50 protein-coding genes, 1 pseudogene and 1 riboswitch (1 of these 52 only partly in view) are annotated in these 57671 nt (G+C 45.2%); of the genes and pseudogenes, 25 read left to right on the forward strand and 26 right to left on the reverse strand.

The genetic code is table 11. The features are described 5' to 3' along the window. The 6 genes from zwf to LVJ86_RS09110 all read left to right on the forward strand — a co-directional run. Nucleotides 1–1337 carry the 3' portion of a glucose-6-phosphate dehydrogenase gene (gene zwf, locus LVJ86_RS09085; RefSeq protein WP_047761382.1) on the forward strand. Its footprint begins 121 nt before the window's first position, so only the last 1337 of its 1458 coding nucleotides appear in the window; the start codon falls outside the window, past its left edge; its stop codon occupies nucleotides 1335–1337. A gap of 85 nt (nucleotides 1338–1422) precedes the next feature. Beyond that, complete coding sequence (gene pgl, locus LVJ86_RS09090) at nucleotides 1423–2121, forward strand: 6-phosphogluconolactonase (RefSeq protein ID WP_047761383.1); 699 nt, start codon at nucleotides 1423–1425, stop codon at nucleotides 2119–2121. Then, nucleotides 2102–3109 carry a glucokinase gene (locus LVJ86_RS09095; RefSeq protein ID WP_047761384.1) on the forward strand — a complete coding sequence of 336 codons (1008 nt, stop codon included), beginning with the start codon at nucleotides 2102–2104 and terminating at the stop codon, nucleotides 3107–3109. The genes pgl and LVJ86_RS09095 overlap by 20 nt, the downstream gene beginning before the upstream one ends. Nucleotides 3110–3329: 220 nt before the next feature. Then, entirely contained in the window at nucleotides 3330–4196 is an 867-nt protein-coding gene (locus tag LVJ86_RS09100) for a MurR/RpiR family transcriptional regulator (protein ID WP_047761441.1), read from the forward strand. Continuing rightward, nucleotides 4196–5863, forward strand: coding sequence for a glucose-6-phosphate isomerase (gene pgi, locus LVJ86_RS09105; RefSeq protein ID WP_047761385.1), 1668 nt, complete (start codon nucleotides 4196–4198; stop codon nucleotides 5861–5863). The genes LVJ86_RS09100 and pgi overlap by 1 nt, the downstream gene beginning before the upstream one ends. Nucleotides 5864–6117: 254 nt before the next feature. Continuing rightward, on the forward strand, nucleotides 6118–7338 hold the full coding sequence (locus LVJ86_RS09110; protein ID WP_047761386.1) for a sugar MFS transporter: 1221 nt from the start codon (nucleotides 6118–6120) through the stop codon (nucleotides 7336–7338). A 324-nt stretch (nucleotides 7339–7662) separates the two neighbouring features. Here LVJ86_RS09110 and LVJ86_RS09115 read toward each other — a convergent pair whose 3' ends face one another. Next, a complete protein-coding gene (locus LVJ86_RS09115) occupies nucleotides 7663–9453 on the reverse strand; it encodes a 2-isopropylmalate synthase (RefSeq protein WP_047761387.1) in 1791 nt (596 codons plus the stop codon). A 300-nt stretch (nucleotides 9454–9753) separates the two neighbouring features. Between LVJ86_RS09115 and LVJ86_RS09120 the strand changes: the two genes are divergently transcribed. Continuing rightward, nucleotides 9754–10866 carry a 50S ribosomal protein L11 methyltransferase gene (locus LVJ86_RS09120; RefSeq protein ID WP_047761388.1) on the forward strand — a complete coding sequence of 371 codons (1113 nt, stop codon included), beginning with the start codon at nucleotides 9754–9756 and terminating at the stop codon, nucleotides 10864–10866. Between the two features lie 110 nt (nucleotides 10867–10976). On the opposite strand, the gene LVJ86_RS09125 is transcribed toward LVJ86_RS09120, so the two are convergent. The 3 genes from LVJ86_RS09125 to LVJ86_RS09135 all read right to left on the reverse strand — a co-directional run bounded on the left by LVJ86_RS09125 (nucleotide 10977) and on the right by LVJ86_RS09135 (nucleotide 13939). Beyond that, nucleotides 10977–11990, reverse strand: a complete 1014-nt coding sequence (locus LVJ86_RS09125) for a hypothetical protein (RefSeq protein ID WP_235284613.1) — start codon at nucleotides 11988–11990, stop codon at nucleotides 10977–10979. A gap of 238 nt (nucleotides 11991–12228) precedes the next feature. After that, the gene (locus LVJ86_RS09130) at nucleotides 12229–13548 is read right to left on the reverse strand and encodes an ammonium transporter (RefSeq protein ID WP_047761389.1); all 1320 of its coding nucleotides are present in this window, start codon (nucleotides 13546–13548) and stop codon (nucleotides 12229–12231) included. Nucleotides 13549–13600: 52 nt separating this feature from the next. Then, nucleotides 13601–13939: a P-II family nitrogen regulator gene (locus tag LVJ86_RS09135; RefSeq protein ID WP_047761390.1), complete on the reverse strand. Its 339-nt coding sequence runs from the start codon at nucleotides 13937–13939 to the stop codon at nucleotides 13601–13603. A gap of 462 nt (nucleotides 13940–14401) precedes the next feature. On the opposite strand from LVJ86_RS09135, the gene LVJ86_RS09140 reads away from it, so the two are divergent. Then, on the forward strand, nucleotides 14402–15247 hold the full coding sequence (locus LVJ86_RS09140) for a GNAT family N-acetyltransferase (RefSeq protein ID WP_047761391.1): 846 nt from the start codon (nucleotides 14402–14404) through the stop codon (nucleotides 15245–15247). A gap of 112 nt (nucleotides 15248–15359) precedes the next feature. On the opposite strand, the gene gcvP is transcribed toward LVJ86_RS09140, so the two are convergent. The 7 genes from gcvP to gcvT form a co-directional block, all read right to left on the reverse strand. After that, on the reverse strand, nucleotides 15360–18200 hold the full coding sequence (gene gcvP, locus LVJ86_RS09145; RefSeq protein ID WP_047761392.1) for an aminomethyl-transferring glycine dehydrogenase: 2841 nt from the start codon (nucleotides 18198–18200) through the stop codon (nucleotides 15360–15362). Nucleotides 18201–18278: 78 nt separating this feature from the next. After that, nucleotides 18279–19475 (reverse strand): MFS transporter, encoded by a 1197-nt coding sequence (locus LVJ86_RS09150; RefSeq protein ID WP_047761393.1) that lies wholly within the window; start codon nucleotides 19473–19475, stop codon nucleotides 18279–18281. 46 nt (nucleotides 19476–19521) lie between these two features. Beyond that, nucleotides 19522–20082: a DNA-3-methyladenine glycosylase I gene (locus LVJ86_RS09155; protein WP_047761394.1), complete on the reverse strand. Its 561-nt coding sequence runs from the start codon at nucleotides 20080–20082 to the stop codon at nucleotides 19522–19524. 57 nt (nucleotides 20083–20139) lie between these two features. Beyond that, nucleotides 20140–20832 carry an aspartate/glutamate racemase family protein gene (locus LVJ86_RS09160; protein WP_047761395.1) on the reverse strand — a complete coding sequence of 231 codons (693 nt, stop codon included), beginning with the start codon at nucleotides 20830–20832 and terminating at the stop codon, nucleotides 20140–20142. Between the two features lie 214 nt (nucleotides 20833–21046). After that, entirely contained in the window at nucleotides 21047–21430 is a 384-nt protein-coding gene (gene gcvH, locus LVJ86_RS09165; protein WP_047761396.1) for a glycine cleavage system protein GcvH, read from the reverse strand. 58 nt (nucleotides 21431–21488) lie between these two features. Next, on the reverse strand, nucleotides 21489–21818 hold the full coding sequence (locus LVJ86_RS09170) for a hypothetical protein (protein ID WP_152667061.1): 330 nt from the start codon (nucleotides 21816–21818) through the stop codon (nucleotides 21489–21491). Nucleotides 21819–21946: 128 nt separating this feature from the next. Beyond that, nucleotides 21947–23044 (reverse strand): glycine cleavage system aminomethyltransferase GcvT, encoded by a 1098-nt coding sequence (gene gcvT / locus LVJ86_RS09175; RefSeq protein ID WP_047761398.1) that lies wholly within the window; start codon nucleotides 23042–23044, stop codon nucleotides 21947–21949. Nucleotides 23045–23316: 272 nt separating this feature from the next. Next, nucleotides 23317–23408: riboswitch (glycine riboswitch) on the reverse strand. 256 nt (nucleotides 23409–23664) lie between these two features. Here gcvT and LVJ86_RS09180 point away from each other — a divergent pair. The 4 genes from LVJ86_RS09180 (at nucleotide 23665) to LVJ86_RS09195 (ending at nucleotide 27000) form a co-directional block, all read left to right on the forward strand. Beyond that, nucleotides 23665–24150, forward strand: coding sequence for an Lrp/AsnC family transcriptional regulator (locus LVJ86_RS09180; RefSeq protein ID WP_047761399.1), 486 nt, complete (start codon nucleotides 23665–23667; stop codon nucleotides 24148–24150). Between the two features lie 268 nt (nucleotides 24151–24418). Further along, nucleotides 24419–25000 carry a DUF1415 domain-containing protein gene (locus LVJ86_RS09185; RefSeq protein ID WP_047761400.1) on the forward strand — a complete coding sequence of 194 codons (582 nt, stop codon included), beginning with the start codon at nucleotides 24419–24421 and terminating at the stop codon, nucleotides 24998–25000. After that, nucleotides 24997–25353, forward strand: coding sequence for a YbaN family protein (locus LVJ86_RS09190; protein WP_047761401.1), 357 nt, complete (start codon nucleotides 24997–24999; stop codon nucleotides 25351–25353). Before LVJ86_RS09185 ends, LVJ86_RS09190 begins: the two co-directional genes overlap by 4 nt. Before the next feature lie 228 nt (nucleotides 25354–25581). Then, on the forward strand, nucleotides 25582–27000 hold the full coding sequence (locus tag LVJ86_RS09195; RefSeq protein WP_047761402.1) for a sodium:proton antiporter: 1419 nt from the start codon (nucleotides 25582–25584) through the stop codon (nucleotides 26998–27000). A 90-nt stretch (nucleotides 27001–27090) separates the two neighbouring features. Here LVJ86_RS09195 and LVJ86_RS09200 read toward each other — a convergent pair whose 3' ends face one another. The 5 genes from LVJ86_RS09200 to LVJ86_RS09220 all read right to left on the reverse strand — a co-directional run bounded on the left by LVJ86_RS09200 (nucleotide 27091) and on the right by LVJ86_RS09220 (nucleotide 32461). After that, entirely contained in the window at nucleotides 27091–27414 is a 324-nt protein-coding gene (locus tag LVJ86_RS09200) for a heavy metal-binding domain-containing protein (RefSeq protein ID WP_047761403.1), read from the reverse strand. 148 nt (nucleotides 27415–27562) lie between these two features. After that, nucleotides 27563–28372 carry a sulfite exporter TauE/SafE family protein gene (locus tag LVJ86_RS09205; protein WP_047761404.1) on the reverse strand — a complete coding sequence of 270 codons (810 nt, stop codon included), beginning with the start codon at nucleotides 28370–28372 and terminating at the stop codon, nucleotides 27563–27565. 155 nt (nucleotides 28373–28527) lie between these two features. Further along, a complete protein-coding gene (pssA, locus tag LVJ86_RS09210) occupies nucleotides 28528–29280 on the reverse strand; it encodes a CDP-diacylglycerol--serine O-phosphatidyltransferase (RefSeq protein ID WP_047761405.1) in 753 nt (250 codons plus the stop codon). A 100-nt stretch (nucleotides 29281–29380) separates the two neighbouring features. Next, on the reverse strand, nucleotides 29381–30892 hold the full coding sequence (locus LVJ86_RS09215; protein WP_235284614.1) for a surface lipoprotein assembly modifier: 1512 nt from the start codon (nucleotides 30890–30892) through the stop codon (nucleotides 29381–29383). 84 nt (nucleotides 30893–30976) lie between these two features. Further along, nucleotides 30977–32461, reverse strand: coding sequence for a transferrin-binding protein-like solute binding protein (locus LVJ86_RS09220; protein ID WP_053008349.1), 1485 nt, complete (start codon nucleotides 32459–32461; stop codon nucleotides 30977–30979). A gap of 317 nt (nucleotides 32462–32778) precedes the next feature. Here LVJ86_RS09220 and LVJ86_RS09225 point away from each other — a divergent pair, with 317 nt between their 5' ends. The 6 genes from LVJ86_RS09225 (at nucleotide 32779) to LVJ86_RS09250 (ending at nucleotide 37840) form a co-directional block, all read left to right on the forward strand. Further along, nucleotides 32779–34317 carry an AmpG family muropeptide MFS transporter gene (locus LVJ86_RS09225; protein WP_047761407.1) on the forward strand — a complete coding sequence of 513 codons (1539 nt, stop codon included), beginning with the start codon at nucleotides 32779–32781 and terminating at the stop codon, nucleotides 34315–34317. A 95-nt stretch (nucleotides 34318–34412) separates the two neighbouring features. Continuing rightward, nucleotides 34413–35378 carry a PhoH family protein gene (locus tag LVJ86_RS09230; RefSeq protein WP_047761408.1) on the forward strand — a complete coding sequence of 322 codons (966 nt, stop codon included), beginning with the start codon at nucleotides 34413–34415 and terminating at the stop codon, nucleotides 35376–35378. Between the two features lie 13 nt (nucleotides 35379–35391). Next, on the forward strand, nucleotides 35392–35754 hold the full coding sequence (locus LVJ86_RS09235; RefSeq protein ID WP_047761409.1) for a DUF1304 domain-containing protein: 363 nt from the start codon (nucleotides 35392–35394) through the stop codon (nucleotides 35752–35754). 110 nt (nucleotides 35755–35864) lie between these two features. Then, the gene (locus LVJ86_RS09240; RefSeq protein ID WP_047761410.1) at nucleotides 35865–36449 is read left to right on the forward strand and encodes a DUF4126 domain-containing protein; all 585 of its coding nucleotides are present in this window, start codon (nucleotides 35865–35867) and stop codon (nucleotides 36447–36449) included. A gap of 45 nt (nucleotides 36450–36494) precedes the next feature. Further along, entirely contained in the window at nucleotides 36495–37010 is a 516-nt protein-coding gene (gene ybeY, locus LVJ86_RS09245) for an rRNA maturation RNase YbeY (RefSeq protein WP_047761411.1), read from the forward strand. Between the two features lie 2 nt (nucleotides 37011–37012). Further along, a complete protein-coding gene (locus LVJ86_RS09250; RefSeq protein WP_047761412.1) occupies nucleotides 37013–37840 on the forward strand; it encodes a CorC family transporter in 828 nt (275 codons plus the stop codon). A 71-nt stretch (nucleotides 37841–37911) separates the two neighbouring features. On the opposite strand, the gene LVJ86_RS09255 is transcribed toward LVJ86_RS09250, so the two are convergent. The 7 genes from LVJ86_RS09255 to LVJ86_RS09285 form a co-directional block, all read right to left on the reverse strand. After that, on the reverse strand, nucleotides 37912–39396 hold the full coding sequence (locus LVJ86_RS09255; protein ID WP_047761413.1) for an aldehyde dehydrogenase family protein: 1485 nt from the start codon (nucleotides 39394–39396) through the stop codon (nucleotides 37912–37914). A gap of 232 nt (nucleotides 39397–39628) precedes the next feature. Beyond that, nucleotides 39629–40291, reverse strand: a complete 663-nt coding sequence (gene bioD / locus LVJ86_RS09260) for a dethiobiotin synthase (RefSeq protein ID WP_047761414.1) — start codon at nucleotides 40289–40291, stop codon at nucleotides 39629–39631. Nucleotides 40292–40399: 108 nt separating this feature from the next. Then, complete coding sequence (locus LVJ86_RS09265) at nucleotides 40400–41761, reverse strand: alanine/glycine:cation symporter family protein (RefSeq protein ID WP_047761415.1); 1362 nt, start codon at nucleotides 41759–41761, stop codon at nucleotides 40400–40402. Between the two features lie 331 nt (nucleotides 41762–42092). Continuing rightward, entirely contained in the window at nucleotides 42093–42470 is a 378-nt protein-coding gene (apaG, locus tag LVJ86_RS09270) for a Co2+/Mg2+ efflux protein ApaG (protein ID WP_047761416.1), read from the reverse strand. A gap of 17 nt (nucleotides 42471–42487) precedes the next feature. Further along, a complete protein-coding gene (locus tag LVJ86_RS09275; RefSeq protein ID WP_047761444.1) occupies nucleotides 42488–42976 on the reverse strand; it encodes a phosphatidylglycerophosphatase A family protein in 489 nt (162 codons plus the stop codon). Then, nucleotides 42969–43928 carry a thiamine-phosphate kinase gene (gene thiL / locus LVJ86_RS09280; RefSeq protein ID WP_047761417.1) on the reverse strand — a complete coding sequence of 320 codons (960 nt, stop codon included), beginning with the start codon at nucleotides 43926–43928 and terminating at the stop codon, nucleotides 42969–42971. The genes LVJ86_RS09275 and thiL overlap by 8 nt, the downstream gene beginning before the upstream one ends. Before the next feature lie 414 nt (nucleotides 43929–44342). Beyond that, nucleotides 44343–45083 (reverse strand): OmpA family protein, encoded by a 741-nt coding sequence (locus LVJ86_RS09285; RefSeq protein ID WP_047761418.1) that lies wholly within the window; start codon nucleotides 45081–45083, stop codon nucleotides 44343–44345. 462 nt (nucleotides 45084–45545) lie between these two features. Here LVJ86_RS09285 and LVJ86_RS09290 point away from each other — a divergent pair, with 462 nt between their 5' ends. Next, entirely contained in the window at nucleotides 45546–46496 is a 951-nt protein-coding gene (locus LVJ86_RS09290) for a CysB family HTH-type transcriptional regulator (RefSeq protein ID WP_047761419.1), read from the forward strand. A gap of 171 nt (nucleotides 46497–46667) precedes the next feature. On the opposite strand, the gene fnr is transcribed toward LVJ86_RS09290, so the two are convergent. Then, nucleotides 46668–47402 (reverse strand): fumarate/nitrate reduction transcriptional regulator Fnr, encoded by a 735-nt coding sequence (gene fnr / locus LVJ86_RS09295; RefSeq protein ID WP_047761420.1) that lies wholly within the window; start codon nucleotides 47400–47402, stop codon nucleotides 46668–46670. Between the two features lie 169 nt (nucleotides 47403–47571). Here fnr and hemN point away from each other — a divergent pair, with 169 nt between their 5' ends. The 5 genes and pseudogenes from hemN (at nucleotide 47572) to htpX (ending at nucleotide 52279) form a co-directional block, all read left to right on the forward strand. Next, nucleotides 47572–48978, forward strand: a complete 1407-nt coding sequence (gene hemN, locus LVJ86_RS09300) for an oxygen-independent coproporphyrinogen III oxidase (protein ID WP_047761421.1) — start codon at nucleotides 47572–47574, stop codon at nucleotides 48976–48978. Nucleotides 48979–49226: 248 nt separating this feature from the next. Continuing rightward, a complete protein-coding gene (locus LVJ86_RS09305; RefSeq protein WP_047761422.1) occupies nucleotides 49227–49457 on the forward strand; it encodes a hypothetical protein in 231 nt (76 codons plus the stop codon). Between the two features lie 10 nt (nucleotides 49458–49467). Next, nucleotides 49468–49806, forward strand: a pseudogene (locus tag LVJ86_RS09310) (opacity family porin); the annotation flags it as partial. Nucleotides 49807–49956: 150 nt separating this feature from the next. After that, complete coding sequence (locus LVJ86_RS09315) at nucleotides 49957–51216, forward strand: glutamate-5-semialdehyde dehydrogenase (RefSeq protein ID WP_047761423.1); 1260 nt, start codon at nucleotides 49957–49959, stop codon at nucleotides 51214–51216. A gap of 220 nt (nucleotides 51217–51436) precedes the next feature. Next, entirely contained in the window at nucleotides 51437–52279 is an 843-nt protein-coding gene (gene htpX, locus LVJ86_RS09320) for a protease HtpX (RefSeq protein WP_047761424.1), read from the forward strand. 204 nt (nucleotides 52280–52483) lie between these two features. Here htpX and gyrB read toward each other — a convergent pair whose 3' ends face one another. Both gyrB and LVJ86_RS09330 read right to left on the reverse strand, forming a co-directional pair. Further along, complete coding sequence (gene gyrB, locus LVJ86_RS09325) at nucleotides 52484–54877, reverse strand: DNA topoisomerase (ATP-hydrolyzing) subunit B (RefSeq protein WP_047761425.1); 2394 nt, start codon at nucleotides 54875–54877, stop codon at nucleotides 52484–52486. Between the two features lie 220 nt (nucleotides 54878–55097). Next, nucleotides 55098–56678, reverse strand: coding sequence for an inorganic phosphate transporter (locus LVJ86_RS09330; protein WP_047761426.1), 1581 nt, complete (start codon nucleotides 56676–56678; stop codon nucleotides 55098–55100). A gap of 123 nt (nucleotides 56679–56801) precedes the next feature. Between LVJ86_RS09330 and thiE the strand changes: the two genes are divergently transcribed. After that, a complete protein-coding gene (gene thiE, locus LVJ86_RS09335; protein WP_047761427.1) occupies nucleotides 56802–57437 on the forward strand; it encodes a thiamine phosphate synthase in 636 nt (211 codons plus the stop codon). The last annotated feature ends 234 nt before the right edge of the window (nucleotides 57438–57671 follow it).

Consider the following 57671-nt stretch of genomic DNA (forward strand, 5'->3'; position numbering starts at 1 on the left):
GTATTTTGGGCGTAAGCCGCAGCGAATTCGATACCGCCGCTTTTCTAAAAAAAGTAGAGAGCGATTCAAAAATCCATATCAAAAACCATTTTAGCGATGAATTATGGAAAACATTCGTTGCCCGCATCCAATATCTCACCGTTGACGCTACCCGCCCGGAAACCTTCCTTGCATTGGGCGAAACTGTTAATGCTCGGAAAAACACTGACAACGTAATTGTTTACCTTTCAACGGCACCTAAATTTTTCACACCGATTTGTGAGAATTTGGCCGCTATCGGGCTAAATAACGAAAAAGTACGCATAGTTTTAGAAAAGCCCCTGGGAACCGATTTAAAATCCTCGCAAGAAATCAATGCGGCCGTAGGCGCTTTTTATCAAGAAAAACAAATTTACCGTATCGACCATTATCTGGGAAAAGAGTCCCTGCAAAATTTGCTTGCATTACGTTTTGCCAACATCATGTTTGAGCCGTTATGGAACAACAAATACCTAAAAAGCGTCCAGCTGACCATTGCAGAACAACTCGGCGTAGAAGAGAGGGGTGAGTTTTATGACATTACCGGCGCCTTACGCGATATGGTACAAAACCACCTGATGCAGATGCTGTGTATGACAGCCATGGAAAAACCCGCAAGCCTTGATGCAGATGCCGTACGCGATGAAAAGCTAAAGGTAATCAAATCACTAAAACCACTCAGCCTAAAAGATGTCGAGCAAAATGTTGTTCGCGGCCAATATACGCCCGGTGAAAAAGACGGCATACGTTTGAACGGTTATCTAGAAGAGCACCAAGTTCCCCCTGAAAGCCGTACAGAAACTTATGTAGCCATTAAAGCCGAAATCCAAAACCAACGTTGGGCCGGCGTACCGTTTTACCTGCGCACCGGTAAACGCATGGCAGGAAAGGTTGCAGAAATCGTTTTAAATTTTCACGACTTAGACAATCATATTTTTGAAAACAGCCAATCGGCACCCAATCGCTTGGTAATCGAACTGCAACCGACAGAATCTATCCGCCTCTATACCCAAGTCAAAACTCCCGGCGCAGGCAACCGTGTAGAAACCACCGCTTTAAGCGTGGACATGGGGCAAGCCATCGAGGGCCGGCGGGCCGAAGCATACGAGCGCCTATTGCTTGATGTGATTAATGGCAAACTGGCACTCTTCAACCGTCGTGACGAGCTGGAAGCCGCTTGGGAATGGGTAATGCCGATTATGGAAAATTGGTCGCAAAGCCTAAATCCTCCGCACGGCTATACCGCCGACAGCTGGGGGCCGGAAGCCGCCCGCGCATTACTGGCACGCGACGGTAACCTTTGGCATGAAGAGCAATAATACTTCATTTTCAGACGGCCTTTCCCAATCGGAAGGCCGTCTGAAAGCATCAAAAATACCAGATTGAGCAAAAGAGGAATAAATCATGAGCGTGCAATGGCACTCCTACAACTCACCCTCCGAAGCCGCAGCCGCATTAGCCGACGCCGTAGCTACAACACTGCGCAATACCTTGGATCAAAAAGGACGGGCTGTCTTGGCCGTATCGGGCGGCCGCTCGCCTATTGCCTTTTTCGAAGCCCTCTCTCGAAAAGCATTGGATTGGCACAACACAGGCATTACCTTGGTTGACGAACGCATCGTCCCGACCAACCATCCCGACAGCAATACCGGATTGGTCAAACAATACCTACTGAAAAACCATGCCGCCGCCGCACACTGGATTCCGATGATTGAAGACAATGCGAAGGATGCGGATCTGTATCCCGAAAATGCCGTCCAAACCGCCCTAACCCACTTCGTTCAACCCGATGTATTGGTACTGGGCATGGGGGGAGACGGTCATACTGCCTCCCTGTTTCCACAGGCGCCTCAACTCGACCGAGGCTTGGATATGAACAATACAATCCCCTTACTGCACACTTCGCCCATTACAGCTCCGCATGAGCGTATTTCAATGACCCTACCCGCCATCCTCAACACTCCGGCGGTGTTTCTTGCCATTCAGGGCGAAGAAAAAAAAGCGGTATATGATGCCGCCGCAACCGATATCAATAAAACATACCCAATCAGTTATATTCTCAACGCACAAGAGGCTACTTGCCATGTCTACTACGCAAACTAACCCTCCAACAGCCTGGCCGCGTCTAGTGGCCGATATCGGCGGTACAAACGCCCGCTTCGCCCTTGAAAGCGCACCGCAAAAAATCGAAAAAGTGGAAGTGCTCGCTTGCAACGACTACAACACCATCGTAGATGCAGCCCGTGAGTATCTCAACCGCTGCGGCAACCCTAAAATCAGTCACGCGGCCATTGCCATCGCCAACCCTATTTTGGGTGACTGGGTTCAGATGACCAACCACCATTGGGCATTTTCCATTGAAACTACCCGCCAAGCACTCGGTTTGGAAACACTGATTCTTCTGAACGACTTCACCGCACAGGCATTAGCCATTACTAAAATGCCGAAGGAAGACCTGATTCAAATCGGCGGATCCCAAGCAGTTGAAAATGCGCCCAAAGCCGTTATCGGCCCGGGAACAGGATTAGGCGTCAGCGGGCTGATTCACAGCAAAGCAGGCTGGGTGCCTCTTGCCGGAGAAGGAGGCCATGTCAGCTTTTCTCCATTTGATGATGCCGAAATGCTGATTTGGCAATACGCCAAAAAGAAATACGGTCATGTTTCCGCTGAACGCTTTCTCAGCGGAGCAGGCCTTACACTAATCCATGAGGCTTTAGCTTACCGTGAAGGCGTAAAGCGCGACAAACTTTCTCCTTCCGAAATCAGCGAACGCGCTTTGAGCGGTACCTCGCCCCTTTGCCGCTTAACATTAGATATTTTCTGCGCCATGCTTGGAACAGTATCCTCAAACTTAGCATTAACTTTGGGAGCCAGCGGGGGCGTATACTTATGCGGCGGCATTATTCCGCGCTTCATTAATTACTTTAAAAGCTCCCCGTTCCGTAACCGCTTCGAAAGCAAAGGAAGGTTTGATGCCTATTTGGCCGCCATTCCGGTATATGTGGTCTTAAGCGAATATCCGGGCATTTCGGGAGCCGCGGTCGCCCTGTCCAACCATTTGGGCGAAACCGACGCCGCAGCTTCTTCCTAACCAACAACAGCCTGCCCAATCATGAAAAACCTCATCCGGGCAGGCTGTTTTATTCTTGTTTCACAACTATAATATAGACTTAACTGCGGTAGCCGGGCGCGCTGCCGTATAGTTAGGGAAAACGACAAACCATCATACCGGCAAAGCTTTCAGACGGCCTGCAAACAAATATCCACCGCAAAGCCGCCCGGTTGATTTAACCGCCATGGAATACAACATGATGTTAAGCAAAATCAGCGAATCTCTAAATAATCTTTCCGGTGCAGAACGTAAAGTGGCCGAATGCGCATTGGCCGAGCCCAAATGGTTTGTGCATGCTGCCGTAGCCGAAATTGCCGAACATGCATCAGTCAGCCAGCCTACAGTTATCCGCTTTTGCCGAAGCCTGGGCTATAAAGGGCTACCCGAATTCAAACTCGCACTGTCTGCCAGTATCGGTCACGAAGGCATGCCTTACGTCCACGAGGAGCTCAATGCAGACGACGATATGAACGATGTGATGGAAAAAGTGCTCGGTAACACTGCAGCTTCCATTTTGGGAGCGCGCCGCGCCTTGAAGGAAACCGATCTCGAAAACGCCATCGCCATGCTTACGCATGCCCGCCGGATTGAATTTTACGGCGTAGGTAACTCAGGCATCGTGGCACAAGATGCCCAACATAAATTCTTCCGCTTCGGTATCTCCACCGTTGCTTATGTTGATACCCATATCCAACTGATGGCCGCTTCCGTCTTAAGCGACCAAGACGTACTGGTCGTGATTTCCAATTCCGGTTCCTCCATCGAAGTATTGGATGCGGTCAGCATCGCCAAAGAAAACGGCGCCCAAGTTATCGCCATCACCCGCAGCGATTCGCCGTTGGCCCAACTGGCCGATTGTGTATTGAGCGTTGTCGCCCAAGAAGATAGCGAGCGTTATACCCCTATGATCTCACGCCTGCTGCAATTGGTTGTCATCGATATTCTCGCCATCGGCCTTGCCTTACGTTTAGGCGAAACCGCCAGTCTGCAATTGGAAAAAAGCAAACGCAGCATTCACAATAAACATAAACGCAAAGAACAAGAAAACCAAAAGGATCCTCAATAATGAAACACCTTCAAGATTTACCTTCATGGCGGCGGCTTTGGCAACACTTCGATGCAACCAAAAGCGACCATATGCGCCAATTATTCGCTACCGACCCCGGCCGTGCAGAACGCTATTGGCTGGAGGTAGGGGGCATCAAACTCGATTACTCTAAAAACCGCATCACCGATGAAACTTTAGCCCTATTGATGCAGCTGGCGCGGGAGGCCGGTGTACCCGAGCGTATGAAACAAATGTTTCACGGCGAAAAAATCAATACTACTGAAAACCGTGCCGTACTTCATATCGCCTTACGCAACCGTACCAACGCCCCAATTATTGTAGACGGCGAAGACGTAATGCCCAAAGTCAACCACGTTCTCCACCGCATGGGCGAGTTTGCACACGAAGTACGCAGCGGAGAATGGCTGGGCTATACCAACCAAGTGATTACCGATGTTGTAAATATCGGTATCGGCGGCTCGGATTTGGGCCCTTTAATGATGTGTACCGCACTCAAACCATTCGGCCATCCGCGGCTGAATATGCACTTTGTTTCTAATGTTGACGGTTCCCAACTGCGTGACGTATTGGAAAAAGTGCACCCCGAAACCACTCTATTCATTGTTGCCTCCAAAACCTTTACCACTCAGGAAACGCTTACCAACGCCCTTACTGCACGCGAGTGGTTTCTAAAACATGCCAATGATGAGGCCGCGGTTGCCCAACATTTTGTTGCCGTTTCCACCAATAAAAAAGCGGTTGCCGACTTCGGTATCGACACAGCCAATATGTTTGAATTTTGGGATTGGGTAGGCGGACGCTACAGCCTGTGGTCGGCCATCGGCCTGCCCATTATGCTTTATTTGGGCGAAGAGAATTTTATTGAGATGCTCAACGGCGCACACCTGATGGATCAACATTTCATTAATGCGCCGCTTGAAGCCAATATGCCCGTATTACTCGCCATGATAGGCGTTTGGTATATCAACTACTATGGCGGCGGCAGCCATATTATCGCCCCCTACGACCAACACTTGCACCGATTGCCCAAATTTATCCAGCAACTTGATATGGAAAGCAACGGCAAACAAGTTACCCTCGACGGCATGCCAGTAGAACATGAAACCGCACCGATTATTTGGGGTGAAACAGGCATCAACGGCCAACATGCCTTTTTCCAACTACTGCACCAAGGCACACACATCACCCCTATCGATTTGATTGCCTCACTGGAAAAACGCAGTAATCTGCCCGGCCATCATGAAATCCTTCTGGCCAATGTTTTCGCCCAAGCAGAAGCTTTCATGCGCGGCAAAACACCTGACGAAGTACGTGCGGAGCTGACCGCCCAAGGGGTAGACAACAACCGTATCGAAGAATTGGTACCGCATAAAACTTTTTCAGGCAACCGTCCCAGCAATATGATCCTGATGGATAAAATAAATCCGCGTAATATGGGCAGCCTGATCGCACTTTACGAACATAAAACGTTTGTGCAAGGCATCATTTGGGGCATCAATAGTTTCGACCAATGGGGTGTCGAATTGGGCAAACAACTGGCCAAAACGATTTTGGCAGAGCTCACCGGAGAAACCCCGGTTCAGGAACACGACAGCTCTACCGAGCGTTTGGTACGCCTCTACCGTAATGCCAACTGTGACAAAGATAAAGACTGCGGATGCTAAAGCGCAGTTTTACTTATACAGCATAAAATCCGCATAAGCCATTACCTGATGCCGTCTGAAAATTTCAGACGGCATTTTTCAATGAAAACGCCGAATGTTTAGAAAAATCGGATTATTTATACCGGCCGAGTGGCCCGATTAATTTATGCTATAGCAGTAAATAATGATAGGCAAGATACTTTTTTAGCAGTATCATTTCATACCTTTCTTAACAAACATTAATATATTATATATCTCAACTAAAGGACGAAATCATGTCTACGCAATCACAAAATAACAATACCGCCTTATCGGTATTGACCGCGTTATTCTTCATGATGGGTTTTATTACCTGCATGAACGATATCCTGATTCCACACCTGAAAGCGATTTTTGAACTCACCTACGCGCAAGCGATGCTGATTCAATTCTGCTTCTTTACCGCCTATGCCATCATGTCGATTCCCATGGGCAAATTAGTTGAAAAACTCGGTTATAAAAACGGCGTAATTGGCGGCTTTTTGCTGACTGCTGTAGGTTGCTTGCTGTTTTACCCAGCTGCCGGCAGTGCGTCTTATCCGATTTTCTTAGGCGCATTATTTATTCTTGCCTCAGGCGTTACTCTGCTGCAAGTGGCCGGTAACCCCTATGTAACCTTACTGGCCAAACCCGGCAAAGAATCTTCTACCCTGACCTTGGTGCAGGCATTCAACTCTCTAGGTACCACTATTGCTCCGCTTTTCGGCTCTTTACTGATTTTGACAGACGCAACCCAGCAACTCACTAAAGCCCAAGAAGTAGAATCCGTACAAATCCCCTATCTCGGCTTGGCCGGCTTACTGGTATTGCTGGCGATTTTTGTTAAAATGATCAAATTGCCCGACGCGCGTAAAATCGCCGAGGCAGAAACCGAACACAACCCGGATGGTAAAACCAGCGTTTGGCAATACAAACACTTGGTATTAGGTGCCATCGCAATCTTCTGCTATGTAGGTGCCGAAGTATCCATCGGTTCGCTTTTAGTAAGTGTTATGGAAGAAACCGCAGGTCTCAGCCACTCTACCGGTGCAAAATATCTGGCACTTTACTGGGGCGGTGCCATGGTAGGCCGCTTCCTTGGTTCAGCAGTGATGAACAAAATTGCCCCGAACAAATATTTGGCTTTCAACTCTGTAATGGCCATCAGCCTGATTACTATTGCTATTTTGGCAAACGGCGGCGCAGTTTCTATGTGGACCTTGCTGGCAATCGGCTTCTTTAACTCAATCATGTTCCCAACTATCTTCTCTTTGGCAACCAAAGGTTTGGGTAAATTCACCAGTACGGCATCAGGCATTATCTGTACCGCTATCGTAGGTGGTGCCGTGGTTCCCTTGATCCAAGGCTTTGCTGCTGACCATGTTGGCCTGTTGTTATCATTTATCGTATCTGCCCTTTGCTACCTCTACATCGTATTCTTCGCTGTAAAAGGTTACAAAGCAGATCGTGCATACTGATAAAATTAATCTTTTGCCAGTTTAAAAACACCGCCCGAGTATATTCGGGCGGTGTTTTTTTATTGCTTTTCCAAATATTTTTTCAACAGAACCGACAATATTCCCCATCTACAATAAGGCCGTCTGAAAACAATTCAGATGGCCTTTTTCACCCGAGTTCAATCCGCAAACTCTATACCAAATAAAATAACCTTATCCCATCTTTTTACATAAATCTGATCTTACCGGCATCTTTAAACTTAAGCGCCATATTGCAAATCGTACAATATCAAAATAAAAAGGGGCGGCTACCATATCGGATAGCCGCCCCTTTTCAAACTAAAATCAAATACCGCCGCCTTGGGCTTTAATTTTTTCCGTACCAAACTCCAACTTGCTCAAAGCAGACAAATACGCTTTTGCCGTCGCTACCAATACATCCGTATCCGCACCTTGGCCACTCACTACCCGACCATTACGAACCAAGCGTACAGAAGTTTCACCTTGGCTTTCCGTGCCTTCGGTAACCGCATTAACTGAATAAAGCTGCAATACCGCGCCGCTATTTGCCACACTCTCAATAGCCCTGAAAATAGCATCAACAGGGCCAGAGCCGTTAGCGACGGCACGATGCTCTTGTCCGCCTACGCTGAATACCACTTCAGCCGTCGGCAATTCGCCTGTTTCGGTAGAGATTTTTTGCGAAATAAATTTATAGTGGTCTTGTGAAAGGGTAGCCAGTTCATCTGATACCAACACATGCAAGTCTTCATCAAAGATTTCGCGCTTTTTATCGGCCAGCTCTTTAAAACGGGCAAATGCAGCATTTAATGCCTCTTCGCTTTCCAACTGGATTCCCAAATCAGCCAACTTGGTTTTAAAAGCATTACGACCGGAAAGCTTACCCAAACTCAAACGGTTTGCCGCCCACCCTACCGATTCTGCCGACATAATCTCATATGTTTCCCGGTGCTTTAACACCCCGTCTTGGTGAATTCCTGATTCGTGGGCAAAAGCATTGGCTCCCACAATTGCTTTATTAGGTTGTACCGGATAACCGGTAACAGTAGACACCAGTTTGGAAGTCGGCACAATTTGCACCGTATCAATACCGGTGTCTAAGCCGAAAACATCATGACGGGTTTTAAACGCCATCACGATTTCTTCCAAGCTCGCATTGCCTGCACGCTCGCCCAAGCCGTTGATCGTACATTCCACTTGGCGTGCGCCGCCTTGTACCGCTGCCAAGGAATTTGCAACGGCCAAGCCCAAATCATTGTGGCAGTGTGCCGACCATACCACTTTGTCGCCACCCGGCGTTTTCGCAATTAACTCACGGAAAAAAGCCTCGGTACGGTGTGGCACAGAATACCCCACCGTATCCGGAATATTGATAGTCGTCGCTCCTGCTTCGATAACGGCTCCGCAGATTTCCGCCAGAAAACTGATTTCGGAACGTAAAGCATCCTCACACGAAAACTCTACGTCATCGGTATATTCTTTAGCAATGCTTACCGCCTTAACAGCCGCCTCAATCACCTGCTTCGGCTTCATCTTCAGTTTATATTCCATATGGATCGGGCTGGTAGCGATAAAAGTGTGGATGCGTCGCTTGGCAGCCGGAGCCACCGCTTCTCCCGCTGCCCGGATATCACGTTCTACCGCACGGCTTAAGGAACATACGGTTGCCGTAGTCAGCGTTTTGGCAATTTCATTTACCGCTTCGAAATCACCCGGGCTGGCCGCAGCAAAGCCTGCCTCAATCACATCGACACCTAATTTTTCCAGCTGGCGTGCCACACGGATTTTTTCCTCTTTGGTCATTGCCGCACCCGGCGACTGTTCTCCATCACGCAAAGTGGTATCGAAAATGATAATACGGTTATCGGTAGGCATAGTTTGTTTCTCCAATGAAGAATGCTGTTGCATAAAAGCATTCAAGTCCAACGGTCGTCCTTGTGCATCAGCCAAAGCACTAAGCTTCTGCAATTGGCTCAACGGCAATGAGCCACGGGCACGCCATTTATAAATAGCTGCCGTGCTGGCTGCATTTTGCGGGTCAAACTTCTTCAATGCCTCGGCCAAGGCATTAACGCCACCGAAAAAAGCAATTAAGCGGTCAATGTCCAATTGCATGATGCACCTTTAATCTTTATAAATAATTTTCAACGTTGATAACCACTGATTATACGCAAATCAGACAAAACGGCAATATTTTTTAGAAAAAATAAAAAACACTCCAAATTATTTAATCATGAATATACATTTTGTCTAATTTTGGTAAAATTTTCAGACGGCCTTAGCAATTCGACTGTATTCTCCAAACCATACCGCCTTATTCGCCAATCCTCTTCACACTTATCCTTTTATATAAAGCCCCTATAGATTTATAGTAAACTGCCTCTTAATATTTATTCCATACCTTATAAAAATACAATGCCTACCTATATTCCTACCAACCAGAACACTACTATCGAATGGCGCACCGAAAGCCTGCAAAAACCGCCCGTACATGCCGTTTATATCCGCGAACAAAGCGCCGCAACCATTTTAAAAAACGCATATGCAAATACCGCCAGCATTTGGCAGGGGGATTTCCATAATGCCAAACAGGTTTTATCCGCCATCAAAAAGCGCATACGCAAACCCGCTAAATCCACAATAATCCAACAAGCTCCCGCCATCGCATTTCATCACCACCGCATGCAGCAAGCACAACAAAGCCGCTTACTAAACATGCTGGCAATAGAAATACAACCCGGTTTCCAACTCGATTTACCGCGGGCACCCGATATCCACGCCGCCCTAACCGATATTTATCCGCACCCAAATGAACAGCCTTTCGCCATGCCGCTTAATTTATTACTCGGCCTAATCGGCGCGCACGAGTGGCACAAAAAAGGTGTCGATATTGCCCAAATCGGAGGCAAAATCCATGTTCCCTTCGGCGTATTCTCGCCACTACGTGGCGAATACCTGCAACTTGCAGCAGAAGCTCCATTGCCCAACCAATGCCAAACCGCATTTGATATCGGCACAGGCAGCGGCGTTTTAGCAATTCTACTAGCCAAGCGCGGCATTCCGCATATTATCGCCACCGATACCAATCCGAATGCTATCAACTGCGCCCGCCGTAACATCGAACAATCCGGCACCGCCCGACAAATCACATTGCAGCAAACTGATTTATTTCCGGAAGGAAAAGCAGATTTAATCATCTGCAACCCACCCTGGCTGCCTGCCAAACCTACCTCCGCAATAGAAACCGCCCTATACGATCCCGACCACCAAATGCTGAAAGGCTTTTTGGCCGGAATTGGAAAACACCTTAATCCTAAAGGCGAAGCATGGCTGATTATTTCCGACCTTGCCGAACATCTGGGGCTACGCACACCCCAATTTTTACATCAATCCTTTCAGACGGCCTCTTTAAAACTGCTTGCAGTGCACAGCATCAAACCCCGGCACGCTAAAGCAGCTGATACAACCGACCCGCTTTCCTTTGCCCGCAACCAAGAAACTACCTATCTGTACCGGCTTAGCCTGTAAATACCTACTGAATAAAAAACACCCCCGAAAACACATTAGTGTTTTCGGGGGTGTTTTTTATTTTTGCCCAAGATGCCGTCGCATACGGTCTCGCCGTTGATCCGTCCTATTTAAAACAAAGCTTCCAGTCTAAACAAAGCACCTATATGGTGATCTCGTTTGGCACTTCGGTCATTGTAATAATTTACTTCGGTTTGTGCATACAACCAATCGCGGTAAATAGGCTGACGGTAACCTGCAAAGGGGCCATAGCTATTAATATCGGCTTTTTTACTTTTAATTGGGCCACCTGCGTAAAGCCCGTAATTAAACCATTTACCGGGCGCCAAATCATGCTGGCGGTACAAACTATTGCCCCAACTCCATGCTTCATTACCATCGGTATGGGTATATTGGGTGTGCAAATGGTTTGCAATAAAAGGTTTGCCCGGTGGAGCTTTACGTATTTCGAAATTGGTACGGGCATAATGCTCGCTGTCAATTCCATAACGGTAAATCTGCTCGACCGAAGTAGTATAGTTATTCGCCAACTGCCAATTTTTCCCTGCCTTTACACGCGCATACAGATCATCACCGGAGCGGATACCTATGTCAAAATCCGTGTCCAACCCTGTAAGCCTAGATATGTCCGACCATCTTAATGCTAAGGAAGAGTTATTTTCCCGTGTACGGCTGCCGTTGAAAGTTTTATTGGGATCATTGTTTTGCAAACCATCTTTACCTAAATGGGCATTGTCGGCCATTTGGTTATCTAATTCATCATCACCGAACACCACGCTTAGTTTTCGCTCCAACACGGGCAGCTTGACACGGCCTCTAATCCGCGGCTTTACCGAAAAATCATCGTATTTATTCCATTCGGTATCCACAAGTATCCGCAAAGTAGCCGTAGCGGGATTATTCGGGTCCGGTGTTCCAAACCAACCGTCCATTTTTTCAGCAATGCGATCAACACCTTTACTGATGCCATCATGTTGTTTATCAACCCAGTTACTCTTTTGCTGTTCGATCGGATCGGCAACCGTATCAGCGCCATCGGCAGGAATATTTTCAGCCCATGCGGTCATACTGCACAACACTAAACCCAAAGAAAAAGACGGTAATATTTTTACTTTTGCCTTCATAGTTGCACACTCTGCCTATTATTTTGATTCACAGTGTAGAACATATCGTTTTTATCTTGCTACTTACTGAAAAATCATTATTTTGTTTATTTTCATAAAAGAGTATAACGCTGATAAACCTATATGCAAATACTACCTATCATAGAGTAATTGTTCCGTATGATATCAGAGGCCGTCTGAAATTTTTCAGACGGCCTCTTCTTCAAACAAACCCAAAAATCAGTACTATTAATGTTATTTATTCGACACGCTCGCCGTGTACATTCAAATCCAACCCTTCACGCTCAACATCTCGCTCGACACGCAGTCCTCCGCATACCAAACCGACTGCCTTCAAAATGATAAAGCTCATCACGCCGCTGTATATAACGGTAGTCAGCGCATCTTTTACTTGGATAAACAACTGGCTGCCTATGGTCGTGTCTCCGCCAAAAATTTGGTTACTAAAAAATATACCTGTTAATACGGCACCCACTAAGCCACCGAAACCATGAATGCCAAAAGCATCAAGCGAATCGTCATAGCCCAATTTGTATTTCAATACAACTGATGAAAAATAACAGGCAATTGCGGTCAATATACCAATCCACATGGCTCCTTGCGGATCGACAAAACCGGCGGCCGGGGTAATGCCCACCAAGCCGGCTACAGCACCTGATGCCAATCCCAAAGCTGATGGACGGTTACCGGCAATTTTTTCACATACCAGCCAAGCCAATGCTGCAAATGCGGCAGCGATTTGGGTAACCGCCATCGCCATTCCTGCCGAAGCATTAGCAGCCACTGCAGAACCAGCGTTAAAACCAAACCAGCCTACCCACAACATGGCCGCACCGGTAAGAGTTAAAGCCATATTATGCGGAGGCATGGCTTCTTTACCGTAACCGACACGTTTACCCAAAACCACGGCGGCAACCAAACCTGCAATACCGGCGTTGATATGTACTACCGTACCGCCCGCGTAGTCAAGTACCCCGCCCTCGCCCATAAAACCACCGCCCCATACCCAGTGAGCCGTCGGCACATACACCAGCATCATCCATAAACCTGAAAAAAGCATCATGGCCGAATACTTCATACGCTCGGCAAATGCACCCGTAATGATGGCGGTTGAAATAATGGCAAACGTCATCTGAAAAAACATAAATACAGTTTCCGGTATGGTTCCCGCATTAGGCGATACCGTCAGCATTTCTTTGTGTATATCCACACTCATACCGTTTAAAAACAACCGTTCGAAACCGCCGATAAAAGCATTGCCGGGTGTAAATGCCAACGAATAACCCGCCACCATCCACAACACGCTTACCAAAGCCGCAATTGAAAAACTGTGCATCATAGTGGAAAGCAGATTTTTCTTACGCACCATACCACCGTAAAACAAAGCCAAGCCCGGTAATGTCATAAATAACACCAAAGCGGAGGAAGTCATAATCCAGGCGGTATCACCTGAATTAATGGCAGAAAAAGGCTTCCACCAATCTGCCGTATTCTGCGCCATTGCCGCTGCCGGCAGCAGAGAGAAAGCCACTACCGGGATTTGTCGAATTATTCTCATGATATTTTCCTTTTAACAACCGCCTAACGCCCACACAAAAAATGAAATTTAATTACACGGCAACTTCGCCCGTTTCTCCCGTTCGGATGCGTATCACCTGCTCTACCGGTGTTACAAAAATCTTACCGTCACCTACTTTTCCTGTGCGCGCCGTTTCAATAATTGCCTCTACCGCCCGTTCCACCTGCTCATCCGGCAACACGATATCAAGCTGGATTTTAGGTAAAAAATCGACTGCATATTCTGCACCACGATAAACTTCGGTATGACCTTTCTGGCGACCAAAACCTTTCACCTCGCTCACTGTCATCCCCTGAATTCCTATATCACTCAAGGCCTCACGCACATCATCAAGTTTAAACGGCTTGATCATCGCAGTAATTTTTTTCATTGCCTTCTCCTTTTAAAAATGTTGACAATTTTTACTAAAATCCATGCCTCGAACATTACTGCCAAAGTTATTTTTTCGCAAGAGTATTGTTGACAATTTTCATCATTAAAAAACTATTTAGCAGGATTATGCGTTAAATTTCACCCTAGCCTTTTGTTAAATAATTTCATCAAGCAAAAATATAAATTTATCTGTCTGTTTTTATATTTTTTTGAATGAATATTCTTTTGAACAGACGAACAAATGGAAAATAACATTATGATTTTTCATTATAGTAAATAAAAATTTCAAAATTTATTTACTATTTTTAAAATGCTTGCAGTATCACAATGTTGGAAAACAACATAGTCAAATACATATTCATACAATATTTTGGAGTAAGGCGGCACTCAGGTATAATTAACATTTCAGCCTTGTGTGCTTTGGCACGCTATTCTCATTTCCTTTATCAGAGAACCTGCTATGTTAGTCTGCAATCCGTATGAAATTGTGATTCACGGCACCACCAGTAAGGGCAAAACGTTCCGCCCCAGTGATTGGGCCGAACGCTTGTGCGGTATTTTGTCTTCATTCGACAAAGGCAACCGGCTGTCATATCACCAATGGGTGCGCCCGATTTTGGTTGATAAAGTCCGCTGCGTAGCAGTGGATAAAAAATTGGAAGAAATCAATCCGGCCATGTTCCGCTTTTTGATGGACTTTGCAGCCGATAATGACTTGCGGGTTATGGATTGCCAAGCTCTGATGGCAGAGCGGGACCAACAAGCCTCAGCAGAAGCAGAGCTGTCTTTGGCTAAGGCCATTCAGGAAAAGCAAGCCGCCGAAGCAATACCCGCCAAAGAAGAAGTTGGAGACGTATCCAGTACCTTACGAGAAATTGGTGCGAATGAAACTGCCGTGGCATTTGCCGCATTAAGCGTGTTGCGCCCGATGCTCACCGATGTCAACCGTTTTGTAGAGCAAGTCAATAATCTGCAACGGAATCAAGGTTACCGCCTGTTGGGCATATTTGAAGAAGGTAAAACCAATGCCGTAGCGGTTTGCGGTTTCCGAGAAGAAATCAATTTAGTGAGCGGCCGACATATTCATATCGACGATGTGGTTACCGTACCCCAAAGCCGCGGCAAAGGCTACGCCGCTCGCCTGCTCGAAGCCGTGCGCAAAATTGCCGAATCGGAAGGTATTCCGCAAATCCATATCGATTCTAATGTAGGTACGGAGCGCGCTTCCGCACACCGTCTATATTTTGAAAATGGTTTTGAAATCAGCGCACATCATTTTGTAATGAAGCTAGACCAACCAAAATAAGATAAAATTAAAATAAAACATTTTATCTTAATTCCGAACACACATTTATTTAAAAGTTTAAAAAAGGCCGTCTGAAAATATTTCAGACGGCCTTTTATTCAGCACTCAAGAATTAATCTTCGTAATTCTCAATACTCGGGCAAGAACAAACCAAATTACGGTCACCATACACATCGTCCACACGGTTCACACTCGGCCAGAATTTGTTTTCACGCACATAAGATAACGGGAAAACGGCTTCGTCACGGCTATATGCGCGGTTCCATTCGCCGGTAACATTGAAAGCGGTATGCGGCGCATTAACCAGAGGGTTATCATCCTTCGGCCACTCGCCGTTTTGTACTTTCAACGCCTCGGCCTTAATCTGCTTCATAGCGGCAATAAAGCGGTCAAGTTCGGCTTTGCTTTCCGACTCGGTCGGTTCGACCATCAATGTACCCGGCACCGGGAAAGACATGGTCGGCGCATGGAAACCGTAATCCATCAAGCGTTTGGCAATATCAACTTCGGTAATGCCGCTTTCTGCTTTCAAAGGACGCAAATCGATGATGCACTCATGCGCTACCCGTCCGTTTTTACCCGTGTAGAGTACGGGGTAATCGCTGCTTAATTCATGGGCGACATAGTTGGCATTCAACAGTGCCGATTCGGTTGCCAAACGCAATCCGTGCTTACCCATCATGGTAATGTACATCCACGTAATCGGCAAAATGCTAGCCGAACCAAACGGAGCAGCAGAAACCGCCCCCATGCCTTCGGTCGCTCCCGGAACAGGTGCGACACTATGGCTGGGCGCAAAAGGCGCCAAGTGTGCTTTCAAACCGATAGGCCCCATACCGGGGCCGCCGCCACCGTGCGGAATACAGAAGGTTTTATGCAGATTCATGTGCAACACGTCTGCCCCCACTTCCGCCGGCTGCATAATGCCGACTTGCGCATTCATATTCGCACCGTCCATATATACCTGCCCGCCGTTTTCATGAATGATACGGCAAATATCGCGGATACCCTCTTCGTACACACCGTGGGTAGACGGATAAGTAATCATCAGCGCGCCTAACGTATCTTTATACTGCTCGGCCTTGGCTTGCAAATCTGCAACATCCACATTGCCCGCTTCATCCGTATTGACCACAACAACCTTCATACCCAGCATTTGTGCGGTAGCCGGGTTGGTACCGTGGGCGGAGCGCGGAATCAAACACACATCACGCCCCTCCTCTCCACGGTCGGCATGATAGCGGCGAATCGCCAGCAAACCCGTATACTCGCCTTGTGCGCCTGAATTGGGCTGAATTGCAATAGCGTCGAAACCGGTAATCGCCTTCAATTGGTTTTGCAAACCCTCGATCATTTCCAAATAGCCTTCAGCCTGATCTTTCGGGGCAAACGGATGCAAATGTGAAAATTCCGGCCAAGTAATCGGCAGCATTTCTGCGGTTGCATTCAATTTCATGGTACATGAACCAAGAGAAATCATACTGCGGTTCATGGCCAAATCGCGTTCTTCCAGTTTTTTCAGGTAACGCAGCATTTCATGTTCGGTATGGTAGCTGTTGAATACCGGATGCTGCAGGATCTTATCTTCACGCAATAAGTTTTGAGCCAAACCGACAGTAACCTCTTGAGGCAAAGTAGCGGCTTTACCGGTAAACAACTCGGTTAAAGCGGCAAAATCACCCGCACAAGACTCTTCATGGAAGGCAACCGCCAAACGGCTGTCGCCGACACGGCGCAGGTTAAAGCCTGCTTTTAAAGCATTTTGGTAAATTTCGTCAGCCTTGCCGCCACATTCAACCAACACGGTGTCAAAGAAACTTTGGTGAACAACTTGCAGGTTGCCGGAAACCGCAACCGCAAAGGCATTGGCCATAGCATGGATACGGGTGGCGATACGCTTCAAACCTTCCGGACCGTGGTAAACGGCATACATACCGGCCAAATTAGCCAGCAATACTTGAGAAGTACAGATATTGGAATTGGCTTTTTCACGACGGATATGCTGCTCACGGGTTTGCAACGCCATGCGCAGGGCGGGCTTGCCCGAAGCATCTACCGATACGCCAATAATACGGCCGGGCGCGGAACGTTTGTCGGCGTCTTTAAATGTAAAATAAGCCGCGTGCGGACCGCCGAAGCCCATGGGCACACCGAAACGCTGGGTATTGCCCAAGGCGATATCCGCTCCTAAAGAGGCAGGCGACTTCAGCAAAACCAAACTCATTACATCGGCAGCCACTGCCACCACCGTGCCTTTTTGTTTCAAATCGGCAATCACACCGGATAAATCGGCCACATCACCGTCTTTACCGACATATTGGAACAAAGCACCGAAATAATCGCCTTCGGCAGCACTATCCAAGCCGCCCACCACCAATTCAAAACCAAAATAGCCGGCGCGGGTTTGCATCACGTCCAAAGTTTGCGGATACACACGCTCGTCTACAAAAAAGCGGTTGGATTTTGATTTGCCCACACGCTTGGCCATCGCCATTGCCTCAGCGGCAGCAGTAGCTTCGTCCAGCAATGATGCACCCGCCATTTCATGGCCGGTTAAATCGATACATACTTGTTGGAAATTCAATAATGCTTCCAAACGCCCTTGGGCGATTTCTGCTTGATACGGAGTATAGGCGGTGTACCAGCCGGGATTTTCCAACACATTGCGTAAAATCACATTCGGCAGTCGGGTCGGATAATAGCCTAAACCGATATAACTTTTATTGATTTTATTTTTAGATGCAATGGCCTTTAATTTTGACAAAGCGTCTGCCTCGCTGACCGCCTCGGGCAAGTCAAGTTCGGACGGCATACGGATACTCTCGGGTACAGTATTGTCAATAAATGAAGCCATATTCTGCTCACCCAAAGCCGCCAGTAGTGCCGGCTGATCCTTCAGGCTGATATGGCGGCCGATAAATTCTGTTGAGTTGAATAAATCTTTGAAATTCATTTGTTTTTCCTCTGTTGTTTCACAATACTGCAGTATAAGCCGTCTGAAACTTTCAGACGGCATTTATTCATTACCATGTTAACTGTGCTGCTTTGCCATCATGGTTCTCACCATGCCTTTGCCCGCAATCAATAGAGCCAATACCTGCACGGCAAACAAAGCTGCCACCACACCATGCCAACCGCTGTAGCGGTAAGCCAAACCGCATAGCCATGCACCCACGGTACCGCCGCTGTAATAAGCCATGTAGTAAAGCCCCGAGGCCAGCGAGCGTCCTTCGGTTACATTAGCAGCAATGTAACTGATGGTTGCCGCTTGGGTAATAAATACCCCCGACGACATCAAAGCCAATGCAACAATTACGGCCGGCAGCGGCGGCAACAAAGTCGCCGACACGCCCAATACCGACAGCCCCACCGCCATCATTACGGTGCGTGCGCTGCCAAAGCGGTTGATCAGCTTGGCAGAAAGCGGCGTAATCACCATACCGATCAAATACACGGCAAACAGATTGGCCAACTGACCACTGTTAAGCGCATAGGGTTCGTCAGCCAAATAAAGGTTGATATAAGTAAAACAGCCTACCAGCGAAAACAGTACGCAAGCACCCAAAGTACAGGACGTTATCACGTAGCGGTTATGCAAATGCCCTGCCAACGTTTGCAAGGCCATCTGAATATTCGGTTTCGGTACAAAGCGTTGCGAAGGCGGTAATTGCATCCAAACAAAAAACGCACTAACCAAGCTTAACGCCGCCATCACGTAAAAGGCCGGCCGCCAACCTATCCATTCGTTTAAATGACCGAGCATAAAACGCCCGGAAAAACCGCCCAATACAGTGCCCGACACATATAGCGACATCAACCTGGCCATCACCCTACCGCCGAACTCTTCACCCACATAGGCAATCAGCACCACGGTTATGCCTGGAACCGCCAATCCCTGCAAAAAGCGGTAAGCCATCATAGCCTCTATCGACCGGACTCCTGCCAGCAAAGCTGTCGGTACCGCTAAAAACAGTAACGAACCGACAATAAATACCTTGCGCCCGAGCGCATCGGAAAGCATACCCATAAAGGGCGACATTAAAGCCACACCCAACACCGTCGCCCCTACTGCCAATCCTGCCTGTACTTCACTGGCGTGTAAATCACGCACCAAAACGGGCAAAATTGCCTGGATCGAATATACTTGTAAAAAAGCAAACACGCCGATTAATGCGATGGCGAGCATCAGCAGTAATTTCGGATTATCGTCTTGCTTGGGTAAAGACATAGTGTTTCTTCGTTAACAGTTATATGTTTCAGACGGCCCGCATTACCTAGGCTTCAAGTTTGGCTTCCAACCATTTCGGTTTCGCCGCCAAGGTTTTTTCATAAACCGGACAACCGGGCTCATGTGCCCCGGGTAGATAGCCTGTACTCATTAAAAATTCATTCACAATCTCGCCGCCCACAAATTTAAATTGCTTTTTAAACAGTTTCACCCAAGCTTCTTTACTGCGCGGATGATGAGTATCCAGCCATTGCTTAAAAGAGCCGTATTGCTGCTGCAATAATAAAATTTGGCGTGCATTGTAAATAGCGGCGTCCACTTTCAAACGGTTGCGCACGATACCCGGATCGGCTAAGAGACGCTCACGATCCGTCTCGCCGTAAGCCGCTACGGCTGCAATATCAAAGCCCGAATAAGCCGTCTGAAAAGCCACCTGTTTTTTCAGGATCAAAGTCCAACTCAAGCCTGCTTGATTAATTTCCAACACCAACCGTTCAAACAACTCATTGTCATCCTCAATCGGAAAACCATAGGCATGGTCATGATAATGCTTGTTCGGATTATCGGTATCCGCCGGCAAGGCATTGGCATAATCGCAATAACTCATTTCCCACCTTTTTTACGGTTTGGCTATTGCCTTCGCCGCACAATCACTCTTATAGGCTTAATTCTGCAAAGCAAAATCCACGGCTGCCCGGGCATGAATCTCAGCGCTGTCGAACACCGGAAGCGGGCTGTCCTCGGGCTGTATCAGTAAGCCGATTTCCGTACATCCCAATATGACAGCCTGTGCGCCTTGAGCCTTCAGAGCCTCTATCGCTTCCACATAATAAGCTTTAGCTTCGGGCAAAATGCGGTTACGGCACAATTCTTCAAAAATAATACGGTGGATTTCACCTTGTTGGGTTTCAGACGGCACCAAAATTTCAATACCCAAACTCTGCATCCGCCGACTATAAAAACCGTCGCTCATGGTAAAGCGCGTACCCAGCAGACCGACAGTTCGCATATTTTCGGCTTTTAGCGCACTGGCAGTAGCATCAATCAGGTGCAACAACGGAATATCAACCGCCGCCTGAATATCATCAGCCACTTTGTGCATGGTATTAGTAGCCAACAACAGCACATCGGCACCAATATTTTGTAATTTGCGCGCACTGTCAGCCAACGCCTGCCCGGCTCCGACCCAATCACCGCTGCGCTGCATAGCGGCAATACGCTCGAAATCAACACTGTGCATCACGATTTCAGCATTGTGATTGCCGCCCAAAAGACGATTAATTTCACGGTTGATGATTTGATAATACAATACCGTACTTTCAGGGCTCATACCGCCGATAATACCGATAGTTTTCATCTTAAAACTGCCTTCATCAAACGGCTCGGCCTAATCCGTCCGCCTCCATCTCATATTCTGAAATCTACACAAAAACCGCACTCTGCCACCGATGGTATGCCAATCGCTCCAGCCTTCGGACTGATGATCCGGTACTGTTTTTGCAAAGACAACAGCCTTAAAATAAAAAGCCGTCTGAAAACCGGTTATCGTTTTCAGACGGCTTTTTCAATACTTAGCCAATCTCAGCCGCATATTGTTCGGCAGTCAACAGGCCGTCTAAAGCTGTCGCATCGGCCGGTTTGATTTTGAAGAACCAGCCCGCGCCGTAAGGATCGCTGTTGGCAGTTTCTGGGCTGTCTACCAACTCTTGATTGACTGCAACAACCTCACCGGCAATCGGCGCATAAACGTCAGATGCGGCTTTCACCGACTCCACTACACCGGCTTGGTCTTCGGCTGCCAAATTGGCGCCCACTTCGGGTAATTCTACAAATACGATATCGCCCAACAATTCCTGTGCGTGATGGGTAATGCCTACGGTTACCGAACCGTCTGCCTCTGCGCGCAACCACTCGTGGCTGGATACATATTTTAATTCTGCTGGGATATTGCTCATAGAAAACTCCTCAAAATTTATTAAATTAAAACGTTTAAAGAATTAATACTTATTCAATTTATCTGAATTGTTTACGACTATTTGCCTCTTTTAGATCTTGTTCGCTTGGAGGATAGATATCATACCAATCAAAGTTATAAACCGTTTCTCGTAAAGAGTTTAAATCTTGAGAAACTGGTATTTCTTCTCCTGGCAAGCCCGTTTCACTATTCACCACTAGAGTTGTTAAGGGTGGTAAGTTATTTTCATTACAATAAAAAGCAATATGTCCCAAAGTTCCCCCTAAAACCCCTGTTGCCTGATGTCCAAACATTAAAATAGAAAGGCTTTTATATGTATGTGTTTGTCGATTCATTGCAGCTGAAATCAAAATTTGCCACGCTTGCAATGCTCTCCCAGCTTGAGTCGAATTCGGATTAAATCTTCGTAGCATTTTTACTCCTCTATAAATTAAATACAGATTAAATACTCATAGATTTAAGATCTTAAAGATATGCTCAGATCGTCTGAAAACTATTAATCAAACTGCTTCTGCCCGTTACGCACGAACGGCAGTTTCAAAACGCGCACATCCACTTCTTTTCCTCGCAAAATTACTTTGGCGGTATCACCCGTATCTTTAGGTACGCGGGCAATGGCGATAGATTGTTTCAGACTGGGCGAGAATACGCCGCTGGTGGTAATGCCTTTGCCAAACTCGGTAACGACTTCCATACCTTCGCGCAATACACCGCCTTTTTCCAGCAGCAGGCCAACTTGTTTTACATCCACGCCTTTTTCTTTCAAAGCCACCAATGCGGATTTACCGACGAAATCGCGGGTTTCATCTTTCAGGTCAACCGTCCAACCCATACCTGCTTGTAGCGGACTGGTGTCGTCGTCCATGTCGTGGCCGTAAAGATTCATACCTGCCTCCATACGCAATGTATCGCGTGCGCCCAAGCCGCAAGGCTGTACGCCTGCTGCACGTAAAGCATTGAAAAATGCGGGAGCCTCACTACCGGGCAAAATCACTTCCACGCCGTCTTCTCCCGTATAACCAGTGCGGGCGACAAACCAATCGTTACCCAAATCGGCACCTTGGAATACTTTGAGGTTGTTAACGGTATCTGACCACTCCGGTTTAACCGTCAGCAGTTTTTCAATGGCTTTAGGACCTTGCACGGCCAACATGGCCAAATCGTAACGGGGAGTGATTTCGATACCGAATTCCTCGCCCACTTTGGCAAATTGTGCCAAGTCTTTTTCTCGGGTAGCGGCATTGGATACGATGCGGTAGGCAGTTTCGGCTTCGTTGGCGCGGTACACGATCAAATCATCCATCACACCGCCGTTTTCATTCAGCATGGCAGAATACAGGGCTTTTCCGACAAAACCCAGTTTGGCCACATCATTAGCGAGCAGTTTTTGCAGCCACGCTTTGGCTTGCGCACCACGAATATCGGAAACCAGCATATGTGAAACATCGAACATACCGGCATCTGTGCGCACGGCTTCATGTTCGACAATTTGGGAACCATAGTTTACAGGCAGCTGCCAGCCGGCAAAATCAACCAGCTTGCCGCCTGCCTCTTGGTGGGCAGAATAAAAAGGGGTGGTTTTCAGGGTAGTCATCTCAAGTTTCTCCATGTTTTCAGTTATTCCACAATAGCCATTTGCCTGAGCATAATCGGGCCAAAGGCAAAGACGGCATGCGTCGGATTTTTTGCAGCCGTTCTTTGTGCCTTAATTGGGACGCTCTTACTTCAATAAAGAAAAAACAGCATAGCAGGCCGCCGCGTTTGATTACACGCGCCCCTATCTGTCCTGATACCTGAGATTTTCAGCCGTAAAACGGCTTTCTCCCCTTCGGTGGGCGCAGCCGCGCCACTCTCCAGATTTTTTGTTGACAATATGCAGTCCTTTTACCTGAGCGATTTAAGGGTATCTGCGCCTTCGGTGGCACGCCGACGGGCGCACTCTCTCCTGCATATGCTTTCGGATTATGGCTGTATTTTCGCAATGCCGCAAGGCCTGATTTCCAAAACTTTACAAAATAATTTTACAAAAATTACTTTTAAACTGTTATTACTCAAAATCACAACATGAGGCCGGACAACACCACCCTAATCACACATTATTTTAAAAAATTAATTTTTTTAAACTATTGTATGTTAAATTAAATTGGAATATATTTAAGGACACATACATACTGGCATGTATGCCAAATAGAAGAAAAAAATAAGGAATCGAAAATGGCACAAATCACTTTAGATAAAACCGATCTCAAGATCCTCCAAGTCTTACAGGAAAACGGTCGTCTGACTAATGTCGAACTCTCTGAACGTGTGGCACTCTCTCCCTCCCCCTGCCTACGCCGTCTGAAACAATTGGAAGATGCGGGTATTATCCGTCAATATGCTGCCCTACTTTCTCCGGTTGCCGTACAACTCGGCTTACAGGCTTTTATCCGCGTGTCTATTGATAAAGCCAGCGAGTCGCGCGACCAATTTGCCTCTGCTATACAAACATGGCCCGAGGTACTAAGCTGCTTTGCCCTAACCGGAGAAACCGATTATCTCTTACATGCGTTTTTCACAGATATGAACGCATTCTCTCATTTCGTATTAGAAACACTCTTATCACACCCGGGTGTGCAAGACGCAAAGTCCAGCTTTGTCTTAAAAGAAATCAAAAATACAACTGCTCTGCCCTTGGGGCACTTAAACCAACAAGATTAAAGCCTTATTCTTACCATGTATAACACGACGGTGTGAACCGTCGTGTTTTCTTATTCCTTATAAACCATGACAACCGCTAGATCATTTTATTTTCAGACGGCCTCCAGATTCTCTATAAAATACATACATTAACTTTTAACGTCTTTTTCCACCTTTAATAGCATTCCTTTTTCGATTGCTACAGCTCACGCAATCATTTGGTAATAAATCCTAGCTTTGTTAAAATAACCAGCCCATATTCAAGCACTTCAAACACATTAAGATACCGATGAATGCCGACGACCAAACCATAATCCGACATACCTTAGTTTGGCTTGAAAAAGCCGTAATCGGATTAAATCTCTGCCCATTTGCCAAAGCACCCCATGCCAAAGGCCGTATCCGCATCAGCGTAAGCCACGCCAAGCATTTAGACGGTTTTTTAGAAGATCTTGACCGTGAATTACAATTTCTCGCAGAAACTCCAGCTGAAGAAACCGAAACTACCTTACTGGTACACCCAACTTTATTTACCGACTTTTTGATTTTTAATGATATGCTGGATTTGGCCGATGCAGCCATTACCGATAACGGGCTCGAAGGCATCATACAGATCGCACCGTTTCATCCCCGCTTCCAATTCGAAGGGACTTCTCCCGACGATATCAGCAACTATACCAACCGTTCGCCCTATCCTACCCTTCATCTTATTCGCGAAGACAGCATTGCCAAGGCAACCGAAGCTTTTCCCAATGCTGCGGATATTTTCGAACGCAATATCGCCCTTTTAGAAAATATGGGGCATGAAGGATGGCGTAAACTTGAGATTCCCACTTGTCCGTTACATTCCAAACAAACGGAAACCACATGATACGCTGGCTATTTGCGGGCTGCGGCATAATTGCCCTGACTCTGGGCATTATCGGAATTTTTCTACCCATACTACCCACTACTCCTTTTGTTCTCCTTGCTGCCGGCTGTTGGGCGAAGTCTTCCCCTCACTTTCATCATTGGCTAAGCAGACATCGTTACTTCGGCCCTATCATTAAAAATTGGGAAACCCGTCGGGCCATTCCTAAAAAAGCCAAATATTTGGCCTTCAGCATGATGGCTTTTTCATGTTTGCTGCTATGGGTACGATTTCCTATGCAATGGTGGATAGCAATCGCTACAATGGTTTGCATTTCGGTAGCTTTTTGGATGTGGCGATTACCGGACGCTTAGTCAGTCCCTATCCTTTCAAAAGCACCAAATCAGCTATCCAATTTATTTTTATAAGTTTTTTTAGCCAACCAATTAAATAAAACTGCAAAATTGTCGGCAAAAACGGGCAAGTGCAGTATAATGCGGCCTTTCCCTTTACAATTTCCGGGATAAATTAAAATCAACAAGTTAACTTTTACAGAGGTTAACACATCAATTTCGATTACCCTTAACGGAAAAGGATAGCCGATGCGCCTTCACAACGCTCTTATCCCCATGCTGCTCATGCCGCTGTTTGCACAAGCCGCCTCTTTTGACGGCGCCAGCCTAAGCCTGATTTGGGGTCTGCCCTTTGCCCTCATTTTGCTTTCAATCGCCTTATTTCCATTATTGGCGCCACACTTTTGGCATCATCATTTTGGTAAAGTGACGGCCTTTTGGACCATACTCTTTTTGATTCCGCTTATTATTTTTTATGGCTTCGGTGCCGCCGTGCATACCATTGCACATGCATTGATCGAAGAATATATTCCTTTTATCCTGCTTTTATTGGCACTCTACACCATATCGGGCGGTATTTTAGTTTGGGGTAATTTACACGGCAGCCCTAAAACCAACACTACTATTTTGGCTATCGGAACCGTTTTGGCATCATTAATGGGCACTACAGGAGCTGCCATGCTCTTAATCCGTCCGTTACTGAAAGCCAACGATAACCGCAAACACCGTGTACACGTGGTGGTTTTCTTCATTTTCTTAGTTGCCAATATCGGCGGTGGTCTCACTCCTCTGGGTGACCCACCTCTGTTTTTAGGCTTTTTAAAAGGCGTAGACTTTATGTGGACGGTGCAACACATGCTCCCTCCCGTATTTATCAGCGCCGCCATTTTGCTGCTTGTGTTCTACTTGCTAGACAGCTATCTGTATAAAAAAGAAGATGAAGTCAGCGATACGGATCCGACTCCCGACAGCCCGTTGAAAATCTTCGGCAAATGGAATTTCCTACTGCTTTTGGGCGTAGTTGGTTCGGTACTGATGTCAGGCTTGTGGAAGCCCGACCATCCCGGTTTTGAAATTCTCGGCAGCACCTACCAATTGCAAAACCTAGTACGCGACCTGATTTTACTTGCTCTTGCCGGTATTTCCTTAGCAATTACGCCCAAGCAAGTTCGCGCGGGCAATGAGTTCAACTGGGATCCTATTTTAGAAGTAGGTAAACTCTTCCTTGGTATTTTCATCACCATCGCCCCTGTATTGGCAATCCTTAAAGCCGGCGAGGCCGGTGCGTTCCGCGGCTTGATTTCAATGGTACACGATGCAGACGGCAACCCCGTCAACACCATGTATTTCTGGATGAGCGGCCTACTTTCAGCTTTCTTGGACAACGCTCCTACTTATTTAGTGTTTTTCAATATGGCAGGTGGAGATGCCCAGTCACTAATGACCGGCCCGCTGTTCCATTCATTACTGGCTATTTCTATGGGTTCGGTATTTATGGGGGCTCTAAGCTATATCGGTAACGCACCGAACTTTATGGTGAAATCAATTGCCGAACAGCGCAAAGTCAAAATGCCGAGCTTTTTTGGCTATATGGTTTGGTCCTTCGGCATTCTGGTACCCATATTCATTTTGCACACTTTTATTTTCTTTGTTTTCCAATGGTTCTAAGCAAATAAAAACACCATAGAAAAAAGGCCGTCTGAAAAAATATTCAGACGGCCTTTTCACTTCCTACACAATCACAATCGGCTTAGTATTTTACTTGAGCTTCACTGCCGTGCCACTCACGCTCACCATCATCATCATCGAACCACTTTGGCCGATAACTTCATAATCAATATCCACTCCGACCACGGCATCCGCACCCAGCTTACGGGCATACTCCTCCATCTCCGCAAAAGCAGTTTCACGCGCATTACGCATTTCACGTTCATAAGCACCGGAGCGGCCACCGACAACATCTCTAATAGACCCCAAAATATCTTTGAAAATATTGCTGCCTAAAATAGCTTCTCCGACAACAATATCCAAATATTCGGCAATCTCGCGGCCTTCAATAGTGGGCGTGGTGGTTTTCAACATTACAAATTTCCTTATAAATCACTTAATGTACAATTAAACATGGTTCCAATACTCTCTTTTTCAAGACGTCATAACGTATTTAAAAACCAACTCACCCAATAAAAAGCCGCCTAATTAAGGCGGCACGATGTAAATACCTTTCCTTTACTCAGCCCCACATTTTCCAAAGCATTTGCGCAGCAATAACCAAAAGTAATAGACCAAAAGCCAATTTCAACTTTTCAGACGGCAGCTTATGCGACACCTTCACACCCAACGGAGCAAACAATACCGTGGCCACACTTAAAACTACTACTGCAGGCAAATACCAAAATCCCAAACTGCCGGCCGGCAAACCCGCTACACCCCATCCGGAAATCAAATACCCCAATGCACCGGCTACGGCAATCGGCCAAGCCAAACCAGCAGAAGTGCCCACGGCACGATGTACGGGCACATTACAGTACAACATGAAGGGCACCGACAACGAACCGCCGCCAATCCCTACCCAGCTGGATATCAAGCCAAAGAGCGCCCCTACGCCGCTCAATCCCATACGCTCAGGCAAATGCCGGCTGGGTTTAGGTTTTACATTGGCCAGCGTACGCAAAGCAATCACCACGGTAAATACAACAAAAAAGATTTGTAACGCACGGTTAGAAATAAACTGAGCTAATATCGCACCCAATACCACCCCCGCCACCATGCCCGGAGCCATATTACGCACAATATGCCAATCTACTGCCCCTTTACGGTTTTGTGCCAACACGCTGGAGAAAGTCGTAAACACCATCACAGCAAAAGAAGTACCAACGGCAATATGCTGGGCATGCGATAACCCCTGCAATCCTTGAAGCTGCAACACCCACAACACCACCGGCACAATAATCATACCTCCGCCGATACCCAGCAAGCCTGCAATAAAACCTGCGAAAGCACCTACGGCCAACATGGCTAAAATAATTTCAATGGTCCACATATATTTTCAGGCGGCCCCTCACCGCAACTTAACAGACAACCACTCAGGCCGTCTGAAAAAAGCCGCTCCATCAAAATGAAGCGGCTCTACAAATCCCGTACAAAACCAAAAAAACAGCCGATTAAAATCATTTCAACCAGCTGCCAGCCTTGCACTTATTGGCGCTGCTTCCACCATTTGTAGCCAAACATCACATAGCCCGACAAACTATAGCCCAAGAAAAACAGAAACAGCACTAAAGAAGGCTCCATTGCCACTACCAACAGCAACAACATGGCCAAAATCATCGCTACAAAGGGAACTTTCCGGCGTACATTGATTTCTTTGAAACTCCAAAACGGAATCTGCACCACCATCGACAAACCGGCAAACAATGTAATCAATAAACAGAACCACTTAACGCCGGGCAAACTTTCATAACTATGGTTAACCCATATCAACCCTACCACCAATGCCGCGGCAGTCGGGCTGGGAATACCAATAAACCAACGCTTGTCCACCTTACCGATCAGCGTATTAAATAATGCCAAACGCAAAGCCGCACATGCGCAATAAATAAACGCAACCGAATAGCCGATTTTACCAAACTGCCAAAGTTGCCATTTATAAGCAATCAACGCCGGAGCCAATCCGAAACTTACCATATCAGCCAAACTGTCAAGCTGCTCACCAAACGCACTTTGACTATTGGTCCAACGTGCCACACGACCATCCATCCCGTCAAGCAGCATAGCGATAAACACTGCAACTGCTGCCGTTTCATAATGACCGTGCATAGCTTGAGTAATGGCGAAAAATGCCGAAAACAACGCCGCTATCGTAAAAGCATTTGGTAACAGATAAATGCTGTTTTGCCGAAGCTTGGCGCGGCGGCTGAAATCGGGGGAATTAGAATTTTCCGTTGACATAATCTCCTCAGGCCGTCTGAATCTCCACAGCCGAAACAACCGTGAAGTAAAAAGGATACGAACGGTTGATTATACCGCATATCGACATGATACGCGGCTACTAAAAAGTCTTATTGAATTCAACAAATAAACGATTCTTCTGATAAGTATAAAAAGGATCGTTGCTGTTATTGCGCTGATGAGAAAATGTCAATCTCGGAGTAATACCTCTAAAGTAAACTGCCCGATGCCATATCGAAATAGAAGCCGCCAACTCAGAATCTTGTCGCCTATCATTTTCACTAAAGAAACTTGGTGCTTGATAGCGGCGTTTTGCATACCCCACTTGAGCACGCCCAGACAACCCTGAAGCCCACTCATATCCTAAACCGGCTCGTACCCCATAGCGGTTAAAACTATCACTTTTATCTTCCGGATTACGCTCCTGATAATGATCTCCGCCTAATAGCCAATATTGTTTAGCAGACGGATAATACATCCAAGATATTCCTATCAGATGTGACTTACTATCGGATCTTTCCCGTTGTTGGTTTTTCAAACGACTCATCTCTCCTACCGTGGCTAGCTGGAGATTTGATAACAACCAATGATTCCAATAGCTTCTGATCCCATTGGTGTAACTATAAGCATCATTTCCATACATACGCCGCTCATGAAAAGGTATCACACCCAGATCGTTACGGCTATCTGCCCAGCCTATTCCCGCACCGATACGCATTGTCAAATCATTATAACGGCTATAAGAAGGATAATCCTTACCGGATAAATCTGCAGTAAATTTAAAATAGTAACCGTTACTTAAAGAAAACTTTTTATCTGCACCCGCCTGATAACTTAAAGCCAATGCATCAATAGGCTGATCAAAACGCCACCCACGATAACAATCATCATTCGGATCCTCTGCTTTGGCATCCGCGCATTGATTCTGCTCCAAATATTTACCTAAATATTGCTGTTGCGGAGCCTGATTTATATTACTTTCACGTATCACACTGATACCGGCATATGTCTGCCAAGCATCACGCTCACGCAACGCTTGCCGATAATGTTCAATGCCTTCACGCACAACTTCAGGCAGGCTTTCCGCCTGCAAACGATCAAATTGATCCGCCGCAGCCTCATTTTGCTGATCTTCAAATAAGGCCTGTGCCATTCTGAAGCGCAACATAGGAGCATCAGGTTCTGCTGCAACCAATTCACGATATAGCCCTACTGCTTCATTTGCCCTACCCTCAGACTGAGCCAATACGGCTTGGGCAAATTTTGCCAAACCTTCATTATGCTGCGGCCACATACGGTAAACAGGCAATAACACCTTAATCCCAGGAAAGTTTCCGGATGCAACGGCAGATTGCATAGCTCGCTCCAGTAAAGCAGGATTATTCACTAAATCTGCCTCATTCACTTCAATTACTGGCATATCTTTTGTGACAGCCTCCACATGGCGATACTTGCCTAGTTGAGGCTCAGGTATATTCAGTTTGAGTTCAGGCGTATTCTGGGGAAGCCCCACATCATTTGCCTTCGGAATAGTCTCCGCTATTACAACTCCGCTACTAACAATATAAGTCAGCCCTAAAAACAATACCGATTTGAATATTGACTTATTCAAAAATGATATCCCCCCTTAAAGATAAAAACACACGAAAACAAGAAAAACCGCTTGAAATCAAGCGGTTTTCTAAATCAACCATTATTATTGACGCTTGGCACCATAGCCGCCGATCAGCTGCTGGTCCTTACCGCTCAAACCGTAAGTACCGCCGATCTCCGCAACAGAAGCACCTCCGTAAAACTTACCATTCAATGTACCGCTCAAAGTATTGTCAGCTGTATTGACCGTACCTTTAAATGAGTTTTCATTATTTCCCCATTTGGCAGTTCCCGTTAAGTTATATTTATCTGCAGGTGTGGAAACACGTATACCGTTTTGAGCCTTATGAATTTGGGAATCGCTGGTTGCAAAGCGAATACCTTTTTTCGCAAAGTCCGCTACAGCGGTTACCTTAGAAGTCAGTTGGTGATTGCCTTCTTTATTAACTAAGTAAGCCGTTGAAATACCTTTGTAGGTGGCAGTACCACTGATAGGCATCTCATTGACAGCAGTTTCATCACCCAAACTTTGATAGCCATGAGAAATGCCATTATTCGGATCAAAGTAATGTGCAAAGGTCTGATAAGTCCAACCTGCCGCTGCCGGATCATGAATCACCACCTGAACACCATTTTCAAACTGAATGGCATAAACTCCATCAACTGCTTTATCAAACATTAAACCATTAACATCCTTTTTAATGTAATTGATCTCGTTCAGGATATTGACTACCTGTCCAGCCATATTCTGTCGGCGAGCCATATAGTCTGTATAAATTGGTTCCCATTTATCAATCTCTTGTTGCGCTTTTATCTTTGCTTTCAGATCAGCTTCCTCATCCTCTAAAATCTCGCGCGCAGCTTTTAACTTGTTAAAAATAGGTATGATTTCTTCATCTAAAGAGCTTTTTGCAACAGAATAATATCCCTTTTCCTCACCATATAAAGGGCTGATATTTTCGATGGTTGTCCCTGCAGAACTTGCTTTTGCAACGGCAGAATAAGGTGTTAAATATCCTACAGCTGTATCTGCACTCAGTACTGCACCATCTACAATAAGACGATCATTTGGTTTTAAAATTAGGCTGCGAATTAAACCAATTTGCGTATCGACCAACGCAGGCTTGCCATCCACTTTTCTCAACTGCATATGAGGGTTATGTTGCTGAGCACTATCCGATTTAATAAAGTGAGTATGCAACGGTACAGGTAAATTCAAAGCTGGCAAACTATTATTATCTTCAATACTATCTAAATTAGTATCGGCAGTATTACTGCCTACATTATTATTTTGAGCTAATGATTCTGCCGCTTTAAGCAATTCTAACAATTTGTCTCTACTGGCCTTAGGAACCAGGCTCTTTTGAGCATTACTAAGATTTGTATAGTTATTTAATACGGCTTTCAATGCTTCCGTATGCTCTACAGTTAGATCCTCAGCACTCGGTAAAGCCTCAATTTGATCCATCACTTGACGTACTTCCCGAGCATTTGCAAGCAACTCTGTATTTAAAGATGTCCCACTTGCGCCACTACCTCCACCGCCGCCTCCGCAAGCGGTCAATACGGCTGCACAAATTGCTGTCATGACTATATTTCTGATAGGCGTTTTCGATCCCATAATATCCTCTTTAAATATTAAAAACTCAATACAGAGCAAAAGCTTTTCTAGCTAATCATTACAAAATATAACGTAATTATAGATACTTTATCTTTTTATTCAACAATAAAACATCCGACATATGCATTATGATTGCCAACAAGGAAAATAAAGCCTTACAGGTCGGGCATCTCATGCCGAAATATAAAAAATCTTTTCAGACGGCCTGTCGGCTTATTGCTACAATAGAAAACTATTTTGATTATTTTTAAAGCCGTCTGAAAACAAGACTCCGGATTATACGCATGACTTCAAATTCCTCCTCGAATAAAAGCTGGCTGACTGCCGCGGCTGCCTATACTGACCGCCGTGCAGTAACTTTGTTTTTTCTCGGTTTCTCTGCCGGCATCCCGATTCTGCTGATTTTTTCCAGCCTGTCTCTTTGGCTGAGAGAGGCCGGAGTGGACCGTAGTACGGTAACCATGTTCAGCTGGGCGGCTTTGGCATATTCTTTCAAGTTTGTGTGGGCTCCGCTGATTGATTCTTTACCGCTACCGCTTCTGACCAAATTATTAGGGCGGCGTCGCGGTTGGCTGCTGGCTTCTCAGTGTGCGATTGTCGCAGCGATTTGCTGTATGGCTTTGGTAAACCCTGTCAATGAAACGGCACTAATTTATATGGCTGCTGCTGCCGTATTGCTCGGCTTTTCATCTGCTACCCAAGATATTGTGATTGACGCTTACCGTATCGAAGCCTCGGCAGACAATGTCGCCATGCAGTCGGTAACGGCGGCTACTTATAATGCGGGTTACCGCCTCGGCATGGTTGTCGCCGGCGCAGGAGCTTTATTTTTAGCGGCAAAATTAGGCTCTCACGAAAAAGCTTATGTTTATGAAGCTTGGCAGCAAACTTATTTCATTATGGCAGCCGTGATGGGGGTGGGTATTTTCACTACATTGCTCACACGGGAGCCGGAAAGTTCGCAAAAGATTACACCTGCCCGCCCTGCGGGCGAGAATCTACGCTTGATGCTATTGTTTACCGTATCGATTGCTGCTTTTGTGGCCGTATTTTCTACAATCGGCAGTGTATTACCTTCTTCAGACGGCATTTTCACCAGTTTTTTGCTTGAAGCGGTACGCCTATTATTATCTACGGCTGCGGCAGTAGCGGTGGGAACAGCCATTGTGAAAAGCGGTTTGGTTCCGAAGTCGCTGGCGGTTGCAACTTGGATAGAACCTGTGGCCGACTTTTTCCGCCGCTATGGTTCTTCGGCATTATGGTTGCTGGCCTTAATCGGGATATACCGTATTTCGGATATTGTGGCCGGCGTGATTTCCAATGTGTTTTATCAAGACATGGGATTTAGCAAAGAAGAAATCGCTGCTGCGGTAAAAACATTCGGTGTATTGATGGCTATCGGCGGCGGCTTTTTGGGTGGTTTGCTCTCACAAAAATTTTCATTAATGAAAATGATGATGCTGGGAGCCATATTGGCTGCTGCAACTAATCTGTTGTTTATTGCATTGGCCTATCGCGGACATGATGTCGCCTTTATGTATCTGGCCGTCGGTTTCGATAACTTAGCGGCTGGCTTGGCCGGTGCGGTTTTTATCGCTTTTTTGTCTGCCCTTACCAATATCCGCTTTACCGCCGTGCAATATGCCATTTTCAGCTCTTTAATGACATTACTGCCCAAAACACTAGGCGGATATTCGGGCGCAATGGTTGATAAAATAGGCTATCCGGGCTTTTTTATGTTTACGGCTCTAATCGGTCTGCCGGTATTGCTGTTGGTTTATGTGGTAGACAAAAAAATTTACCGCAACCAATCTCAGCACTAACTGTAATATCTACATACTACTATTGATTTTTAATATGCCCGGCCACACTAAGTGGTAATCTATCCCAATCAATATAGGAAAGTTCAACCTCTACTATGAGCCATACCGTTCATTTGAAATTCGATGATATCGACAATACTGTTTTACAGCGTCTCTGCGGCCCTCTCGACAGCCATCTTCAAACATTAGGCAAGGCTTTGAATATCCAAATCAGCCGACGCTTCAGTGATTTCACCTTTCTGGGCGAACTGGCTCATGCGGGAAGAGAAGCCCTTTTGGCTCTGGCTGATGTCGCTGAAAAAGGCGAATTGAGTGAAAATGATATCCGTCTGGCTGCGGTAGAAGCCAAAACGCGTGATTCCGATTTCGAACCGAAAAAATACGACCATCAATATTACTTCCGTACCAAACGCGGCAGCATCGGAGGCCGTACGCCACGCCAAAACGGATACATCCGTGCTCTGCTGAATCATGATGTTGTTTTCGGCCTTGGCCCCGCAGGCACGGGGAAAACCTATCTGGCCGTAGCCGCTGCCGTGGATGCGATGGAAAAACACCAAGTCGAACGGATTGTTTTGGTGCGCCCTGCCGTAGAGGCCGGAGAAAAACTGGGATTCCTCCCCGGCGATTTGGCACAAAAAGTCGATCCCTATCTGCGGCCGCTTTACGATGCCCTTTACGATCTGATGGGATTTGACCGTGTTACCAAGCTGATGGAAAAAGGGTTGATTGAAATCGCCCCGTTAGCTTATATGCGCGGACGTACTCTCAATGGTGCTTATGTGATTCTAGACGAAGCGCAAAACACCACGCCCGAGCAAATGAAAATGTTTCTTACCCGCATCGGTTTCGGTGCCAAAGCCGTAATTACAGGCGACCTCAGCCAAATCGATTTGCCTAAGCATATCAAATCCGGCTTAAAAGATGCCAAAGAGAAACTGTGTGATGTTGAAGGATTATATTTCCATACATTCACCAGTGAAGATGTTGTGCGTCATCCGTTGGTACAGAAAATTGTCGAAGCTTACGATGCTGCCGATGAAGCAGAACAAGCCGTCTGAAAAGGAATAAAATATGGGGGTTTTGCTGCAGATATTAGTTTTACTCGTTGCCGTAGAACATCTGCTGATCATGTGGCTTGAGATGAGCCTGCCGTCTCGCCGTGCCGAGCGTGCTTTCGGCATCAGCTTGGAAAAACAAAAGCAGCGCGAAATCCGTACACTATTCGCCAATCAAGGACTCTACAACGGATTTTTGGCGGCTGGACTTATATGGAGCCTGCTCGCTCCACCCGAACTGGCGCGGCCACTACAGCTCTTCTTTCTCGGTTGTGTATTGATTGCCGCCATATTCGGTGCATTAACGTCGAGTAAAAAAATCCTGCTTGTACAAGGCTTGCCTGCCCTTTCGGCCATCTTGGTTTGGCTACTCCAATGAAAACCATAGTGCAACATCTAAATCAATACTGCTGAAAAATCAGGCAAATATATTATGTAATTTTCCCGGCTTTCAGTATGATTTGAATATTATTCCGATAGAAAAATGTCATGACTTTCACTACCATTATCAGTATCGCCCTCGGCATAGGTTTGGCCGCAAGTTCCGGCTTTCGCGTATTCCTCCCTCTATTTGCTCTAAGCCTTTCCGCCTATTTCGGCCTATGGCCGGTTAATGAAAACTGGCAATGGTTAGCCTCCACCCCAGCACTGATTATTTTAGGCGTAGCTACCATTGCGGAAATAGCCGCCTACCTCATTCCCTTTATCGACAATCTACTTGATACTTTAGCCGTTCCTCTCGCCGGTCTGGCCGGTACGGCCGTGATGGCTTCCACTACTGCCGATCTGAGTCCTGCCGTTACTTGGACTCTTGCCATTATTGCAGGAGGCGGGGCCGCAGCCGCAATTAAAGGTACGGCTGCGACGGGGCGGGCGGCAAGCACCGTTACCACCGGCGGCATTGCCAACCCTATCGTGTCGGTAGCCGAAACCGGTACCGCACTATTTCTCACTATACTCAGCTTGTTTTTGCCGTTTCTAGCCGTTGCACTCAGCTTAATAATTGTATTTTGGGCATGGCGAAAATACCGCAATTACCAACGGGGCAAACAACCTGCTCTTCCTAACGTATAACCCACACCGTTAAATAAAAAAATAGAAATAAGCCGTCTGAAAATCATGAAAGCAGCCAAACGTTACCCTTTTTTAGCCTTACAGCAGCAACGTCTGCAACTACACTTTGCCAACCATTCCAGTATTACCGACATTCCAAGCGAACGCAGCTTCTACCGCTGGATCTGGCAAGCATTGAAAAACGAGTACAGACAAGCCGAAATCAGCCTGATTTTTCTTGATGAAGCAGAGGCGCGCGCCTACAACCGAGACTATCGCGGGAAAGACTATGCAACCAATATCCTTAGCTTTGCGCTGAACGAAGGCGAGCAACTGTTCGGACAGCACGAAAGCAGCCTCCAAGGCGACTTAGTTATCTGCCCGCAAGTGGTATTAAAAGAAGCCGTCGAACAAAACAAAACACCTGAGCAACATTTTGCCCACCTTGCACTACACGGCACGCTGCATCTAATGGGATACGACCATATCGAAGATGAAGAAGCCGAAATCATGGAGGGGCTTGAAATCCGACTCATGAATCAGTTAGCATACCCTAACCCTTACGCACAAGATGGAATTTGAATATGGACGACAGCCCGTCGAAGCCCAATTTTTTTGAACGCTTGATTAGCCGCCTTTCAGGCGATGCACCCGAAACCTCAGCCGAAGTACTGGATATTCTTCGCCAGGCACACGCACAATCGGTTTTCGATACCGATACGCTCCTAAGGTTGGAAAAAGTCCTAGATTTTACAGGCTTAGAAGTGCGCGACGCCATGATTACGCGCAGCCAAATGGACGTAATTAAGGCGGAAGACAGTATCGAGCGAATCATTGCCTATGCTGTAGAAACCGCCCATTCCCGCTTCCCTGTTATCGGTGAAGATAAAGATGAAATCCTCGGTATCCTACATGCCAAAGACCTGCTCAAATATACCCTTAACCCGGAGCAGTTCAATTTACAGGCTATTTTGCGCCCGGCCGTATTTGTGCCTGAAAGTAAGTCATTGAATTTGCTATTGAAAGAATTTCGTGAACAACGCAACCACATGGCTCTCGTAGTAGACGAATATGGCGGTACTTCAGGTTTGGTAACCTTTGAAGATGTGATCGAACAAATTATCGGTGATATCGAAGATGAGTTTGACGAAGACGATAGCGCCGATAATATTTTCCCGGTATCGGCCGAACGCTGGCGTATCAATGCCGTTACCGAAATCGAAGATATCAATGAATACTTCGGCACCCAATACAGTAACGAAGAGGTAGATACCATAGGCGGCTTGGTTATCCAAGAGCTCGGCCACTTGCCCGTGCGCGGTGAGAAAGTTGCAATCGGCAATTTGCAATTTACAGTGGCCCGAGCCGACAAACGCCGGCTTCACACCTTAATGGCTACCCGTATCAAATAAAGTTTACCTTTATTATAAAAATGCCGTCTGAAACTTTTCAGACGGCATTTGATTTTCAAGCAAATGAATATTTAATACATACCTTCACGCTCTTCACGCATGCTGATATAAATATTTTTCACTTGGGTATACGCAGCCAACATCATTTTATGGTTTTCACGCCCGATACCCGAAGTTTTATAGCCGCCAAACGGTGCGCCCGCAGGCAAACGGTTATAGCAATTCACCCACATACGGCCGGTTTGAACCGCTTTTGCCACCCGCAACGCACGGTTGATATTCAACGACCATACTGCGCCGCCCAAACCATATTCACTGTCGTTGGCCAAGGCAATCACTTCTTCTTCGGTTTTGAATTTAATCACGGTTGCCACCGGTCCGAAAATTTCTTCTTGAGCAATACGGTTATCATTACTGTCGGCGGCAATCAAAGTCGGTTCGACAAACGCACCTTGCCCTAAAGCACCATCTTCGATTTTCTTACCACCGGTAATGATACGCGCGCCTTCTTGCTCGCCGATTTTCACATATTTCAAAATCGTTTCCAGTTGGCCGACACTCACTTGCGCCCCCATTTGGGTATCATCTTCCCAAGGCAGGCCAACTTTCACTTTTTTAAATTCTTCTGCCAAAGCGGCAACAAATTTATCGTAAATGCCTTCCTGTACGAAAATACGCGAACCGGCACAGCATACTTGCCCTTGGTTAAACAAAATACCTTTTTGGGCACCTTCCAGAGCTTTGTCAAACGGCATATCGTCAAAGAAAATATTCGCCGACTTACCGCCTAGCTCCAAAGTTGCGGGAATCAGCATTTCAGCAGCGGCGATACCGATATGCCGGCCGATTTCGGTAGAACCGGTAAATGCCAGCTTATTAAATCCGGGGTGATGCAGCATATATTCGCCCGACTTAGAGCCTTTGCCGGTGATGATGTTCAATACGCCTTTGGGCAACAGGTGATTAATTTTTTGGGCAAAAGACAACAAGCTCAGTGAGGTGCTCGAAGAAGGATGAATCACAATGGTACAGCCGGCCGCCAATGCGGGGGCAATTTTCCAAGCCGCCATCAAGAAGGGGAAGTTCCACGGAATAATTTGGCCGACAACACCGATAGGCTCACGCAATACAATGGAAATATCTTCGCTACCGATTTCGTTAACACTACCTTCTTCGGCCAAGATGACTCCTGCAAAATAGCGGAAATGTTCGGCAGCCAAAGGAATATCCGCTGCACGGGTCTCACGAATCGGCTTACCGTTATCCAAAGTTTCCTGTAAAGCAAATTCTTCCGCATGCTCTTCAATCACATCAGCAATTTTGTTCAAAATCGCACTGCGTTCGTAAACCGTAGTATGCCGCCAGCTCTTTAAAGCTTCTTGGGCAGCTGCCACTGCCGCGTCAACATCTTCATTACTGGCATCGATAAAAGTTGCCAAAGGCTCATTATTGGCAGGGTTATACGAAGTCAGCGTCTCTCCTTTGCTGCCGTTCGTCCACTCGCCGTTAATCAGCAAACCGTATGCTTTGTCGAATACGTTCAAATCTTTTGCCACGATACTACTCCTTCCATTCTGTTGATGAACCCGTGCTTAAGGCCGGTAGTACTTCTATATTTGACACTTTGATAAAACAAGGGAAAATCCGCTTACCAACGTTCAAAACCGCTGCGGCTATCCAACCGTTGAAATATACGGTGTAATTTCAGTCTAGACCGAATCGCTTTGCTTTTCAAGCATTACAAGTGTTGCTTAATTACATACAAACATTTGATTTATGAAATATTATTTACCACCAAGGCTGTAAATTGCAGGCTATGTCTTGTACCCGGCCATCTATGCGGTAAGGTACGACACCTAATAAAGGTGCGGCAATTTTACTTTGTAAAGTTTTTATATAGTCTGCCAACCGGTGCGGCTGCTCATTAATGCAATTGCCCACCCACCCGACCAATGGTAAACCTGAGCGGCAAACAGACTCTGCCGTCAATAGTGCATGATTGATGCACCCGAGCTTCATACCTACCACTAAGATCACTGGCAACTGCTCGCAAACCACCCAGTCAGAAAAATCCGCCTGCATACTTAAAGGCGTATGCCAACCGCCTGCGCCCTCTACCAACACCATGTCAACCTGCTCTTTTAGGCTGTATAGTCCAGAGCTGATACGCTGCATATCGATTTCCACTCCACTATCTGCCGCTGCCAAATGTGGCGCAGTTGCTTCGGCAAATGTATAAATATTGTGCCGGCTATAGTCGAACAACGGATATGATGCCCGCTGCAAGGCCAAAACATCCGTATTCAATCCGTTTTTTTCCACACCTGAAGCAATCGGTTTATAACCAACAGCCTTTAACCCACTGTTCCGAGCCAAATACAACATTGCTTCTGTACAAAAAGTTTTACCCACCTCGGTATCCGTACCGGTAACAAAATAAGCTGAGTTCATGTTCAGACGGCCTTTTCAAAATTAATACTTCATTTTTAGTATATCGTCGCCACAATGTCAAAACGGCCTGAGACATAACTCAGGCCGTCTGAAATTTATAAAATATTGTTACTGCAATTGCCCGCTTGCCCGCTTGGCTTTGAAATCCTTGGTTTCATTTACAATAACTTTAGAGAGCAAGAGTAAGGCAACCAAATTGGGAATCGCCATCAAACCATTGAACGTATCAGCTGCCGACCATACCAAATCAAGGCTGACAACTGTTCCCAACATAACCGATGCTACATAAATTACCCGGTAAATGCCGATGAAGCCGTCTCCAAAAACATAAGCCGCACATTTCTCGCCATAGTAACACCAGCCGAGAATGGTAGAATATGCAAAGAAAATCAAGCCGATCGTAACAATCCAACCACCCGGACCGGGTAGCATATTGTTAAAAGTATGGGTAGTCAAAGCCGCACCGGTTTGATCAGCCGGGCTAAAGCTGCCCATTTGCCCCATAACCAATACGATACCGGTAATCGAACATACGATGATAGTATCCAAAAAAGTACCCGTCATTGATACTAAAGCTTGGCGGACAGGGTGGTCGGTTTTAGCAGCTGCTGCAGCAATTGGTGCCGAGCCCATACCTGCTTCATTGGAGAATACACCGCGGGCCACACCGTAACGAATCGCCGCACCGGCCATACCGCCAGCGGCGGCGCTAAAATTAAATGCTTCGGTTAAAATCTTTTCAATTGCCGGAACCAGCATATCCGCATGCAGGAAGATAATCAGCAATCCGCCCAATACATAGAAAATAGCCATAAACGGTACAATTACCGAAGCCACTTTGGCAATACTTTTAATACCGCCCAAAATCACGATAGCAGTTAATGCCGTCAGAAAGATGCCACTGATCCACGGTTCAATGTGAAAGCTGCTTTGGATAGATTGGGCGACTGAGTTCGATTGAACCGAGCTACCAATACCAAATGAAGCAATCGTACCGAATAAAGCAAACAGCATGGCCATCCACTTCATATTCAAACCACGCTCTATGTAATACATCGGACCACCGGACATTTCACCTTTTCGGTTAACTGTACGGTATTTAACTGCCAGCACACCTTCGCCATATTTGGTAGCCATACCAAAAATAGCCGTAATCCACATCCAGAATACTGCCCCCGGCCCTCCTAATACAACAGCCGTAGCCACACCTGCGATATTACCTGTACCGATAGTCGCCGAAAGCGCAGTCATCAATGCACCAAAATGCGAAACGTCACCTTCATGGTCGCTGCCGTCCGCTTTCTTTTTGTGCGGCATAAAAGCTTGCTTCAACGCATATCCGAGCATGCTGAATTGCAAACCTTTCAGCATAACGGTCAGCAATACGCCCGTACCTACCAGCAAAACCAGCATGGCAGGTCCCCATACCCAGCCTCCTAAAGTATCAAAAAATTCTTTTAATGCTTCCATATGCTCCTCAATATTTCTTGATAAATTGTCGACAATAACACCTCAATAAGGTAGCATTTCACCATACCAAGTTAAGAAATACAAGCTTAAGTTAAGGAAACGATACAACTTATGATAAAACATTCACTACTAAACGATTTTTACAGCCACCCCAAAGCAGCCAGTATCTATTCATATGGATATTAATATCCTATCCATTTCTGCTACCCCGAAATATGGAATACCATATTTTTTCACACCCAAACAAACCATTCTATAAATTAAAAAAAGCCGCCTGAACCCTAACCTTTATCCGGTTTTTCAGACAGCTTTTAATAGTTAATCAACTGATTTAATGCAAAATAAATTCTGCTTTTAAATCAAATTTTGGAATGGGGACAGAAAAATAATCACCTTTATCATCTTCAAACTCATAATAACCCTGCATACTTCCCCAAGGTGTTCTCAGATGGGCACCACTACTATATTCAAAAGTATCGCCTGGATAGAGTATGGGCTGCTCTCCTACAACACCGACACCAGAAACCTTTTCAACATCCCCGTGCGCATCAGTTATTTCCCAATAGCGCTTACGTAAGGTAACCACCTCTTCCCCAAAATTTTGAATGACAATATGATAGCTGAAAACATATTTATCATTCATCACACTACTATGATCAGCCATATAATCAGGTGTTACATTAATTTTTATTGCATGACTATCCCGCATTTACTCACCCCGCAGCTTTAAAACCATATTTGCGCCACATTCAACACCAACACAGTAAATAAAGCAGCAATAAAATCATCCAACATAATACCGAAGCCGCCATGCACGCGGGCATCAAACCATTTAATCGGCCATGGCTTGAGCGCATCAAATACTCTGAACAAAATAAATGCTACCAGCCACCATCCCCAATAAAAAGGAATGAATGCCAGCACCAGCATCATACCGACGATTTCATCCCAAACAATACCGCCATAATCCTGTATCCCCAGCTCGGCTTCAGTCTGTCGGCATATATAAATTCCCCAAACAAATAATATGGCGCAAAATATTGCCATCCCCCAACCCGAAACACCTATAAGGTGAAGTAAGAAAGCCATTGGCAATGCAGGTAATGTACCAAACGTACCCGGTGCAACCGGAGCCAAACCGCTACCAAAACCAAAGCCCAACAAACAAATTGGCCTAGATTTCAACCATGTGAAAGAAGGTTTAATTTTATCCAAAATGATCAAATCCCAAAGAGTCTAAAACTACTACCTGCCCATTTGCATCAGTTATCAGCAAATTACAACCTTCTGTAATTTTACCGATACATGTTACTTGTGTGTTGCTTTTACGGGCGGCAGCCATGACATCATCCCTTTTATTTTGCGGAGCACAAAACACCAATTCATAATCATCTCCACCAGCCAATATATATTCATATAAAACAGCAGGTGGCACACTATCTTTCAACAAAGAAAAAGTTGGAATTGCATCGGCAAAAATATGCGCCCCTACACCGGAGGCCTTCAAAATATGACCAATATCTTGAGCCAAGCCGTCTGAAACATCTTGTGCTGCACTGGCTACTGATAATAAAGATTGCCCTAAAGCCACTCTAGGTATCGGCCGCAAACGTACTTGTTCGCAAACTTTAAATACTTCAGGCGGTAATACTATTTTTTCCCAATGATGATTTAATGCTGCAGCAGCCAAGCCTAAATGCCCAGATACCCAAATATCGTCACCTACTTTTGTACCGCTACGTTTTAAAGCCTGATTTTGAGGCAACTCTCCAATGATACTAACATTAAAGACATAACTACCTTTGGTTGTATCACCGCCAATCAATGTGATATTAAATTCCTCTGCCAAGTGAAATAGGCTGTTACAGAAAGCACCTAGCCAATTCTCATCCAAAACCGGCAAAGCCGCACTTAAAAGCACCCACCTTGGTTTAGCCCCCATCGCAGCCATATCAGAAATATTAACGGCCAAAATTTTATACGCTAAATCCGCTGGATCTACATCTTCAAAAAAGTGCCTGCCAGCCAACAGCATATCGCTACTAAAACATAAATCAAACCCTGGTCGCGGACGAACAATAGCAGCATCATCACCTATACCCAATAAAACCTCGGGGTCATTTGCTCGCCTGAGTAAATACTGCCGGATAAAATCGAACTCTTTCATCTACTATGCCGGATTAAATAATAGGTTTTATTATAGCCAAGAAAATAAATCCGCCATAGCCATATACCTTTCGTGGCTAACTAACTGCCAGTTTATATACTATAAAATATACCTCTTACCCTTTGACCAATAATACTAAATATTCCATAAGGATCCATCTCAAAATTTAAATGGGGAAAATATTATTTTCTGTCATATCTTATTTAAAAGCCGAATTTCTTAAAAAATAATATGGGTGCAACAGGATTATATGATGGCATAAATTTTAAGCAAAGAACTCAAAATGAAATATTAATTACTCCGCTTTTATTAAAACCAGCAATTTTATTCACCTCACTACAATTGTAGTTAATTAGGTAATAAAAAAGCCCCGTTAAACGCGGGGCTTTCTGAATCAGGTAAAACCTTTATCAATTACGGACGGGTGTAACCGTGAATTGAAGATGCTGGGCCGGGAATCCAACCTTCTTCAGTAGCGGGACGCTCACCTTCAACTTGACCCGGAGCTACTTGGCGAGTAACCAAGGTACGGATCTTAACGTCTACACGGCGATCAGGCTCGATACAAGCGATCAGAGCAGCACGTTTCTTAGCACGAGAAACTTTAGCACCCAATTTAGCTACTTCAGCTTCACAAGTAGCAGTCATACGTGCTTGAGATTCACCCAAACCAACAGCAGTTACTTTAGTAGAAGCAACACCACGGTTAACCAAGTAGTTGGCTACAACGTTAGCACGACGCTCAGACAGAGCTTGGTTGTAAGCATCAGAACCCATGAAGTCGGTATGGCCTTCAACACGTACGGCTTCTACGTTAGTATTGCTCAAGCGTTGAGCCAATGCATTCAAGGTTTCAGTAGCTTCCGGACGCAGAGTATCGCGGTCAAAACCAAATAATGTTTGTGCAGACAGAGCTACAGTCTCATCAGCATACTCGGGGGCGACATTAACCGGGGTAGCGTCACCACACTCAATACGGCCTTGACTTGCTTTGTCCAAGTAGGTGTTTTGCCAGCATTCACCGTAGCTGTTGCGTACAATAGTTTGCTCGCGGTCAACGGTGTAACCGTGTTTAGTATGCGCTTCGCTAGCCATTGCAGTGCCTGAAGCAACCAGAGCAACGAACAAGGCGCTTAATTTAAGCTGTTTGGTCATTTTATTCCCTCATCAAAAATTGTTATGCAACGGAAACTTAGGTGCTGCCGCTACAAATCACCAATACAGGCCGCTGTATCAATTACAAACGGCGGCAAATCGGATATATCAGGTTTGCACTATAAAAAGGTCAAAGCAAACTGTCAATAGCGCGCTAACTGAAAACAACCGACAAACGGCCTGCTTCCTACCTATCAATCATGCCGAAAAATCAAACCCGTGTCATTTATTTACAACCAAAACACTACCCCTTTCATAGACAAGTTGCGCAAAAGCAACAACAAAACAATATATTGGTATGAATCTATACTTAGTGCAGTTTAATTTAACTTTTAAAAACAATTCACTTCAAAGTACAGAGAGTATACTCCCGCTTACAGATAGAAATATGTTACATTTATCTTAGTATTTGTCGTACAAATCCTACATATTTCCCGCCGACCACTCTATTTATTTATTGCCATGAAATTACAACAATTACGCTATGTTTTGGAAGTTTATAAACATAATTTGAATGTTTCCGAAGCTGCCGAAGCTCTTTTTACTTCACAGCCAGGTATTTCCAAACAAATACGCTTATTAGAGGACGAACTCGGTATCCAAATATTTATCCGCAGTGGGAAACGGGTAGTTTCGGTTTCCCAACCGGGAAAAGCCGTATTGGAGCTGGCAGAAAAAATATTGCATGATGTACAGAATATTAAAAATATCGGAAATGAATTTACAGATCAAAATACGGGTTCTTTAACAATAGCCACTACACATACGCAAGCACGCTATGTACTGCCGCCGATCGTAGCGAAATTTGTCGAACGCTATCCCAAAGTACAGCTCAGTATCCGCCAAGGTAACCCTCACTCAATATCGCAAATGGTTGCGAGCGGAGAGGCGGACTTTGCCATTGCAACCGAATCCCTTGAGGAACATACCGATTTACGTAAACTTCCTTGCTCAGAATGGACCCACGCAGTGATTGTACCTAAAGAGCATGCCCTACTTGACCTACAACGCCCTTTAACTCTCGAAGACCTTTCGACATATCCTCTAATTACTTATGAATTTGCCTTTAATAACGGTAGCAGCATAGCCCGTGCTTTCCAAAAAGCATATATTGAACCGCCTAAGGTTGCTCTTTCTTCCGCAGACACAGATGTTTTAAAAACTTATGTTAACTTGGGACTCGGTATCGGCTTAATGGCGAAAATAGCATTTGATCCCGAGCATGACCACACTCTACGTATGATTCCCGTAGATCATTTGTTCGAACCATCTTCAACTTACATAGCACTGCGTCCTGATACATATTTGCGCGGTTATACTTACGATTTTATTAATATATTTTCTTCCCCGCTAACTCGCCAAAAAATTGACCAAATTCTCTATGCTCCGATAGAAGAAGACTTCTCCATTTAGTTTCAAACAAGCATCAAAACTGATTAATTAATGATATTAGGATACGAAACCTTACAAATATATCAAACAGGCCGTCTGAAAGTTCAGACGGCCTGTTTGATATTTAAGCTATATTTATTTTTGTCAGAAAGCTTTTGGATTTTTACTTGAGCACCACTTTATTTAACCCTGTCAAACCGCATGTTCCGCACCATATACCATTTGCTTGAGTACTTGGGGTTTTAAAATTTGAATATGTTTATGCTCAACCAAAATCCAGCCTTCATGATGAAATTTCGATAAAGTTCTGCTCACTGTTTCTAATTTTAATCCCAGATAACTACCAATTTCCTCACGCGACATCCGCAAAATAAAATCATTGGCCGCAAAACCTCGGGAGTAAAGCCTGCTTGACAAATTTAATAAAAAAGCAGCCAACCGCTCTTCAGCACGCATATTCCCAAGCAATAGCATTACTCCTTGATCACGTACAATTTCACGGCTCATCAAACGGAAAAAATGAGTCTGCAAGCTGGGGATTCTTTGACCTAACATTTCCATATGGGCAAACGGGAGCTCGCATACTTCGCTATCTTCTAATGCGACGGCATCACAACTATGTACATGCGAACAAATACCGTCCATACCGATCAACTCACCCGACATAAAAAAACCGGTTACTTGATCGCGGCCATCTTGGCTGGCTACGGTTGTTTTAAAAAAGCCGGTACGTATAGCAAACAAAGAAGCAAAAGGCTCGCCTGCCCGAAATAAAAACTCGCCTTTTTTCAAGCGGCGGCTTTGTTTGATCACAGCATCAAGCTGCTCAAATTCAGTCGGCATCAACCCCACAGGCAAACACAGTTCACGCAGAGAACAGGTCGAACACAATGCTTTCATTTGATTTTGAGTGGTGTGTGCAGACATAATTTCTTCTAGGCTTTATAGCCTTTAAACCCTTTAAAATTAGAGTGATTGACTCAAATCAAGACATCATCATCTTGGTTGGCACATTCTACCAAACATCCGTAAAATTGCCCAATCCGCTATCACGGCGTCCGATTATTGTAACACACCCTTTTATAAAAGCCGCCACATGAAAACCATACCTATACACACCAGCCAAGAACCGGAGTTTAACCGCGAACTAATTGCCAGCCTACCTGCCAGCGGCCCCCGCTACACCTCTTATCCTACGGCAGACCGCTTCCATAGCGGCTTCGGCGAGTCTGATTACCTACAAGCGTTACAGCAGCGCAATACCGGAGCACTCAATAAACCTTTATCCCTATATATACACATACCTTTTTGCAATACCATTTGCTATTACTGCGGTTGTAACAAAATTATCACAAAAGATAAAACACGTGCCGACGCATATATAGAATACCTAGAAAAAGAAATGGCTCTATTGTCCCCGCATCTCAATGGGAAGCTTCCACTGGCACAGCTCCATTTTGGCGGCGGCACACCCACCTTCTTAGACGATGACCAGCTGGAACGTGTTTTCGACATGATACGGCGCCACTTTCAATTACTGCCGAACGGTGAGTATTCAATCGAAATAGACCCAAGGAAGGTCAGCCGGGAAACCGTCTTTCATCTGGGACGCCTCGGTTTCAACCGTATGAGTGTCGGTATTCAGGATTTCGATCCCAAAGTACAACAAGCCGTCAACCGCATCCAAACTGTTGAGGAAACCCGTGAAGTCATCGAAGCAGCGCGCGAAGCAGGATTCAAATCTGTTAGTGTTGATTTAATATATGGTTTGCCATATCAATCGCTTGAAAGCATCAAACCCACTATCGATACGGTTTTAACACTTGATCCGGACCGACTGGCACTTTACCACTACGCACACCTACCTCATATTTTTAAACCTCAACGCCGTATCGACACTGAGAGCGTACCAGGCAGCGAAGAGAAGCTTGATATACTTCAATACGCCGTACAAACCCTTACTCGGAAAGGTTATACCTTTATCGGTATGGATCATTTTGCCAAACCCAATGACGAATTAGCTATCGCCCTGCGTGAAGGCTGGCTTCAACGCAATTTCCAAGGTTATTCTACCTATGCGGACTGCGACTTAATTGCCATTGGCGTTTCCAGTATCGGTAAAATCGGCAATACTTATGTTCAAAACGAACGTGATATTGATGCCTATTACAACGCTATCGACAATGGTCGTTTACCCGTTATGCGCGGTTACCGCCTCAACCGTGACGACATTCTGCGTCGAAATATTATTCAAGATCTAATGTGCCGATTCTCACTTGATTTTCAAACATATGAAAGTTTGTTCGGTATTCCGTTCAAACAATATTTCTCAGAAGAATTGTCCGATTTACTAAACTTGGCCGAACGCGGCCTAATAATACTCAAACCTCAAGGTTTGACCGTCACGCCCAAAGGCCGCTTTGTGATCCGCAATATCGCCATGGTTTTCGATTATCATCTGCGCCATAAAGAAACAGCTGCAAAATATTCACAGACGGTTTAACCACATAAATAAAAAGGCTGCCTTCATGATGGACAGCCTTTTTATTTATAAATACAGGTTTTCCAATCAACCCACCTAAAAAATATAAATACATAAGAATTAACTTAATAAAAAATAACCACTTAAAAATAAATCAATAATTTTACAAAGATATAAAATATAAGCTAACGGAGAACAGCATTTTATTATGTTAGCCTGTTTGTTTTTTGATATATTTATCTAGCATTATTATCCGGTTAGACTTTAAAATGAAAAAATTCTTACTGATTACATTATTAAGCGGCTTCTCAACCATGGCCGCAGCAGAGGGACTGTATATCCAAGGTGAACTTGGCACATCTCGGTTGGTGTTAAAAGCAGACAATCAAAATCATAAAGATACTGTCACTAATACGCGTATTTCTGTAGGTAAAAGCTTCGGCAATGCCCGTTACGCACTCGATTACACCCATTTTGGGAAAGTAAAATTCCACCTCTAATGCTTATTCATCCACTCAAGGGGATTTAAGCGTACAAGGTACTGGCATCTCGGCAATTTATGATGCGCACAATCAAACTGCCTTAACACCTTATGTGGGTATTCGTGCAGGCGCCAATCGTCTAAGCGGCAATATTGAAAACCGTACCAATAATAGCTCTTACAGCTATTCAGAGACCAATACCCGTTTGGGGATTGGTTTGCTGGCGGGCGTACAATATCAAATTAATGATCAACTGGCATTCAATGTTGGCACAGAGTATAACTATCTAGGCAAGCTGGATGGTGATAAATATCCTACAAAAGTACATCAATACGGCGCACTCGCAGGTTTGCGTTATAGCTTCTAAACCAAGCATACAGCAATAACCATAAAAAATGAAAGGCCGTCTGAAAAGTTTCAGACGGCCTTCTTTTATCATTGCCATGTTGCTCAAACAACCGACAACATTTATTATCAAAAGAATATAAATCATATTAACAAATGGGTTGCCTAAAACATGCAAAATATTACCGACTATGTACGCAATACCGCGACAGCAGCCAAAACCGCATTTTACCGATTGGCGTCCTGCTCATCAGCCGAAAAAAATTACGCACTTTTACGCATGGCCGAATTGATTCAGATAAATCAAGCAAATATCTTAGCTGCAAATGCCAAAGATATGGCAGCAGCAACTGAAAAAGGTCTCGATACCCCACTATTAGAAAGGCTAAGGCTCACAGAAAAAACCGTAGAGAGCATGTGCGAAGGCTTACGACAAATTGCAGCGCTACCCGATCCAGTCGGTGAAATGGATGAATTTCGCACCCGGCCCAATGGCCTACAAATTGGCAAAATGCGCGTACCTCTTGGAGTTATCGGAATAATTTACGAATCGCGCCCTAATGTAACTGTCGACGCTGCCGCATTATGCCTAAAGTCGGGCAATGCCTGCATATTGCGCGGAGGCAGTGAAGCCTTTAACTGCAATCTGGAAATCTACCGGATTATCCGACAGGCATTACGTGAAAGCACACTGCCCGAAGATGCCGTCCGCCTAATCGAAAATACGAATAGAGAAAGTGTCGGCGCCATGCTGCAGAGTCCCGATTTGATTGATGTTATTATTCCTCGCGGAGGAAAAGCATTGGTAGCGCGTATTAGTGCGGAAGCACGCGTTCCAGTCATTAAACACCTAGACGGCATATGCCACACTTATATTGACCAAGCAGCCGACACGGAAAAAGCAGTCAATATAGCCTTCAATGCGAAAACCTCTCGTTACGGCACCTGTAATACGATGGAAACCCTTTTGATACACCAAAGCCGTGCTGCTGAAATCTTGCCTCTACTAGCAAAAAAATATAAAGAAAAACAAGTAGAATTACGTGCCTGCCCCCGTACATTAGAGATTCTGCCCAATGCAGTGGCCGCCACCGAAGAAGATTGGAACACCGAATACCTCGCACCCATTTTATCTATTAAAATTGTTGACAATATATATGAAGCAATACAACATATAAACACGCATGGCAGCCATCATACCGATAGCATCGTTACCGAAAACTATACTGATGCCCAACTATTCTTGCGTATGGTAGACAGCTCCAGTGTAATAGTAAACGCATCAACCCGTTTTGCCGATGGCTTTGAATACGGCCTAGGTGCAGAAATCGGCATTTCCACTGATAAAATCCATGTACGAGGGCCTGTCGGGTTACACGGCTTAACAAGCCAAAAATGGATTGTTTTAGGTACTGGGCAAATCAGAACCTAAATTAGCAAGCCTCTACAAAGCAATTGTGCAGAAATCGACTTTTTCAGACGGCATTTAGCGAATAAACAATAAATACAAGAGCATAAATCCATCTAAAAATACGCGTAATTTTGCATACCTTTTCTGAAATCAGACTATGCTAGCCACCTGATTTTTGCGAAAATACATGAAGTTTGAAATCCTAGAATAACCATATCATACTAGTAAAAGAGGAAAACCAGTGAAACGTATTTTTCTGTTTCTTGCCACTAATATCGCTGTTCTTGTCGTTATCAGCATCATTCTGAGTGTTCTCGGTGTTAGCAGTAACCCGGATCAATTAGGAAGCCTGCTCATCTACTCCGCCGTTATTGGTTTTACCGGCTCAATTATCTCTTTGCTGACCTCTAAAATGGTTGCGAAACGTTCCGTAGGCGCAGAGGTAATTACGCAACCTCAAAACGAAGTTGAAGCTTGGCTTTTACAAACTGTTCAAAACCAAGCTCGCCAATGGAACTTAAAAACTCCCGAGGTAGCCATTTACCACTCACCCGAGCCTAATGCATTTGCTACCGGCCCCAGTAAAAATAATTCCTTGGTTGCAGTAAGTACCGGCCTGTTAGACAGTATGACTCGAGATGAAGTAGAGGCCGTTCTAGCTCATGAAATGGCTCACGTCGGCAACGGCGATATGGTAACGCTTACCCTAATCCAAGGCGTAGTCAATACTTTTGTCGTATTTTTAGCACGCATTGTTTCCAGCATGGTTGCTCGAAACGACAATGGAGAAGTATCTCAAGGTACATATTTTATGGTGAGTATGGTTCTCCAAATCGTTTTTGGTTTCTTAGCCAGTATCATTGTTATGTGGTTTAGCCGCCAACGTGAATATCGTGCGGATGCAGGTGCTGCAAAGCTAGTAGGTGCTCCTAAAATGATTTCAGCCCTACAACGCCTGAAAGGCAACCCAAGTGATCTGCCTAAAGAAATGACAGCAATGGGTATCGCCAGTGAAGCTAAAGATTCTTTGCTGTCTACCCACCCGAGCTTGGATAACCGTATTGCACGCCTAAAGCAAATGTAATATTTATCTTCAAGTATTTAAACCATAAACAATGCCGTCTGAAATTTCAGACGGCATTGTTTTTTTAATTTATACAGGCCGTCTAAACTTTTAATTTGGTCCTTAACAACTCTGAATCTGAGACTAAAACCTGCTTGTATACTAGAAAAAAATGCCCCTGATATAAACAGAGGCATTTGAATGCTTTTGAGTCTGGAGCATCAATCAAACATCAATATTTTGTGCCACCAAAGCATTATTCTCAATAAATGCACGGCGCGGCTCTACTTCGTCTCCCATCAAAGTTACAAAAACCTCATCAGCGGCAATCGCATCTTCAATACGCACTTTCAACAAGCGGCGCACTTGCGGATCCATAGTGGTTTCCCACAACTGCTCGGGATTCATCTCACCCAAACCTTTATAGCGTTGAATGGACATACCTTTTTGAGCAGCGCTCATCAAAATCCCTAAGGCCTGTGCAAAGCTGTTAACAGGATATCGATGATCGCCTTTAACTACTTCCGCACCCTCATCCACCAAACCTTTCAAGGCGACAGAAGTTTGCAATAACGTTTGATAAGCTTTACCGGATAAGAATTTCGGCTCAATATAACTAACCATTACATTGCCATGCAACTTACGGGTAATCTTGATAAAGTGGCTGCCGTCACTGCCCTCTATTCGCTCCAAAACAACTTCTTTTTCATCTAGAAGCATAGATAACATAGCAATAGCGGCATCGGCAGATTCAGAACTACTTAAATCTATTTCTTCCGCATAAAGCATGGCGTTTAGCACCAAATCATCAATGACTCTGCTTTCTTGCTCAATAACGCTGCGGGCCTGTAAAAACTGCTTAGCCACTTTCTCCAATTCTTCGCCTTGCAAAACACTATCACCTGAAATAATTTGTGCTTTATCAATAGCTAGGCCCAGTAAGAATTGGTCTTTTTCAAATTCGTCTTTGAGATAGCGCTCCTGCTTACCATATTTGGCTTTATACAATGGCGGTTGGGCAATATAAATATAACCGCGCTCAACTAATTCAGGCATTTGCCGATAGAAGAAAGTCAATAACAAAGTACGGATATGTGCACCATCCACATCAGCATCAGTCATGATGATGATACGGTGATAGCGTAATTTTTCGGGGTTAAATTCTTCCTTACCGATACCCGCACCCAATGCTGTAATCAAAGTAGCTACTTCTTGGCTGGCGAGCATTTTTTCAAAGCGCGCTTTTTCTACGTTTAAGATCTTACCCTTAAGCGGCAAAATCGCTTGGAACTTTCGATCTCTTCCCTGTTTCGCAGAACCGCCGGCAGAATCACCCTCCACTAGATATAACTCAGAAAGAGCAGGATCTTTTTCTTGGCAATCAGCTAATTTACCTGGAAGCCCCAAGCCGTCCATAACACCTTTTCGCCGAGTAATTTCCCTCGCTTTACGGGCAGCTTCTCGCGCACGGGCCGCATCTACGATTTTTCCGGTAATAATTTTAGCTTCGTTGGGATTTTCCTCCAAAAAATCAGTCAAGGCTTGGCTGATTACTTCATTCACCACGGGTCCTATTTCACTGGAAACCAGCTTGTCTTTAGTTTGAGAAGAAAACTTCGGATCGGGCAGCTTAACTGATAATACGCATGTCAGACCTTCACGCATATCGTCACCACTAGTATCTACTTTGGCCTTTTTCGCAACTTCGTTGGCCTCAATATAACTATTGATGGTACGCGTCATCACTTGCCGTAAAGCAGTTAAATGCGTCCCACCGTCTCTTTGCGGGATATTATTAGTAAAGCACTGCACAGACTCTTGGTAGCTATCATTCCACTGCATGGCAACTTCAACGCTCATGCCGTCTTTCTCACCGAAAGCATGAAAAATTTTCTCGTGAAGTGGTGTTTTTTTACGGTTCATATACTGGACGAAACCGGCCACCCCACCCGAAAAAGCAAAATTTTCATGCTTTCCGTCACGCTTATCAAAAAGCTCTATATCAACACCATTATTAAGAAAAGATAGCTCACGGATACGTTTTGCCAAAATATCAAAACTATATTCAATTTCGCCAAAGGTGGTTGTACTTGCTAAAAAGCGTACGACAGTACCTTTTTTATCGGAGTCGGCCACTGCCTTTAAAGGTTCAACCGCTACGCCGTTTTCAAAGCGAACAAAATGCTCTTTACCATCACGATAGATGGTTAGGCTAACCCAATCAGACAAGGCATTTACTACCGAAACGCCCACACCGTGCAAGCCGCCTGAAATTTTATAGCTGTTATTATCAAACTTACCGCCTGCATGTAGTACGGTCATAATAACTTCTGCAGCTGAGCGCCCCTCCTTCGGATGTATGCCCGTAGGCATACCACGACCATTATCACTAATACTAACTGAATTATCCGAATGAATGGTAACAACAATTTTATTACAATGTCCTGCCAATGCCTCATCAATCGCATTGTCAAGCACTTCAAACACCATATGGTGCAAACCTGAACCGTCTTGAGTGTCACCGATATACATACCCGGACGCTTGCGCACTGCCTCCAGACCTTCGAGTACCTGAATACTCTCGGCACCGTATTCTTCGTGTTTTTTCTGATCGGTCATAAATATCTTTTCTAGCTGATTAAAATCCCATGCACCCAATATTTATTTAGCTATGGAATACTATTTTAAGCATTACTCACAGCCTTAAAAAATCAAGTGTATAACCTTTCGAATTATACCTGATTCCACCCATTTTTTCAGCTTTTAAACCTACCCGGCAAATAAAGAAAAGCCCGACAGCCAAAGCCTGTCGGGCATAGTACAAATAATGTATCCGTCTTTAGAAAACGGCTCGCAACGCCAAGAAACAGAGTACGGATAAAATTGCAGCTGCCGGCAAAGTAATCACCCAAGCCAGTGCTATGGGTTTCATCATCGCCCAATTCGCATTACGGTTTACTAAGCCAATACCCAAAACTGCACCAACCAAAATATGTGTACTAGAAACTGGCAATCCCATTAAAGAAGCAAGCATTACTACTGATGCAGCCGCGAGTTCGGCAGTAAACCCTGAAGAAGGGTGCATTTTTGCCAAATTGGTACCTACTGTTTGAATAACTTCTTTACCGATAAACCACAAGCCAACAATCAAGGCAATACCAAAAGTAAGCATGGCAACCGGAGGCACCGGAGATTGGGAATTGATATCGCCGGTACGCAAAATATCCATAATTGCTGCAAAAGGACCAATCGCATTGGCAATATCATTTGCTCCGTGACTAAATGCAAAGCCGGCCGCCGTGAATACCTGCATCCAGCTGAACATTAAAAATGTTGATTTGCCCAAGTCTTTACGCTTCAAAGTTTTAGCATAAATGAAAGTAGCCATCCAGATACCTGCGCCAACCATAAAAATAGTTAGATAGCTACTAAGGTTACTCATACCTAAATGTAAGTTTTTCAAACCTTTGAAGATCAACATCGAGGCAATCATCATACCGCCCACAGAAGCAATCAACGGCACCCAGGACTGCAATGCTTTGTAGACATCAATGTTATTTTTACGATGATCAATGTCATAAAGGCCACGATAATACTCGGATTCCAACTCACTAGGATCTGTATCTGATTCACCATAGATTTGGGCGTCGCGCGCCATGGCCGAAGCACACTCGATTTTTTCCGCCTCACTCAAACTCTCAAAATACAGACGGTGTTGTTCTTTAAATGCTTTTTTCTCTTGCTTAATGGCTTTCAAACGGGCTTCTGCTTGGGTATTGTAATCCAAGACATGTTTTTTAACTTGTGCAAACAAAATATAAGATACCAAACCACCCAATACCGGCGATAGCACCCAAGAGGCCGCAATCTGGCCTACATTATCCCATTGGATCAAGGCGAAAGTATTCGAACCGCTACTGAGATAGCCCAAGCACAAAGCACTGCCGACAATACCACCGATAATGGCGTGGGTAGTAGAAACAGGTAAGCCTTTTTTAGTAGCGAATAACAACCAAAGTGCCGCTGCCAACAAAGCCGACATCATGATATAAACAAACTGCATCGGCTCAAGATGCATCTGATTCAAATCAATAATGCCTTTACGGATTGTATTAGTCACCTCACCACCGGCGATAACCGCCCCGCTCACTTCAAAAATAGCTGCAATCAGCAATGCTTGGGGCACCGTGAGTGTACCGGCACCAACACTGGTGCCGAAAGAGTTGGCAACATCGTTACCCCCGATATTGAATGCCATGAACACACCAAACAACGTGGCAAGTAAAAACAATACCGTATGGTTATAATTGATATAGCCCAACCCCCAGAAAATGAAGTAGGTTACCATACCAATCAATAATGCAAGAAAAACCAAGTTAAGCCTGGCGATAGTTGCACTTGAGGTTGAGTTAGAAGTCATAAAATTGCCTTGAATCAAAAATCGAAAAGATTTCTTAAAACGAATTAATACTGTAATAGGTGTAATAAAATTTACACAATTTTGATATTATAAATTGGTTAGATGCCCTCTGAAAGCAGATTCATGAAAAAATTATTATTTCCCGCACTGTCTGCCCCTTTAAAATTTTATGCCGTAGTACCGGACGCCGAATGGGTTGAGCGTATGGTTGATGCAGGTGCGGATACAGTTCAGTTGCGAAACAAAAACTTACACGGATCCGCCCTATATTCAGAAATCGAGCGTGCAGTAGCAGCTTGCCACAATCGCCCTATTCAATTGTTTATCAATGACTATTGGGAAGAAGCTATAGAAGCCGGCGCTTATGGCGTTCATTTAGGGCAAGAAGACATAGACAAAGCAGATTTACATGTACTTGCAAATGCCGGGCTGCGTTTGGGTATCAGCACTCACTCGATCTCAGAACTTGACCGGGCATTATCGGTAAATCCAAGCTATGTAGCGAGCGGGGCAATTTTTCCGACTACAACCAAAAATATGCCCACCCAGCCTCAAGGTCTCGAAAAGCTGCGTGAGTATGTACAAAGGGCAGCTCCCACACCGGTTGTTGCTATTGGCGGCATAGACCTAAACAATGCAACAGCCGTATTAGAAACGGGAGCTGCCTCTTTAGCGGTAGTACGTGCCATCACCGAAGCAAAAGATCCGGAAGCTGTGGTACGTTCCTTCCAAGCACTATGGAAATCAACAAAGATTTAACTTTATTTAAGAGATTTCCAACTTAAATTAATCAGATTGATCAAAAACCCAAGGCCTAGCGTTTATTTGGGTAAAAACATCGCAATCGCAATAATGCACGACTGACCGCTTTTTTCAACTGATTTCCTTCATTATTATTTATTAGGCGAAATACAACCCTACATAAAAAACGCTCGATAAAGTCAACCTCATTTCAACATGATTCCCAAGAAATCACTTTATCCCTCATCTGCA

The sequence above is a fragment of the Neisseria arctica genome, assembly GCF_022870905.1.
Taxonomy (GTDB): domain Bacteria; phylum Pseudomonadota; class Gammaproteobacteria; order Burkholderiales; family Neisseriaceae; genus Neisseria; species Neisseria arctica.

What these genes read in the sequence shown, in the direction of transcription:
- pgl (WP_047761383.1), top strand. Translation starts at nt 1,423, where the DNA reads ATGAGCGTGCAATGGCACTCCTACAACTCACCCTCCGAAGCCGCAGCC.
- LVJ86_RS09095 (WP_047761384.1), top strand. Translation starts at nt 2,102, where the DNA reads ATGTCTACTACGCAAACTAACCCTCCAACAGCCTGGCCGCGTCTAGTG.
- LVJ86_RS09100 (WP_047761441.1), top strand. Translation starts at nt 3,330, where the DNA reads ATGTTAAGCAAAATCAGCGAATCTCTAAATAATCTTTCCGGTGCAGAA.
- pgi (WP_047761385.1), top strand. Translation starts at nt 4,196, where the DNA reads ATGAAACACCTTCAAGATTTACCTTCATGGCGGCGGCTTTGGCAACAC.
- LVJ86_RS09110 (WP_047761386.1), top strand. Translation starts at nt 6,118, where the DNA reads ATGTCTACGCAATCACAAAATAACAATACCGCCTTATCGGTATTGACC.
- LVJ86_RS09115 (WP_047761387.1), bottom strand. Translation starts at nt 9,453, where the DNA reads ATGCAATTGGACATTGACCGCTTAATTGCTTTTTTCGGTGGCGTTAAT.
- LVJ86_RS09120 (WP_047761388.1), top strand. Translation starts at nt 9,754, where the DNA reads ATGCCTACCTATATTCCTACCAACCAGAACACTACTATCGAATGGCGC.
- LVJ86_RS09125 (WP_235284613.1), bottom strand. Translation starts at nt 11,990, where the DNA reads ATGAAGGCAAAAGTAAAAATATTACCGTCTTTTTCTTTGGGTTTAGTG.
- LVJ86_RS09130 (WP_047761389.1), bottom strand. Translation starts at nt 13,548, where the DNA reads ATGAGAATAATTCGACAAATCCCGGTAGTGGCTTTCTCTCTGCTGCCG.
- LVJ86_RS09135 (WP_047761390.1), bottom strand. Translation starts at nt 13,939, where the DNA reads ATGAAAAAAATTACTGCGATGATCAAGCCGTTTAAACTTGATGATGTG.
- LVJ86_RS09140 (WP_047761391.1), top strand. Translation starts at nt 14,402, where the DNA reads ATGTTAGTCTGCAATCCGTATGAAATTGTGATTCACGGCACCACCAGT.
- gcvP (WP_047761392.1), bottom strand. Translation starts at nt 18,200, where the DNA reads ATGAATTTCAAAGATTTATTCAACTCAACAGAATTTATCGGCCGCCAT.
- LVJ86_RS09150 (WP_047761393.1), bottom strand. Translation starts at nt 19,475, where the DNA reads ATGTCTTTACCCAAGCAAGACGATAATCCGAAATTACTGCTGATGCTC.
- LVJ86_RS09155 (WP_047761394.1), bottom strand. Translation starts at nt 20,082, where the DNA reads ATGAGTTATTGCGATTATGCCAATGCCTTGCCGGCGGATACCGATAAT.
- LVJ86_RS09160 (WP_047761395.1), bottom strand. Translation starts at nt 20,832, where the DNA reads ATGAAAACTATCGGTATTATCGGCGGTATGAGCCCTGAAAGTACGGTA.
- gcvH (WP_047761396.1), bottom strand. Translation starts at nt 21,430, where the DNA reads ATGAGCAATATCCCAGCAGAATTAAAATATGTATCCAGCCACGAGTGG.
- gcvT (WP_047761398.1), bottom strand. Translation starts at nt 23,044, where the DNA reads ATGACTACCCTGAAAACCACCCCTTTTTATTCTGCCCACCAAGAGGCA.
- LVJ86_RS09180 (WP_047761399.1), top strand. Translation starts at nt 23,665, where the DNA reads ATGGCACAAATCACTTTAGATAAAACCGATCTCAAGATCCTCCAAGTC.
- LVJ86_RS09185 (WP_047761400.1), top strand. Translation starts at nt 24,419, where the DNA reads ATGAATGCCGACGACCAAACCATAATCCGACATACCTTAGTTTGGCTT.
- LVJ86_RS09190 (WP_047761401.1), top strand. Translation starts at nt 24,997, where the DNA reads ATGATACGCTGGCTATTTGCGGGCTGCGGCATAATTGCCCTGACTCTG.
- LVJ86_RS09195 (WP_047761402.1), top strand. Translation starts at nt 25,582, where the DNA reads ATGCGCCTTCACAACGCTCTTATCCCCATGCTGCTCATGCCGCTGTTT.
- LVJ86_RS09200 (WP_047761403.1), bottom strand. Translation starts at nt 27,414, where the DNA reads ATGTTGAAAACCACCACGCCCACTATTGAAGGCCGCGAGATTGCCGAA.
- LVJ86_RS09205 (WP_047761404.1), bottom strand. Translation starts at nt 28,372, where the DNA reads ATGTGGACCATTGAAATTATTTTAGCCATGTTGGCCGTAGGTGCTTTC.
- pssA (WP_047761405.1), bottom strand. Translation starts at nt 29,280, where the DNA reads ATGTCAACGGAAAATTCTAATTCCCCCGATTTCAGCCGCCGCGCCAAG.
- LVJ86_RS09220 (WP_053008349.1), bottom strand. Translation starts at nt 32,461, where the DNA reads ATGACAGCAATTTGTGCAGCCGTATTGACCGCTTGCGGAGGCGGCGGT.
- LVJ86_RS09225 (WP_047761407.1), top strand. Translation starts at nt 32,779, where the DNA reads ATGACTTCAAATTCCTCCTCGAATAAAAGCTGGCTGACTGCCGCGGCT.
- LVJ86_RS09230 (WP_047761408.1), top strand. Translation starts at nt 34,413, where the DNA reads ATGAGCCATACCGTTCATTTGAAATTCGATGATATCGACAATACTGTT.
- LVJ86_RS09235 (WP_047761409.1), top strand. Translation starts at nt 35,392, where the DNA reads ATGGGGGTTTTGCTGCAGATATTAGTTTTACTCGTTGCCGTAGAACAT.
- LVJ86_RS09240 (WP_047761410.1), top strand. Translation starts at nt 35,865, where the DNA reads ATGACTTTCACTACCATTATCAGTATCGCCCTCGGCATAGGTTTGGCC.
- ybeY (WP_047761411.1), top strand. Translation starts at nt 36,495, where the DNA reads ATGAAAGCAGCCAAACGTTACCCTTTTTTAGCCTTACAGCAGCAACGT.
- LVJ86_RS09250 (WP_047761412.1), top strand. Translation starts at nt 37,013, where the DNA reads ATGGACGACAGCCCGTCGAAGCCCAATTTTTTTGAACGCTTGATTAGC.
- bioD (WP_047761414.1), bottom strand. Translation starts at nt 40,291, where the DNA reads ATGAACTCAGCTTATTTTGTTACCGGTACGGATACCGAGGTGGGTAAA.
- LVJ86_RS09265 (WP_047761415.1), bottom strand. Translation starts at nt 41,761, where the DNA reads ATGGAAGCATTAAAAGAATTTTTTGATACTTTAGGAGGCTGGGTATGG.
- apaG (WP_047761416.1), bottom strand. Translation starts at nt 42,470, where the DNA reads ATGCGGGATAGTCATGCAATAAAAATTAATGTAACACCTGATTATATG.
- thiL (WP_047761417.1), bottom strand. Translation starts at nt 43,928, where the DNA reads ATGAAAGAGTTCGATTTTATCCGGCAGTATTTACTCAGGCGAGCAAAT.
- LVJ86_RS09285 (WP_047761418.1), bottom strand. Translation starts at nt 45,083, where the DNA reads ATGACCAAACAGCTTAAATTAAGCGCCTTGTTCGTTGCTCTGGTTGCT.
- LVJ86_RS09290 (WP_047761419.1), top strand. Translation starts at nt 45,546, where the DNA reads ATGAAATTACAACAATTACGCTATGTTTTGGAAGTTTATAAACATAAT.
- fnr (WP_047761420.1), bottom strand. Translation starts at nt 47,402, where the DNA reads ATGTCTGCACACACCACTCAAAATCAAATGAAAGCATTGTGTTCGACC.
- hemN (WP_047761421.1), top strand. Translation starts at nt 47,572, where the DNA reads ATGAAAACCATACCTATACACACCAGCCAAGAACCGGAGTTTAACCGC.
- LVJ86_RS09305 (WP_047761422.1), top strand. Translation starts at nt 49,227, where the DNA reads ATGAAAAAATTCTTACTGATTACATTATTAAGCGGCTTCTCAACCATG.
- LVJ86_RS09315 (WP_047761423.1), top strand. Translation starts at nt 49,957, where the DNA reads ATGCAAAATATTACCGACTATGTACGCAATACCGCGACAGCAGCCAAA.
- gyrB (WP_047761425.1), bottom strand. Translation starts at nt 54,877, where the DNA reads ATGACCGATCAGAAAAAACACGAAGAATACGGTGCCGAGAGTATTCAG.
- LVJ86_RS09330 (WP_047761426.1), bottom strand. Translation starts at nt 56,678, where the DNA reads ATGACTTCTAACTCAACCTCAAGTGCAACTATCGCCAGGCTTAACTTG.
- thiE (WP_047761427.1), top strand. Translation starts at nt 56,802, where the DNA reads ATGAAAAAATTATTATTTCCCGCACTGTCTGCCCCTTTAAAATTTTAT.